This window comes from Vibrio mediterranei (genome assembly GCF_013364395.1).
In the GTDB taxonomy this organism is placed as follows: domain Bacteria; phylum Pseudomonadota; class Gammaproteobacteria; order Enterobacterales; family Vibrionaceae; genus Vibrio; species Vibrio mediterranei.
On sequence record NZ_JABXGK010000007.1, the window covers coordinates 1 to 57,671 of the forward strand.

51 protein-coding genes, 6 tRNA genes and 1 rRNA gene (1 of these 58 running past the window's edge) are annotated in these 57,671 nt (G+C 45.6%); 36 read left to right on the forward strand and 22 right to left on the reverse strand.

Going from position 1 to position 57,671, the window contains the following annotated elements:
- Positions 1–96, forward strand: a 5S ribosomal RNA gene (gene rrf, locus HOP38_RS16480); the annotation flags it as partial.
- Positions 97–319: 223 nt separating this feature from the next.
- Positions 320–396 (forward strand) — tRNA-Trp (locus HOP38_RS16485).
- Between the two features lie 163 nt (positions 397–559).
- On the opposite strand, the gene ilvY is transcribed toward HOP38_RS16485, so the two are convergent.
- On the reverse strand, positions 560–1,450 hold the full coding sequence (gene ilvY, locus HOP38_RS16490; RefSeq protein WP_038223308.1) for an HTH-type transcriptional activator IlvY: 891 nt from the start codon (positions 1,448–1,450) through the stop codon (positions 560–562).
- Between the two features lie 145 nt (positions 1,451–1,595).
- On the opposite strand from ilvY, the gene ilvC reads away from it, so the two are divergent.
- Positions 1,596–3,080, forward strand: coding sequence for a ketol-acid reductoisomerase (ilvC, locus tag HOP38_RS16495; RefSeq protein ID WP_006075378.1), 1,485 nt, complete (start codon positions 1,596–1,598; stop codon positions 3,078–3,080).
- 121 nt (positions 3,081–3,201) lie between these two features.
- Here ilvC and ubiK read toward each other — a convergent pair whose 3' ends face one another.
- The 4 genes from ubiK to HOP38_RS16515 all read right to left on the reverse strand — a co-directional run bounded on the left by ubiK (position 3,202) and on the right by HOP38_RS16515 (position 8,401).
- Positions 3,202–3,453 carry a ubiquinone biosynthesis accessory factor UbiK gene (ubiK, locus tag HOP38_RS16500; RefSeq protein ID WP_006075379.1) on the reverse strand — a complete coding sequence of 84 codons (252 nt, stop codon included), beginning with the start codon at positions 3,451–3,453 and terminating at the stop codon, positions 3,202–3,204.
- A 113-nt stretch (positions 3,454–3,566) separates the two neighbouring features.
- Positions 3,567–6,683, reverse strand: coding sequence for a multidrug efflux RND transporter permease subunit (locus HOP38_RS16505; protein WP_031493888.1), 3,117 nt, complete (start codon positions 6,681–6,683; stop codon positions 3,567–3,569).
- A gap of 11 nt (positions 6,684–6,694) precedes the next feature.
- Positions 6,695–7,801 (reverse strand): efflux RND transporter periplasmic adaptor subunit, encoded by a 1,107-nt coding sequence (locus HOP38_RS16510; RefSeq protein ID WP_006075383.1) that lies wholly within the window; start codon positions 7,799–7,801, stop codon positions 6,695–6,697.
- A gap of 18 nt (positions 7,802–7,819) precedes the next feature.
- Positions 7,820–8,401, reverse strand: a complete 582-nt coding sequence (locus HOP38_RS16515; RefSeq protein WP_198558546.1) for a TetR/AcrR family transcriptional regulator — start codon at positions 8,399–8,401, stop codon at positions 7,820–7,822.
- 177 nt (positions 8,402–8,578) lie between these two features.
- On the opposite strand from HOP38_RS16515, the gene rep reads away from it, so the two are divergent.
- Positions 8,579–10,597 (forward strand): DNA helicase Rep, encoded by a 2,019-nt coding sequence (gene rep / locus HOP38_RS16520; RefSeq protein WP_038228634.1) that lies wholly within the window; start codon positions 8,579–8,581, stop codon positions 10,595–10,597.
- A gap of 53 nt (positions 10,598–10,650) precedes the next feature.
- Here the strand turns inward: rep and HOP38_RS16525 are convergent, their stop codons facing one another.
- The gene (locus HOP38_RS16525; RefSeq protein ID WP_031493886.1) at positions 10,651–11,064 is read right to left on the reverse strand and encodes a c-type cytochrome; all 414 of its coding nucleotides are present in this window, start codon (positions 11,062–11,064) and stop codon (positions 10,651–10,653) included.
- Positions 11,065–11,359: 295 nt separating this feature from the next.
- Between HOP38_RS16525 and HOP38_RS16530 the strand changes: the two genes are divergently transcribed.
- The 5 genes from HOP38_RS16530 to HOP38_RS16550 all read left to right on the forward strand — a co-directional run bounded on the left by HOP38_RS16530 (position 11,360) and on the right by HOP38_RS16550 (position 11,938).
- Positions 11,360–11,436 (forward strand) — tRNA-Arg (locus HOP38_RS16530).
- A 29-nt stretch (positions 11,437–11,465) separates the two neighbouring features.
- A tRNA-His gene (locus HOP38_RS16535) sits at positions 11,466–11,541 on the forward strand.
- A gap of 68 nt (positions 11,542–11,609) precedes the next feature.
- A tRNA-Pro gene (locus tag HOP38_RS16540) sits at positions 11,610–11,686 on the forward strand.
- A 44-nt stretch (positions 11,687–11,730) separates the two neighbouring features.
- Positions 11,731–11,806 (forward strand) — tRNA-His (locus HOP38_RS16545).
- Positions 11,807–11,861: 55 nt separating this feature from the next.
- A tRNA-Pro gene (locus HOP38_RS16550) sits at positions 11,862–11,938 on the forward strand.
- 276 nt (positions 11,939–12,214) lie between these two features.
- Here the strand turns inward: HOP38_RS16550 and HOP38_RS16555 are convergent.
- Both HOP38_RS16555 and HOP38_RS16560 read right to left on the reverse strand, forming a co-directional pair.
- Complete coding sequence (locus tag HOP38_RS16555) at positions 12,215–12,805, reverse strand: porin family protein (protein ID WP_198558521.1); 591 nt, start codon at positions 12,803–12,805, stop codon at positions 12,215–12,217.
- A 117-nt stretch (positions 12,806–12,922) separates the two neighbouring features.
- Complete coding sequence (locus tag HOP38_RS16560) at positions 12,923–13,777, reverse strand: LysR family transcriptional regulator (RefSeq protein WP_198558522.1); 855 nt, start codon at positions 13,775–13,777, stop codon at positions 12,923–12,925.
- A gap of 159 nt (positions 13,778–13,936) precedes the next feature.
- Between HOP38_RS16560 and HOP38_RS16565 the strand changes: the two genes are divergently transcribed.
- From HOP38_RS16565 to HOP38_RS16610, 10 genes are all read left to right on the forward strand, one after another.
- Positions 13,937–14,815, forward strand: coding sequence for a LysR family transcriptional regulator (locus tag HOP38_RS16565; RefSeq protein WP_198558523.1), 879 nt, complete (start codon positions 13,937–13,939; stop codon positions 14,813–14,815).
- Between the two features lies 1 nt (position 14,816).
- Positions 14,817–15,644: a LysR family transcriptional regulator gene (locus HOP38_RS16570; RefSeq protein WP_198558524.1), complete on the forward strand. Its 828-nt coding sequence runs from the start codon at positions 14,817–14,819 to the stop codon at positions 15,642–15,644.
- Positions 15,645–15,661: 17 nt separating this feature from the next.
- Positions 15,662–16,204, forward strand: a complete 543-nt coding sequence (locus tag HOP38_RS16575; protein ID WP_198558525.1) for a hypothetical protein — start codon at positions 15,662–15,664, stop codon at positions 16,202–16,204.
- 60 nt (positions 16,205–16,264) lie between these two features.
- Entirely contained in the window at positions 16,265–17,290 is a 1,026-nt protein-coding gene (locus HOP38_RS16580; protein ID WP_124940479.1) for a dimethylarginine dimethylaminohydrolase family protein, read from the forward strand.
- A 60-nt stretch (positions 17,291–17,350) separates the two neighbouring features.
- Positions 17,351–17,869, forward strand: coding sequence for a transporter suffix domain-containing protein (locus HOP38_RS16585; RefSeq protein ID WP_031494526.1), 519 nt, complete (start codon positions 17,351–17,353; stop codon positions 17,867–17,869).
- A 662-nt stretch (positions 17,870–18,531) separates the two neighbouring features.
- Positions 18,532–20,250 (forward strand): dipeptide ABC transporter ATP-binding protein, encoded by a 1,719-nt coding sequence (locus HOP38_RS16590; protein WP_006072061.1) that lies wholly within the window; start codon positions 18,532–18,534, stop codon positions 20,248–20,250.
- 85 nt (positions 20,251–20,335) lie between these two features.
- On the forward strand, positions 20,336–21,889 hold the full coding sequence (locus HOP38_RS16595; RefSeq protein ID WP_006072063.1) for an ABC transporter substrate-binding protein: 1,554 nt from the start codon (positions 20,336–20,338) through the stop codon (positions 21,887–21,889).
- A 144-nt stretch (positions 21,890–22,033) separates the two neighbouring features.
- Positions 22,034–23,011: an ABC transporter permease gene (locus HOP38_RS16600; protein WP_006072065.1), complete on the forward strand. Its 978-nt coding sequence runs from the start codon at positions 22,034–22,036 to the stop codon at positions 23,009–23,011.
- 2 nt (positions 23,012–23,013) lie between these two features.
- Positions 23,014–23,958 carry an ABC transporter permease gene (locus tag HOP38_RS16605; protein WP_006072067.1) on the forward strand — a complete coding sequence of 315 codons (945 nt, stop codon included), beginning with the start codon at positions 23,014–23,016 and terminating at the stop codon, positions 23,956–23,958.
- A gap of 115 nt (positions 23,959–24,073) precedes the next feature.
- Positions 24,074–24,985, forward strand: coding sequence for an SPOR domain-containing protein (locus HOP38_RS16610; RefSeq protein WP_198558526.1), 912 nt, complete (start codon positions 24,074–24,076; stop codon positions 24,983–24,985).
- 3 nt (positions 24,986–24,988) lie between these two features.
- Here the strand turns inward: HOP38_RS16610 and HOP38_RS16615 are convergent, their stop codons facing one another.
- The 5 genes from HOP38_RS16615 to HOP38_RS16635 all read right to left on the reverse strand — a co-directional run bounded on the left by HOP38_RS16615 (position 24,989) and on the right by HOP38_RS16635 (position 31,219).
- Positions 24,989–26,005, reverse strand: coding sequence for an acyltransferase (locus HOP38_RS16615; protein WP_198558527.1), 1,017 nt, complete (start codon positions 26,003–26,005; stop codon positions 24,989–24,991).
- A 115-nt stretch (positions 26,006–26,120) separates the two neighbouring features.
- On the reverse strand, positions 26,121–27,620 hold the full coding sequence (locus HOP38_RS16620) for a chitinase (protein ID WP_198558528.1): 1,500 nt from the start codon (positions 27,618–27,620) through the stop codon (positions 26,121–26,123).
- A 266-nt stretch (positions 27,621–27,886) separates the two neighbouring features.
- Positions 27,887–29,242 (reverse strand): glutathione-disulfide reductase, encoded by a 1,356-nt coding sequence (gorA, locus tag HOP38_RS16625; RefSeq protein ID WP_006072074.1) that lies wholly within the window; start codon positions 29,240–29,242, stop codon positions 27,887–27,889.
- A 220-nt stretch (positions 29,243–29,462) separates the two neighbouring features.
- Entirely contained in the window at positions 29,463–30,161 is a 699-nt protein-coding gene (locus tag HOP38_RS16630) for a glutathione S-transferase family protein (protein ID WP_198558529.1), read from the reverse strand.
- A gap of 218 nt (positions 30,162–30,379) precedes the next feature.
- The gene (locus tag HOP38_RS16635; RefSeq protein WP_006072078.1) at positions 30,380–31,219 is read right to left on the reverse strand and encodes a 23S rRNA (adenine(2030)-N(6))-methyltransferase RlmJ; all 840 of its coding nucleotides are present in this window, start codon (positions 31,217–31,219) and stop codon (positions 30,380–30,382) included.
- A gap of 199 nt (positions 31,220–31,418) precedes the next feature.
- Here HOP38_RS16635 and prlC point away from each other — a divergent pair, with 199 nt between their 5' ends.
- Positions 31,419–33,461, forward strand: a complete 2,043-nt coding sequence (gene prlC, locus HOP38_RS16640) for an oligopeptidase A (RefSeq protein WP_198558530.1) — start codon at positions 31,419–31,421, stop codon at positions 33,459–33,461.
- A 549-nt stretch (positions 33,462–34,010) separates the two neighbouring features.
- On the forward strand, positions 34,011–36,764 hold the full coding sequence (locus HOP38_RS16645; protein ID WP_198558531.1) for a cation-translocating P-type ATPase: 2,754 nt from the start codon (positions 34,011–34,013) through the stop codon (positions 36,762–36,764).
- A 173-nt stretch (positions 36,765–36,937) separates the two neighbouring features.
- Here HOP38_RS16645 and asnC read toward each other — a convergent pair whose 3' ends face one another.
- Positions 36,938–37,399 carry a transcriptional regulator AsnC gene (asnC, locus tag HOP38_RS16650; protein ID WP_006072083.1) on the reverse strand — a complete coding sequence of 154 codons (462 nt, stop codon included), beginning with the start codon at positions 37,397–37,399 and terminating at the stop codon, positions 36,938–36,940.
- A gap of 148 nt (positions 37,400–37,547) precedes the next feature.
- On the opposite strand from asnC, the gene HOP38_RS16655 reads away from it, so the two are divergent.
- Together HOP38_RS16655 and HOP38_RS16660 are read left to right on the forward strand one after the other, a co-directional pair.
- Entirely contained in the window at positions 37,548–38,327 is a 780-nt protein-coding gene (locus HOP38_RS16655; RefSeq protein ID WP_006072084.1) for a class I SAM-dependent methyltransferase, read from the forward strand.
- 131 nt (positions 38,328–38,458) lie between these two features.
- Positions 38,459–38,974, forward strand: a complete 516-nt coding sequence (locus tag HOP38_RS16660) for a hypothetical protein (protein ID WP_006072086.1) — start codon at positions 38,459–38,461, stop codon at positions 38,972–38,974.
- Positions 38,975–38,993: 19 nt separating this feature from the next.
- On the opposite strand, the gene HOP38_RS16665 is transcribed toward HOP38_RS16660, so the two are convergent.
- Together HOP38_RS16665 and uspA are read right to left on the reverse strand one after the other, a co-directional pair.
- Entirely contained in the window at positions 38,994–39,872 is an 879-nt protein-coding gene (locus tag HOP38_RS16665) for a carboxylate/amino acid/amine transporter (RefSeq protein ID WP_038228668.1), read from the reverse strand.
- A 105-nt stretch (positions 39,873–39,977) separates the two neighbouring features.
- On the reverse strand, positions 39,978–40,403 hold the full coding sequence (gene uspA / locus HOP38_RS16670) for a universal stress protein UspA (RefSeq protein WP_006072089.1): 426 nt from the start codon (positions 40,401–40,403) through the stop codon (positions 39,978–39,980).
- A 365-nt stretch (positions 40,404–40,768) separates the two neighbouring features.
- On the opposite strand from uspA, the gene ftnA reads away from it, so the two are divergent.
- From ftnA to HOP38_RS16695, 5 genes are all read left to right on the forward strand, one after another.
- A complete protein-coding gene (gene ftnA, locus HOP38_RS16675; RefSeq protein ID WP_006072091.1) occupies positions 40,769–41,296 on the forward strand; it encodes a non-heme ferritin in 528 nt (175 codons plus the stop codon).
- Between the two features lie 69 nt (positions 41,297–41,365).
- Positions 41,366–41,689 (forward strand): universal stress protein UspB, encoded by a 324-nt coding sequence (gene uspB / locus HOP38_RS16680; RefSeq protein ID WP_006072092.1) that lies wholly within the window; start codon positions 41,366–41,368, stop codon positions 41,687–41,689.
- A 192-nt stretch (positions 41,690–41,881) separates the two neighbouring features.
- A complete protein-coding gene (locus HOP38_RS16685) occupies positions 41,882–43,069 on the forward strand; it encodes a BaiN/RdsA family NAD(P)/FAD-dependent oxidoreductase (protein ID WP_198558532.1) in 1,188 nt (395 codons plus the stop codon).
- A 327-nt stretch (positions 43,070–43,396) separates the two neighbouring features.
- On the forward strand, positions 43,397–44,683 hold the full coding sequence (locus tag HOP38_RS16690) for an L-cysteine desulfidase family protein (RefSeq protein ID WP_006072096.1): 1,287 nt from the start codon (positions 43,397–43,399) through the stop codon (positions 44,681–44,683).
- Between the two features lie 696 nt (positions 44,684–45,379).
- Positions 45,380–46,702, forward strand: a complete 1,323-nt coding sequence (locus tag HOP38_RS16695) for an SLC5/6 family protein (protein ID WP_038228676.1) — start codon at positions 45,380–45,382, stop codon at positions 46,700–46,702.
- Between the two features lie 63 nt (positions 46,703–46,765).
- On the opposite strand, the gene HOP38_RS16700 is transcribed toward HOP38_RS16695, so the two are convergent.
- From HOP38_RS16700 to flgA, 6 genes are all read right to left on the reverse strand, one after another.
- Positions 46,766–48,037, reverse strand: a complete 1,272-nt coding sequence (locus tag HOP38_RS16700; RefSeq protein ID WP_198558533.1) for an NRAMP family divalent metal transporter — start codon at positions 48,035–48,037, stop codon at positions 46,766–46,768.
- 327 nt (positions 48,038–48,364) lie between these two features.
- Positions 48,365–49,249: a DMT family transporter gene (locus HOP38_RS16705; RefSeq protein WP_006072101.1), complete on the reverse strand. Its 885-nt coding sequence runs from the start codon at positions 49,247–49,249 to the stop codon at positions 48,365–48,367.
- 91 nt (positions 49,250–49,340) lie between these two features.
- Complete coding sequence (locus HOP38_RS16710) at positions 49,341–50,063, reverse strand: lytic transglycosylase domain-containing protein (protein WP_124940490.1); 723 nt, start codon at positions 50,061–50,063, stop codon at positions 49,341–49,343.
- The gene (flgN, locus tag HOP38_RS16715; protein WP_006072104.1) at positions 50,053–50,490 is read right to left on the reverse strand and encodes a flagellar export chaperone FlgN; all 438 of its coding nucleotides are present in this window, start codon (positions 50,488–50,490) and stop codon (positions 50,053–50,055) included. The genes HOP38_RS16710 and flgN overlap by 11 nt, the downstream gene beginning before the upstream one ends.
- A 41-nt stretch (positions 50,491–50,531) precedes the next feature.
- A complete protein-coding gene (flgM, locus tag HOP38_RS16720; protein WP_006072105.1) occupies positions 50,532–50,816 on the reverse strand; it encodes a flagellar biosynthesis anti-sigma factor FlgM in 285 nt (94 codons plus the stop codon).
- A gap of 161 nt (positions 50,817–50,977) precedes the next feature.
- Positions 50,978–51,700 (reverse strand): flagellar basal body P-ring formation chaperone FlgA, encoded by a 723-nt coding sequence (gene flgA, locus HOP38_RS16725; protein ID WP_198558534.1) that lies wholly within the window; start codon positions 51,698–51,700, stop codon positions 50,978–50,980.
- Positions 51,701–51,833: 133 nt separating this feature from the next.
- On the opposite strand from flgA, the gene flgB reads away from it, so the two are divergent.
- The 8 genes in view from flgB to HOP38_RS16765 are tightly spaced (at most 58 nt apart) and all read left to right on the forward strand, a layout consistent with a single transcriptional unit that may run on beyond the window.
- Positions 51,834–52,196, forward strand: coding sequence for a flagellar basal body rod protein FlgB (flgB, locus tag HOP38_RS16730; protein ID WP_006072109.1), 363 nt, complete (start codon positions 51,834–51,836; stop codon positions 52,194–52,196).
- Between the two features lie 2 nt (positions 52,197–52,198).
- Positions 52,199–52,633, forward strand: coding sequence for a flagellar basal body rod protein FlgC (gene flgC, locus HOP38_RS16735; RefSeq protein WP_006072110.1), 435 nt, complete (start codon positions 52,199–52,201; stop codon positions 52,631–52,633).
- Positions 52,633–53,310 carry a flagellar hook assembly protein FlgD gene (flgD, locus tag HOP38_RS16740; protein ID WP_198558535.1) on the forward strand — a complete coding sequence of 226 codons (678 nt, stop codon included), beginning with the start codon at positions 52,633–52,635 and terminating at the stop codon, positions 53,308–53,310. Before flgC ends, flgD begins: the two co-directional genes overlap by 1 nt.
- Before the next feature lie 58 nt (positions 53,311–53,368).
- Entirely contained in the window at positions 53,369–54,565 is a 1,197-nt protein-coding gene (flgE, locus tag HOP38_RS16745; RefSeq protein ID WP_006072114.1) for a flagellar hook protein FlgE, read from the forward strand.
- A 10-nt stretch (positions 54,566–54,575) separates the two neighbouring features.
- Positions 54,576–55,307, forward strand: coding sequence for a flagellar basal body rod protein FlgF (locus tag HOP38_RS16750; protein WP_006072116.1), 732 nt, complete (start codon positions 54,576–54,578; stop codon positions 55,305–55,307).
- Positions 55,308–55,330: 23 nt separating this feature from the next.
- Positions 55,331–56,116 (forward strand): flagellar basal-body rod protein FlgG, encoded by a 786-nt coding sequence (gene flgG, locus HOP38_RS16755; protein ID WP_006072118.1) that lies wholly within the window; start codon positions 55,331–55,333, stop codon positions 56,114–56,116.
- A gap of 40 nt (positions 56,117–56,156) precedes the next feature.
- Positions 56,157–56,831, forward strand: a complete 675-nt coding sequence (gene flgH, locus HOP38_RS16760; protein ID WP_006072121.1) for a flagellar basal body L-ring protein FlgH — start codon at positions 56,157–56,159, stop codon at positions 56,829–56,831.
- Positions 56,831–57,671: the 5' portion of a flagellar basal body P-ring protein FlgI gene (locus HOP38_RS16765; RefSeq protein ID WP_006072123.1), read on the forward strand. It continues 281 nt past the right edge of the window; the window shows 841 of its 1,122 coding nt (coding positions 1–841); it begins with the start codon at positions 56,831–56,833; the stop codon falls past the right edge of the window. The genes flgH and HOP38_RS16765 overlap by 1 nt, the downstream gene beginning before the upstream one ends.

Below are 57,671 nucleotides of genomic sequence, written 5' to 3' on the forward strand. Positions count from 1 at the left end.
GGACCCACCTGACTCCATGCCGAACTCAGAAGTGAAACGCAATAGCGCCGATGGTAGTGTGGGGCTTCCCCATGTGAGAGTAGGACATCGCCAGGCTTTGAACAACATGTGTTTAAGGGACGTTTTAGATAGGACTTTAAATAGACCACTGCGGAGTGGTAGTTCAGTTGGTTAGAATACCGGCCTGTCACGCCGGGGGTCGCGGGGTCGAGTGGTGTTTAATTCGGTTAGAATAACGAACTGTCGCGTATTGGGTGGCTTGTTCGGAATCTAACCTCTTCACCTAAGATATTAAATAGCTCTGATTAAATACGAAGTTAGGGGTGTAGCTCCAATTGGCAGAGCAGCGGATTCCAAATCCGCGTGTTGGGAGTTCGAATCTCTCCACCCCTGCCATATTCAAAGGCTCTGACTTAGGTCGGAGCCTTTTTTGTTTTCGCTTTTTCAAAGCGATGTGTTGGGAGCTGGGTCGCCAGCCCGGTCAAATCTCTCCACCCCTGCCATATTTGAAGGCTCTGATTTAGGTCAGAGCCTTTTTCGTTTTTGATGATTATTAATGCTAAGGCTGGATATACACTTTCTCCGCCACTTTCCAGAAAGCTGAGAGCAATTGATTCTCTAGATTAGAGCGTTTACATACCACGCCAAGTTTGAATGGTTTAATAGGCTCTAGTTTTAGGCGTTGAATTTTATCTCGAACTGGGCTGTTTACGATAACCACTTCCGGAGCAATTCCAACGCCACATCCCAGTGCAACCATACTTACAATTGCCTCATGTCCTGATACTTGAGCGTATATATTGGGTTTAATGCGCATTTTTTTAAACCACGCATTTGCTCGCTCTCGTGCTGTTCCTGCTTCGGGGACAATGAATGGGATCTTGTTCCAATCAGGCAGCCCTTCGGCTAATTCCAAGCCAAAACTACTAACACCAACAGGGGCTATTACAGAGAGTGGTATGTCACTGATCGGCTCAAACTCTAATCGAGCAGGTAACAGCTCTGGTAATGCTGAGATGGCTATATCGGTTTCATCGCTGAGGACTTTATCTATAGCTTGTGCAGGATCGCCAGTAGAGAGTTCGAACTCTATATAAGGGTAAAGCAATCTAAACTCGGCAAGTAACTCTGGGAGGTGGCTGTAGCTCGCGGTAACGGAACAAAACAGTCGAAGCTTACCTCTCAGCTCATTCTCTCCATGTTGGCTTTCTGATTGGAACTGCTGCCATTCACTAACGATATTTACAGCAATAGGGAGCAGTTTTTTTCCTGCTGGCGTGAGTTCGACAGAACGGTTGTCACGCAAGAACAAGTTTTGATGAGTATCTTGTTCAAGCTTTTGGATCTGTCTACTGAGGGCTGACGCACTGATATGCATTGCCGTTGCGGTTTTATTGAAGCTTTTACTCTCACACAAATGGATAAAAGCTTGGAGACTTTTAATATTCATAGTACTAAAGATATCTGTTGTTGCATTATTTGCAATGACAAATTGTGAATATATCACTTTAAGCAATTTCGACTCTGCATTAGTATGAACTCATTCGATGATAACCATCGACACTACGGACAGAATTCAACAGGAGAGCCCCACTATGGCTAACTATTTCAATACTCTTAACTTGCGTGAGCAATTGGACCAACTAGGTCGTTGTCGTTTTATGGATCGTTCTGAATTTGCTTCAGAAGCGGATTACCTAAAAGGTAAGAAAGTAGTCATTGTTGGTTGTGGTGCTCAAGGCCTAAACCAAGGCTTGAACATGCGTGATTCTGGCCTAGACGTGTCGTACGCACTTCGTCAGGCAGCAATCGATGAGCAGCGTCAATCGTTCAAAAACGCAAAAGACAACGGCTTCGTTGTTGGTAGCTACGAAGACCTAATCCCTCAAGCTGACCTAGTTGTTAACCTAACTCCAGACAAACAGCACACTAACGTGGTAGAAACGGTAATGCCGCTAATGAAAGAAGGCGCATCTCTAGGTTACTCTCACGGCTTCAACATCGTTGAAGAAGGTATGCAAATCCGTAAAGACCTAACGGTTGTAATGGTTGCACCTAAGTGTCCAGGTACTGAGGTTCGTGAAGAGTACAAGCGTGGCTTTGGTGTTCCGACTCTTATCGCTGTTCACCCAGAGAACGATCCTCAAGGCGATGGTCTTGAAATCGCTAAAGCATGGGCAGCAGCAACAGGCGGCCACCGTGCTGGTGTTCTAGAGTCTTCATTCGTTGCTGAAGTTAAATCTGACCTAATGGGTGAGCAAACTATTCTTTGTGGCATGCTACAAGCAGGTTCAATCGTATGTTACGAGAAAATGATTGCTGACGGTATCGACCCAAGCTACGCAGGTAAACTACTTCAGTTCGGTTGGGAAACTATCACTGAAGCACTGAAATTCGGTGGCATCACGCACATGATGGACCGTCTATCTAACCCTGCGAAAGTGAAAGCGTTTGACTTGTCTGAAGAGCTAAAAGACCTAATGCGTCCGCTTTACAACAAGCACATGGATGACATCATCCAAGGTGAGTTCTCAAGCACTATGATGGCTGACTGGGCAAATGATGACGTAAACCTATTAGGGTGGCGTGCAGAGACAGCTGAAACAGCATTCGAAAACTACCCTGCGTCTGATGTAGAAATCTCAGAGCAAGAGTACTTCGACAACGGTATCCTAATGGTGGCTATGGTTCGCGCAGGTGTTGAGCTAGCGTTTGAAGCAATGACGGCATCTGGCATCATTGATGAGTCTGCATACTACGAGTCTCTACATGAGCTACCACTAATTGCAAACACGATTGCACGTAAGCGTCTATACGAAATGAACGTAGTAATCTCAGATACAGCTGAGTACGGTAACTACCTATTCGCTAACGTAGCAACACCACTGCTTCGCGAGAAGTTCATGCCATCAGTAGGTACTGACGTAATCGGTAAAGGTCTAGGTGAGACATCTAATCAAGTCGATAACGGCAAACTAATCGAAGTAAACGATGTTATCCGCAATCACCCTGTAGAGTACATCGGTGAAGAGCTACGTGGTTACATGACAGACATGAAGCGTATCGCTGTAGGTGGCTAAGCCGACCAAATAAAAATCAGATAATAAAGTAAACACAACATAGCAAAGGGGGCTACCAATTGGTAAGCCCCCTTTTTTGTCTATGCAATTTGGCAATTTGCGAATACCGCAAAAAAAGCGATTACTTATCCGCTAGCTTTTGCTCTAGATCTGCTAGTTTTTGTTCCATCTCTGTCAGCTTTTGACGAGTGCGCAGTAGCACTTGAGTTTGCACATCAAACTCTTCACGGCTAACGACGTCAAGCTTATTCAATTGGCCTTGAATGACTTGGCGTACTTTCTGATCAACATCCGCACCAAGTTCTTTCACTGGTTGAGGCATTGAGTCGTGAATTTGCTTAGCAATCTGTTCAAGTTTCTTTGGATCAAACATGTCTGGTAACTCCTTAAGTGATACTTCTTATTCTATGTAATCCGATAAAGAAAGTCGTTATTTGAGCTAATAAAAAAGGCCACATTGTGGCCTTTTTCTAATTAGTCTTCACCTTAAGAGCGATTTTCTCGACAAGCTGCTGAAGCTGCGTCAACTCGAGCTATCTTCTCTAGGTCTTTGTCTTCAACAAAGACTGGTAGAGGTTTGTGCTTCTCTGCTAGGTAAGTATAAATTACCGGAAGAACAAACAGAGTAAACAGAGTACCAATAGCAAGACCCGCTACGATTACGATACCGATACTAAAGCGCTGAGCTGCACCAGCACCTGTGGCGTACATCAGTGGGATTAGACCTGCAATCATCGCCGCGGTTGTCATCAAGATAGGGCGAAGACGAACTTTCGCCGCTTCCATAACTGCTTCCATTCGGCTCTTCTTGTGGTTTAGCTGCTCTTCTTTTGCTACTTCACAGATAAGGATACCGTGCTTGGTGATAAGGCCGACCAAGGTAATTAGACCCACCTGTGAGTAGATGTTCATGGTGGCTGCACCCCATGCCAGAGCAATCAGAGCACCACATATCGCCAGTGGTACCGATACCATGATAACGAATGGGTCTTTGATGGACTCGAACTGGATAGCCAGTACCAAGAAGATAATCGCCAGAGCTAGACCAAACGTTGCGTAAAGCGCGCTTCCTTCAGTTACGTATTGACGAGCTTCACCCATATAATCATGGTTGTAGCCACTTGGTAGCTTGTTCTCTGCTGTTGATTCAAACCAAGCAATCGCATCACCCATTGCTACACCTGGAGCTGGAACAGCACCAACAGTGGCTGAGTTTAGCTGGTTGAAGTGAGGTAGAGAGCGAGGCTCTGCCACAACATCAATAGAGATTAAGCTGCCTAGCGGGATAGCTTGGCCATCATCAGAACGAACAAAGTACATGTTCATCGATTCTGGGTTTAGACGATATTTACGCTCAACCTGAGGGATAACCTCATAAGAACGACCATTGAGGTCGATACGGTTAACGTAACCATCTGCCATCATCGCACTCAGCGTGATACCAATATCTTGCATGGTTACGCCATAAGCGCCCGCCATATCTTTGTCGATATTGATTTTCATCGTCGCTGAATCGTAGTTCAGATCCAGTGTTGAATAAACAAACTGAGCATTCTTTTGTACGTCAGTCCAGATATCAGTTGCAATCGTAAACAAGCTTTCGAAGCTGTTAGGCGTGGTAATAACAAACTGAATCGGAAGGCCCGAACCTGCGCCTGGTAGCTCTGGCATCTGGAATGCTGTTACTGCCATACCAGGTACATCAGCCACAAGCCCACCTACTCGGTTAGCAACTTCTGCTTGGCTCGCTTCACGCTGGCTCCAAGGAACCATAGAAGCAATACCAAATGCTTGGTTTGAGTTAGGCACACCAGTGAACACCTGAGCGAACGCCACTTCTGGCTGATCAGTTAGGATTTTGTTTACGTCGTTCATGGTGTTTTGCAGGTAGTCTAAGTTTGCGTTAGACGGTCCTGTACCCATTAACATCACCACGCCTTTATCTTCCGATGGAGCCAGTTCACTTGGAATGAACTTAAACAGCATAGGTAGAGAAGCAAACACGATGACGGCAAACGCAATGATCACAGGACGGCGCTGCATTACCGCGCCAAGCATTTTTTCATAACGTGATGTCATGCCGTCTAGTACGTGATGTACTTTTTGCTCAAAGCGGTTTGGTGTCTCGTTGGCTTTAAGCAGCTTCGAACACATCATCGGTGATAGCGTTAATGCGATAATGCCTGATACAAATACCGACCCCGCCAACGTTAATGCGAACTCCTTAAATAACGAACCCGTGATACCACCCATTAACGCGATTGGCGCATATACGGCACCAAGCGTCAGCGTCATCGCAATAACTGGTACCGCAATTTCACGTGTACCAATAATGGCAGCGCGGAATGGGGATTCACCAAGCTTGATATGACGGTCAACGTTCTCAAGAACAACGATCGCATCATCTACTACCAGACCTATAGCCAGTACCATAGCCAGTAGTGTCATTAGGTTCCAAGAGAAACCAATCGCCTGCATTACCATTGCCACACCGATCAACGATAGCGGAATTGTCACGATAGGGATCAGTACTGCACGGAAAGAGCCTAAGAACAGAGTGATAACCACAAGTACGATAAGTGCTGCTTCAAGAATGGTCTTGATAACCTCTTGAATCGATTCGTTGATCGCAACCGTAGAGTCATACATCACGTTCATTTTGATGTTGCTAGGCAGGTTCTTCTCAAGTTGTGGAAGAAGCTGAAGTACATCTGCAGCAATGTTGATCGGGTTAGCACTAGGGGCCGCATTGATCGCAGCTACTACGGCTTCTTGACCATTAGCACTTGCTCGGTAAACGTCATGGCTCTTCTCTAACGTTACTTTAGCGATATCACCTAAGCGAATCACTTGTCCATCTTTAGAGCTCACTACAAGGTGTTTCAGCTCTTCAGTGTTTGAGACCTGAGTATCGGCACTGCCGTTGTACAGCACGAACTCACCCGTAGCCTGACCAGTTGCTGACTGGTAGTTGTTGGCATTGAGGACATTCATGATGTCAGAGGCTGTCATTTTAAGCGCGGCCATTTTTAGTGGATCTAGCCATACGCGAAGCGCGTATTTCATGCCACCATACATGTCGACCTTAGATACACCGTTTACGGTGAACAGCTGCGGGTTAATTACACGCTCTAGATAGTCGGTAATCTGGCTCGAAGCTAGCTCGTCACTGGTAAAGCCGATATAAAGTACCGCCGTTGTTGAGCCAGTAGACATAGTCACCGTTGGGTCTTCTGCTTCTTTAGGAAGCTGAGAACGAACAGAGTTGGTTTTAGCCAATATATCTGAAAGCGCCGCATTAGGGTCGGTATTTAGCTTCATGTTCACAGTGATGGTCGACTGACCAAGGACTGACTGTGACGTCATGTAGTCGATATTATCGGCCTGAGCAACGGCCTGCTCCAATGGCTGGGTAATAAAGCCCTGGATTAGGTCAGCACTCGCGCCGTAATAACTCGTGGTTACGGTAACCACGGTATTCGTCATTTCTGGGTATTCACGTACCTGCATTTTGAACACAGCTTGCAGACCAAGCAGTGCTATCAAAAAGCTGATCGATACCGCAAGAACAGGACGTTTTATGAAAACATCAGTAAAACGCATTTTGCCTCCAATTACAGCATCGGTGTCTCAGCCGGTGGTACTGTCGCATCGCTTTCTACCACTTTGACCTTGACGTCGTTACTTAGGCGAACTTGACCAGATGTAACGATGACATCATCTGCTTTCACGCCTTCTAGAATATGAGCGATATCGCCTGTGCGTTCACCCACTTTAACTACTTGCTGTTTAACGCGTTTCACACCATCAACATCTTCAACGACATAAACATTGTCACCGTATAGGGTGAATGTAATCGCCGTTTGTGGAAGGGTTACTTGGTTCTCAAGTTTAGGTAGGATGATATTTGCACGTGCAAACATACCGCTACGCAGCTTACCGTCGTTGTTTGGAATGTCCGCTTGAACTTGAATCAAACCACTTTGGATACTTACCGCAGGTTCAATCGCACTGATAGAGCCCTTAAACGCTTGGTTTGGATACGCATCAACGAAGATGTCTACATCTTGACCAATAGAAATACGAGAGAAGTCAGTTTGTGGAACCGTAAAGCGCAGTTTCATTAGGCTAGTATCTTCTAGGCGTACAATATGATCGCTTGGTTGAAGGTATTGACCCAAGAACACGTTACGAATACCAACAACACCACCAAATGGCGCTTTGATTTCACGACGGTCAATTTGAGCTTTCAAGCTTTCAATATCAGCAGATAGAGAGAAGTAACTAGCCTCCGCTTCATCATAAGATTCTTTTGAAATTGAACCTTTCTTATAAAGACCTTGGTAGCGCTTGTACTTTGCTTTTGCTGCAGGAAGGCGAGCTTCTGAGCTTTTAAGGTTGGCTTTCTCTACATCAGAATCAAGAGAAACAAGGAGTTGACCTTTTTCTACTTGAGAGCCTGACGCGAATGAGATATTGCTGATAACGCCACTGGTTTCAGAGGTTAACGTCACACCTTGGTTTGGTTCCACAAAACCAATAGCTTCGATAACCGGTACCCAATCAACAGGTTTCACGGTTGTTACGGTGACTGGAAACTCAGGCTCCGGGCGGTTTGCTAAATATTCAGCGATTTTCTGTTGCTTAAACAGATTGAAACCTATCACGCTGCCAAATAGCAGAACGGCGATAAGTAGCATGAAAAATGTCCACTTTTTCATTCTAACGAGAACTCCACATTAGTGTTTTATTATTGCATCCCAACTGGCTTCGATAGCTGCATCTAGCGCATCGTCATCCAGTTGATATAGACCCAGAGCATGCTTACGTGCAAGCGATACACTTGCTTCTAAGCTTAGTCCAGATAGGATTTCATTATCGAGGTTTTTAAAAACCCCTTGTTTCTTTCCTTCTGTGAATAGGTTGTCAACTTGGGCAAACATTTTTCGTTCTTGTTCCCTAGTTGTATAACAATTTTTCGAAGGAATAGAGTCATATTGAGCACGAGTTTTCAACGAATCGATGTTTGAAGCTGCGACGTGCCAGATATTGAGCCACATCTTACGATACTGCTCTTTCAATGGTTGGTCGGCTCCTACACCTGCTTGAACGGCTTTGGCCATGCGTGATACCACGTAAAGCCTCAATTCTTCTAACAGATGGTCTTTGTCATCGAAATATCGATATATTGTGCCAGCTGCAACACCGGCCTCATTGGCCAGTTTCTGCATTGATACGCCTTGAATCCCTTTTTCAGCCACCATTTTTTGTGCCGCTTCGAGGATTTGTAGTCGTTTATCACTGGTATTCATAGTCGTCATAGCCATCCGATAGATAGTGAATGAACGTTCATTCATTATAAAACAATTGAGGTATATTTACGCAACTTATTTTTAATCACTATTCTATAAAAGTTAAAAAATCCTACGGAGCGTGGCATTGTCAGCATTAGCAGTCTATTATGTGCGCGTTACAATTCGTGAGTAGTGAGCACACCAATGAAGCTAAATCCGCAGCAAGATATGGCGGTAAAATACGTCTCTGGTCCATGTCTGGTTCTTGCCGGGGCCGGGTCGGGCAAAACCCGCGTGATAACTAATAAGATAGCGTATCTAGTACAAAGCTGTGGTTATAAAGCGAGAAATATTGCTGCCGTAACGTTTACCAACAAGGCCGCGCGTGAAATGAAAGAGCGTGTAGGACAAACCTTAGGTAAAAATGAATCCAAAGGCCTTATGGTTTCCACCTTTCATACCATGGGACTCAATATCATACGTCGCGAGTATAAGGCGCTTGGACTCAAAGCTGGTTTCTCCTTGTTTGATGATCAGGACCAAATGGCGCTACTCAAAGAGTTGACCGAACAGCAACTCGATGGTGATAAAGACCTGCTGCGTTCACTACTCGGCGCTATTTCTAACTGGAAGAACGACATGCTGACTCCAGAGCAGGTAAAAGGCTCAGCTCGTTCAGAGCAAGAGCAGTTATTTGCGCACTGCTATGAAATGTATCAAGTACAAATGAAAGCGTATAATGCGCTCGACTTTGATGACTTAATTGCTCTGCCCGTTATTCTGCTAAAAACCAATGAAGAAGTTCGTACTCGTTGGCAAAAGCGAATTCAGTACCTGTTGGTCGATGAGTACCAAGATACCAACACTAGCCAATACGAATTGGTTAAGTTGCTGGTGGGAGAGCGTGCGCGTTTCACTGTCGTAGGGGACGATGATCAATCTATCTACTCGTGGCGCGGCGCAAAGCCTCAAAACCTGATTCTCCTGAACAAAGACTTTCCAAGCCTCAAAGTCGTGATGCTTGAGCAGAACTATCGTTCAACCAGTCGTATCTTGCGTGCGGCCAACATCTTGATTGCTAACAACCCGCACGTGTTTGAGAAATCGTTATTCTCAGAGATCCCTGACGGTGAAAAGCTCAAAGTACTCAAAGCCAAAAATGAAGATCATGAAGCGGAGCGCGTGACGGGTGAATTAATTGCGCATCGATTCGTGAATCGAACTGAATATCGTGATTACGCCATCTTATATAGAGGCAACCACCAGTCACGACTTATCGAAAAAGTCTTGATGCAAAACCGGGTGCCTTACAAAATTTCCGGCGGTACTTCATTTTTCGGTCGTGCTGAAATCAAAGACATCATGGCCTACCTGAGAGTTTTGGTAAATCCTGATGATGATAATGCTTTCTTACGTATCGTTAATACGCCTCGTCGTGAGATTGGTCCTGCTACGTTGGAAAAACTGGGTAGCTACGCCAATATGCGTGGAAAAAGTTTGTTCGAAGCTAGCTTTGAGTTGGGTTTGGAGCAGCACTTATCGGGGCGTGGCTTAGAGAACTTGCGACGATTCACGCAGTGGGTTGTGACTATAGCTGATAACGCAGAGCGCGGTAATACAGTTGAAGCTGTGCGTTCATTAGTTCGCGACATCAACTATGAAGATTGGCTCTATGAGACCTCTTCCAGTGCTAAAGCCGCAGAAATGCGCATGAAGAACGTTTCTGATCTCTACTCATGGATTGTCGCAGATTTAGAAGGCGATAATTATGATAAGGAAGAGAAGTCATTAAAAGAGGTCGTTCAACGGCTCACGCTTCGAGATATGATGGAGCGCGGAGAAGATGAGGACGACAGTGATGCAGTTCAGCTAATGACACTGCATGCCTCGAAAGGTCTTGAGTTCCCTTATGTTTATCTTATTGGTTCTGAGGAAGGTATCCTGCCACATCAAACCAGCATAGATGAAGATAACGTAGAAGAAGAAAGGCGACTAATGTATGTAGGCATTACTCGTGCCCAAAAAGAACTCACCTTTACTATATGTAAAGAGCGAAGACAGTATGGCGAGCTGATTAAGCCAGAACATAGTCGATTCTTAGATGAATTGCCGTTTGATGATGTCGAATGGGAACAAGCAAAAAAAGCGGTGTCTGCAGAAGAACGAATGCAAAAAGGTCAGGCACACATTGCTAATATTCGGGCAATGTTTAATAAGAAGTAAAAATAAACAAGGGGGCTGAATCAGCCCCCTTGTCGATCATTGAGTTCGTGACACTATAGTCCGGCAATCATATGCTCGATAGCATCAACGATTTCTTGGTCAGAACAGTCCATACAAGAGCCTTTTGCTGGCATCGCGTTGAAGCCATTAATTGCATGGTCTTTAAGAACGTCTTTACCTTGAGCAATACGAGGTCCCCAATCGGCAGCGTCACCCGTTTTAGGTGCGCCACTAACGCCAATGGAGTGACAGGCAGTACAGAAGGTGTTGTAAACGGTAGCGCCATCACGTGGACCGGTAGGTTCAGCAACCACAGGCTCACTACCTGCTAAGTAAACATCACCCACTGGTTTAATACGCTCTGCGATAGCGTCATATTCTTCTTGGCTCACATCCGCTGCGAAAGAGGCAGTAGAAAAAGTTAGTGCAGCGAACAACACTGTTAAGATTCGACGAGACATATCCATTAAACTCACTTTACTATCCAACAAGGTAGCAAGTCGGTGCTTGCTATTCATTTATACGATTTATTCTGCTTGCTGACTTAACGACTGTTAAATCAATGTAAACATTGGGTGATTATATCCTGTTAACTTGTTGCAATAAACCACAACTTTTCAGCTTCACGGGGTGAATCACATCGTAAAGCCACTATTTATTGCTTCAAAGTGCTGAAAAAGACAACAAACGAGAAAAAAAGTTGAAAAAGTACTTTACGACATAGTGTGATATACGTATTATTCCCATCCGCCGATAGGGCATGCGCCCGTAGCTCAGCTGGATAGAGCGTTGGCCTCCGGAGCCAAAGGTCGAAGGTTCGAATCCTTTCGGGCGCGCCATCCGGATAAAATATTGGCAAAACATAATGGTGGCTATAGCTCAGTTGGTAGAGCCCTGGATTGTGATTCCGGTGGTCGCGAGTTCGAATCTCGTTAGCCACCCCATTATTTTGGTGACTTCGGTTTCCAGTTTTGATTTAATCGAAACGAAAACGTTCTGAAAAGAACATTGTCGGTGAATAGCGCAGCTTGGTAGCGCATCTGGTTTGGGACCAGAGGGTCGGGGGTTCGAATCCCTCTTCACCGACCACTATTTCAGTTATCGTTATAAACGGTAACAAAACAAAATTTGTGGTGGCTATAGCTCAGTTGGTAGAGCCCTGGATTGTGATTCCGGTGGTCGCGAGTTCGAATCTCGTTAGCCACCCCATTTATTTTGGTAGCATTTGCTCCCCTTTACGAGTTAACTCGTAAAAAAACATCGTCGGTGAATAGCGCAGCTTGGTAGCGCATCTGGTTTGGGACCAGAGGGTCGGGGGTTCGAATCCCTCTTCACCGACCACCATTTAAAAGCCTCGTCGAAAGACGAGGCTTTTTTTCGTCTGAAATCTGGTTTATTGAACCGAAAGTTGGATGACAATGCGCAATAAGCTTTCGTCTTTAGTAGCTTTGTTTGTTAAATATCTAGCTCAAGTAAGTCTTGTCATGTGATGACGCTTTTTGCATTTTGGGATGGTGATAAATAGAGTGAAAGGTAAAGGCAGCAAAGAGAAAGTTTGATGCTAAGTTGGAGTGGGCAAGTTGCATCCTTGCAAACTTGGTTAAGTTGTAGAGAGAATTAGAATTTGTAAGCTAGACCTAGGTTGATAGAGTGCGCATCAAACTGTTTGTGGTTAGACAGTTTCATTAGCTCTAAGTTTGCGCCTAGTGAGTTGGTAAAGTTGTATTGAGCTCCAACACCGTATGAGAAGGAATTGATGGTCTTTTTGTTGTCATTTTCCTTAAAACCAGCTTGTTTTAGGCGGATGTTATTTACACCAGCTAAGCCATACAGCTCAATGCTGTCTGATACATTGAATTTGATCTTTCCGTAAAGTCCGGTTTGACTGCCAACTTCTAAACCTTGACCACTTTTCTCTACCTTGCCACTGTCGCGACTGTGACGCATTTCCGCCCCAAACATCGAGTTAAAGTCGTAACCCGCTTTAAGTCCCAGTGAGCGAAAGTTGCTTTTAACTTTTGTATCGTCAATGTTGCCTGGGTAGCTAGGTTGATTAATGGTGTCTTTGCCTGTGTCTGTGTTTGATGCTGACATCGCACCCATATACGTTCCCACATAAAACCCAGAATCGTCTGACGCCAAAGCAGGAGCCGAGATTGCGCTCACTAGAGCCAGTACGGTAACGGTTTTCAAAGTTGCTTTTTTCATATTTTCCTCGTTTAAAGTTTGGTCTTGTGACCTTATTGTGTGTTTCGAAGCGCATAGTAATCAGGAGCGCGTTTTTGTAAAAATCAGACTCTGTCGATGTTTATGACAGAGGCGACGCTAGTGCGAGACGTGCTGACGAAGAACGTTATAGAGTACTTCTCGTATTCCATTAGCACAGTGTGAATCGCGGTAGCCAAGGCCAAACTTACTTCGCTGAATGGCTTCGCGGTGATTGATGATGACGAGCTCATTGTTGTTCAACTCATGTTTAATTGAGTCTTGATCGATACAAATCCATCCAATGCCATCTTTGGCGAGTTGTCTTGCAGTTGCCACGTTGTTGACCGACATGGTGTCGAACTTGTAACTACCCCATAAAGATTCATTTTGCTGCGTAATAGCGATAGCCAAATGCTGACTGAGCTGTTCTGTAGAGACTTCATCGAGTTGGGCAATAGAATGTTGAGGCGCGCAGACTGAAACGAATTGGCGCTGTGTGACATTCATAAACTCCCAGTGACCAATCCCGCTATAGGGATAGTGACTAATAATAAAGTCGTAATCGGTTGACGCTATGAGGTCATCACAAGGCGAAAATTCAATCTGCAGATCCATTTCAGCATCAATGTCGCGCAGCTGGTGGATAAGATGAGAAACAATTTTCGGGTCGATAAATGTCGTGATCCCAAGTCGGATGCAGCCTGCGCCCGAACCGTTTATTTTCTCGACGTGAGACGCTAACTTTTCAGACAGCTGTAGAATGGATGATGCTTTATCCAAGAGCGCTTGACCTTGTTCTGTTAACACGGGTTTGTGCCCAGCACGATCAAACAGCTCGATCCCCCAATCCAACTCAAGATTGGCGATCCACTGACTTACTTGGACTCGGCCTTTGTTCATCGCTTTCGCAGCTGCGGAAATGGAGCCGAGCTCGGTAGTAATAACAAACGCTTTGATGGCATTGATATTCATAAAAACCTCATATAGACATTGGGTGAATGTGCTTGTTTTATCCCGCATTCCCTACATGATGTTGCAAGCCAAAATCAGTGCTTTCCCTAAAACGTGAGGCCATGTTAAATATCTTTGATAAACTAATATCTAGAGCTAATGGTTTAAAAAGGTTATCACTTGGCATCAATTGAGCAGTTAGAGAGCTTTGTCGCTGTTGCGAAAACAGGATCGGTGGTAGCGGCGGCTGAAAAGCTTGGCAAGACTCACGGCCCGGTAACTCTGGCGATACAGAATTTGGAAAGCCGCTGGGGTGAGCTGTTTGTCGTTGGCTCGGGCAAGAAACAGTTGTCGGAAAAAGGGGAGGCGATACTCCCTTGGGCAGAGGCCGTAATTGCTAGCTACTATGAGCTTAAAAATACAGTGGTCGTTGAGTCGCCAACACAGATGACTCTCGGTGTTGATATCGCTTTACCTCGAGTCTGGCAACAAGAAATCTTAGCTTCTATCATCGATTTGGATATCAGTATTAGAGTCAATTGCTTGCCTAGTGATGAATTGATTGCTGCCTTTAATGCTCAGCGCCTAGATTGGATAGTGACACTGGTTGATTTACCTTGGCCCGAAACGCCAAACTTTTTTTCACTTGGTACTGTGGATAGTCATTTGATTACCAGTAGTGAAAGGTTGTTAGAATCTAGCAACCAGCCGTCAATCGTATTCGACAGTGGGCACCTTCTGACACTGCCTCAACTCTCTATCTCTCATGTTATGCGAACTTCCGCTCCAATATACAGGCGATTCGATTTCCCTTGCCCTTGGCAAATTCAAGTCACTGATCATCAGCAAATAGCCGCCATTCTCTCGGAGTTACCAAGTCATACGTCTGCGGTGCGCAACAATATTGAACTAACGGACACCATGAAAATCGTAACAGAACCACACCTCAAGGCGACTTGGGGGGTATTAGTTTTCTGGGGAGAGCATTTAACAGGGAGTCAAGCGTTGCAATGTTTGACAGACTGGGCGATGAACAAGTCAACGGAAGGTAGACAATAGGATGACTCTTGATCAAATCAAAACCTTTGTTGCCATTGCCCATCATGGCAGCATGAGAAAAGCGGCACGAGCACTTGGCAAAAGTCAGCCAGCGCTTACGGCAACTGTGAGTCGTTTGGAAGCTTCTCTTGGTTATGAGCTGTTTATTAAAGGTACTCGGCCGCTTAAACTGTCCTCTTTTGGTCTGAAATTTCTGCCGCGAGCAATGGAGTTTGATGATGTGCTGGCCCTTACTCACACGTTCTCCAGTAAAGAGAATGTCAAAAAGCTGCGGGTTTGTTTTGATTACGGCATCGCACTGGATGAAGTAAATCAGCTCTCTCAACTTATCATTGCTGACAATTCGCTTCGAAGCGTAGATTTGTTTCGCACTGATACTGCAACCATTCATCAGCTACTGATAAAACAGCAATGTGATTTAGCATTGACTCAACCATTACCGCATTTAGCTCCTTTTCTTGAAGCTCAACATGTTGGAGAGCGCCAGTTTGTCGAGGTACAGGCACCGTTACAGATAAACAAACAGCATCGGGTTATGTCTGTTTACGATGAAAGCGGACAGCCGCTGTGGATCAACGATACGGACCAACACAAAGACCTTATTTCATTTAACCGACCGGCCGATATGCTTGAGGCCTTGATAAATTTTTATGGCAAAGGCTGGCTACCAAAAGGTGAGGTAACTAGGGCTTTGAGTGAAGGTAAAGTAGAACTGACGGAAAAACCTGGCTATCAAAAGCGATTTAGCTTGGTATGGCAGCAGCAGTTAAAAGCAGAAGCCAAGTTGGTTAATCGCCTAGCTCGTTATAGTCAGTTGAACGGAACCTAGTTGGTAACCAGAGTAGTATGGAATTACGTTCAGAGTTTAAGTTTCTTGCTGAACTTAACTCGACTACGCTACCGTTCGGAAAAATACGTGCAAAGGTGATAGAAATGGGCTGTTTACGAAAGCTCTCCTTCATGTTGGTGTTAATCGCCGCTCCTTCCTTACATGCAGCAGACTATGTCGCTGAATTGCAACTCAATGTTGTGAACATATTTAGTGGTGATGTCACTATTGGGTTGCGAGAAAGCAAGTTGATTAAGAAAGACAAGCATACCCGCGTGTTGCTGGTCAGCGAGTCGTCAGTGGAAAACAATATTGCCGACTTGCATTACACCATTATCGAGCAAAGTAATAGTGAGCCGTTAAACTCGAATCAGCTGCAATTGCCCAGTATGTCAACTTATATTGGTAGTGAAGCGGGTGTTGAAGTTGAGGGGGTGGTTTCCTATCGAGTTGTGGTCAGGGCGCATTATCCTCCTGTTTCAGTTGTCTTCTTATATCCGCCCAAAGTGAAAGCCTTTCACTGCGCAGAGTGTTTTTTGCTCTTTAGCCGACTGGGTTAACCTCAAAGTGTTCATCGGAGAAAGGACTCTCTTTTTCTAACCCATTTGAGGAGTAATCCTATGTCGAAAATGACAACACAAAACCAAGTTTATGTACCAGCTGCAACCAAACACAGTTATGGGGAGTTCAACCTTTATGGGAAGCTTCTAGAGGTGATTGTGGGTTATAGCCAGAACTTCCGCCTGCCAGTACTAACAGAAGAGGTAAAAGCAACTTATCAGAGTGTACTTCAGCCCGACTTATATGATCTCTGTGAAAAAGCGGGAGGACAGTTACTTTCTCATGCTTCTCCGCCATTTTCTGCGGCTTTAGAGCGTGAGAATGATGCGTTGGTCAAGGCGTTTCAGAGCTTTGGCGTAAAGGTTCATCAGGCTAGGGAAGTGCCTGAAGAAGAGATAACCGCGTGCCAAAGAACGAATGTCTTTACCCAAATCTTCGCTGCAGAACCTATTTGGGTTGTAGGTCGAAATGTTTTGGAGAATGTTTGGGCAAGCGATATGGGCTGGGCTTCTATTGCGCCAGTGCGAGAACTCCATCAGCCATTTATTGATGGTGATAACCACATTTTACATTACACGGCACCAAGGCCGACGCTAAGTCGAGATTATATTTATGAGGGGGGAGATGTACTCAACTTAGGCGATGGAAGAGTACTGGTGGCAACGGGCCCTTCATCAACTAACGCTCGTGGCGCTGAATGGGTTAAGCGCATGCTAGAACACGATGGTTACCAAGTATGCATAACAGAAGTGGAGGATACAGGAATCCATCATTTGTTCGCCGTTATGTGTGTAGCCGGCCCTAAACTTGTTATCGCCTATCGAGATGCCTTTCCAAAGGGCTTACCTGAATTTATGGATGACTTTGATGTGGTATGGGCAAACAGAGAAGAGGCGCTGGCAACCGGGCCTTGTGCAGTGATGCTTGATGAAAACCACATCTTAATGCCAGAAGAGACCCCAGCCCTCAATCGAAAACTGGAAGCAAAAGGGCTAACGGTTGTGACCGTTCCATTTGCTCATCACGCGAAGCTTTGTGGTGGAATACGCTGTAAGACCTCAGTGCTCCGCAGGGACATACACTAGTCGCTTTCCCCTTCTATCCTCCCCTTATTCTTATATGAGGGGTAACAGGGTGTTCGATAAATGAAATTAGATTTTGGCGTTTTGTTCCGCTCAGTATTAGCTTATTTGCGAGTTAGCTTGGGCATGGTGGCACTGTTGCTCGCTTTATCAAGTCCGTTACTAATTCCCTTGATTAGTTCAATGGAGATTTGCAGCAGTAAAAAAGCGCTACTTAGCGGTGCAATGATTTTTGGTGTACCTGAAGTGGCGACTATTGTCGCTCTGTGCTTGTTAGGCAAGGAGCGCCTGCAGCAAATCAGAAATTGGTTTGTCAGACATTTACTGAAGCTCAAACCTAGCCGGCACTCGACAAGGCTTAGCTACTATATGGGATTACTACTGATGGTAGTGGCAGGCCCTGTTATGAATATTGTGCTGTTTTACTTTCCAACCTTTGGAGTGGGCTGGATAGAGTATCGAAAGGTAATAGCACTGGCTTGCGATATCACCTTTGTAGCGGCGATATTTATCGCGGGCGAACAATTGTGGAGGAAAATAGAAGCTATTTTCCGTTTTGAACCGACAACTACACCTCACTAAAACGTAATTATGGCGCTTGATGGGTGATTTGACTGTTGAGTGCCATTGCTACGGCTAAATCTTCAGTGGTTCGTCTATGAAAACGTCCATTGAATAACATTTCCCCCATTCTTCATGAGTAAGAATTGGAGCTAAATTCTACCGATCGAACGATGGCCAGTATTTTGTTCAGTATGCAGGGTTGTGACTTGTTGTAAATCACAATAGCGGAAAATACTGTGTAATCGAATTATCAAAGTGATCAGTGTATTAAATGTGATGAAGATCTAGAGTTTGGTGCTGCACTCTGTCATGTTACAAAATTTATGTTTCTATAGTGTTAAAACTACATCAGAATAAATATGCGGGTGGCATTAGTCATAAATATTGCCGATAACGTGAAGTTCGGCGTTTTATATTCGTTGTCTAGCACGAATTTCTGAGTGTACATCAACTTTTCATGCCACTTGTATCACTACTATATGTACTTAAACTGCATATATATTTATTTATACTGCTTTAGATTTGCTCAATTTCGAATTTTTATCCTATTTTTGTTGCTTTTCTGTGAAAGATTTGCCAAATTGATGCCCTTATAAATAGTCAGCAGAAAATGCTGCCTAAGAATGGATTCAATTTTTCAGACAGGGGCAGAAAGCTGCCAAAGCAGTAGAGGTCTGGTAATGTCACTATTAGAAGTAAAAGATCTTCGTATCGAATACCCTTCACGCCATGGGGTACATGCCGCGGTTAAATCTTTGTCGTTCAATATTGAACGCGGCGAAATAGTTGGTGTGGTTGGGGAGTCCGGCGCGGGCAAATCAACGGTAGGTAACGCTGTTATCGATTTGCTTTCACCTCCTGGCGTTATTGCTGGTGGTGAGGTTTTCCTAGATGGAGAAAAAGTCTCTGGTCTAACACCAGAAGCGATGCGCAAAGTTCGTGGCTCGAAAATCGGGTTTATATTCCAAGACCCAATGACCTCTCTCAACCCACTATTCACTGTTGAGCAACAATTAAAAGAAACCATCCATGCCAATATGAAGGTATCGGATGATGAAGCGTATCAACGCGCGCTCAATCTTATGAATCAAGTGGGTATCCCACAACCAGAAAACCGCTTGAAGCAATACCCTCACCAATTCTCTGGTGGTATGCGTCAGCGTGTGGTGATCGCTATCGCGCTTGCCGGCGAACCGGATCTTATCATTGCGGATGAACCTACGACGGCACTTGATGTATCGATTCAGGATCAAATTTTAGGTTTGATTCGCGACCTGTGCATCAAGAACAATGTTGGTTGTATGTTGGTGACGCACGATATGGGTGTGGTTTCTAACGTAACGGATCGCGTAGCGGTAATGTACCGTGGTGACTTGGTAGAGTTTGGGCCAACGGCAAAAGTACTGGGTGAACCTGATCACCCATACACACGTAGCCTGATTTCTGCAGTACCGCGTTCAGACATGAAACTCGATCGTTTCCCTCTTGTGAGCTACATCGAAGAAGCACATGAGATGGAACCGTTGGATGTTAAGAACCACTGGTTGGGTCAAAGCCAAGATCACCGTGATTATACTGGTCCGCTTCTTAACGTAGAAAACGTCAACCTACGCTTCGTTACTAAAGATTCGCTATTTGAAAGCCGACGTGAGTATGTTCAAGCATCAAACAACGTTAGCTTTGAAGTACATGAAGGTGAAACGTTTGGATTAGTGGGTGAATCGGGATCGGGTAAATCGACCATTGCACGTGTGATTGCAGGTCTCTATGCGCCTAACTCTGGCAAAGTCACGTTTGAAGGTATTGACCTTACGTCGCTGAAGTCTGAGAAAGAGCGTCGCCCGATGCGTCGCCAGATGCAGATGGTGTTCCAGAACCCGTATACGTCGATGAACCCTCGTATGAAAATCTACGACATCATCGCAGAGCCGATTCGATTCCATAAACTGACGGCAAACGAAAGCGAAACCAAGCAAATCGTCGAAGACCTGCTTGAGCACGTAGGCCTCGGAAAAATGGCGGGAGTGAAGTACCCACATGAATTCTCAGGTGGTCAGCGTCAGCGTATTTCTATCGCGCGTGCACTAGCAACGCGTCCTCGTTTGTTGATTTGTGATGAACCAACGTCGGCACTTGATGTATCGGTTCAGGCTCAAATACTTAACCTACTCAAAGATCTACAACAAGAACTTAATCTGACCATGCTGTTCATCAGTCATGACTTGCCGGTAATTCGTCAAATGTGTGACCGAGTGGGCGTGATGCAAATGGGTACTCTATTGGAAGTGGCACCGACGGAGCAGTTGTTTACTGATCCGCAGCATGAATACAGTCAGCACCTAATTTCCTTAATGCCTGAATTCAAAGGCTTAAGAGATGATGTAGCAAAAACGGCGTAAGCCATACAATTCCCTATTGGGACTCGATAACAGAAGCAAACACAACAACAAGGGATCCGGATCCCCGCATGAAGGAGTTATGCAAATGAGAACCATGAAAAGCAAATTAGCAGTGGCGCTAATGGCAGCGGGCCTAAGTTTTAATACTCTGGCAGCAGATATCAAAGTTGGCTATGCAGCTGACCCAGTATCTCTAGACCCGCATGAGCAGTTGTCTGGTGGCACATTGCAAATGTCACACATGGTATTTGACCCACTCGTTCGTTTCACCCAAGAAATGGACTTCGAACCTCGTCTAGCTGAAAGCTGGGAACGTGTGAATGACACGACGGTTCGTTTTAAGCTACGTGAAGGCGTTAAGTTCCACTCTGGTAATGACCTAACAGCAGACGATGTTGTTTGGACATTTAACCGTCTTCAAAGCTCTCCTGACTTTAAAGCTATCTTCGACCCGTATGAGAAAATCGTTAAGGTTGATGACTACACGTTTGACCTAGTGACTAAAGGTCCTTACCCACTTGTACTGCAAACAGCGACGTACATCTTCCCTATGGATAGCAAGTTTTACTCAGGTAAAACGGCAGATGGCAAAGACAAATCTGAGCTAGTTAAGCACGGTAACTCTTTTGCATCGACGCATGTTTCTGGTACTGGTCCATTCATCGTAACGGCTCGTGAGCAAGGCGTTAAGGTTGAATTTGAGCGTTTCGCTGATTACTGGGACAAAGAATCTAAAGGTAACGTAGACAAGCTAACACTAGTACCAATCAAAGAAGATGCAACACGTGTAGCAGCACTTCTTTCTGGCGGTGTTGACATGATTCACCCAGTTGCGCCAAACGACCACAAACGTGTAGCTAGCGCTGAAGGTGTTGATCTAGTGACGCTACCTGGTACGCGTATCATCACATTCCAAATGAACCAAGAAAGCAACGAAGCACTGAAAGATGTTCGCGTTCGTCAGGCGATTGTTCACGCAATCAACAACGAAGGTATCGTGAAGAAAATCATGAAAGGCTTCGCAACAGCTGCTGGCCAGCAAAGCCCTGCAGGCTACGTTGGTCACAACGATGCGCTTGTTCCACGTTACGACGTGAAAAAAGCGAAAGAGTTGATGAAAGAAGCTGGCTATGAAAATGGCTTCACGCTAACGATGATGGCACCTAACAACCGTTATGTGAACGACGCGAAAGTAGCGCAAGCAGCGGCAGCGATGCTGTCTAAGATCGGCATCAAAGTAGATCTTAAGACAATGCCTAAAGCGCAATACTGGCCAGAGTTTGATGTGTGTGCAGCAGACATGATGATGATCGGTTGGCACTCAGATACTGAAGATTCAGCGAACTTCAACGAGTTCCTAACAATGACTCGTAACGAAGAAACGGGTCGTGGTCAGTACAACTGTGGTCACTACTCAAATCCAGAAATGGATGCGATTGTTGAAGCAGCAAACGTAGAAACGGATCCTGCTAAGCGTGCTGAAATGCTGAAAGGCGTTGAGGCGACACTATACAACGACGCAGCATTCGTACCGCTACACTGGCAAAGTGAAGCGTGGGGCGCGAAGTCTAACGTGAAAGCAGCAGCAATTGTTAACCCAATGGTAATGCCTTACTTTGGCGACCTAGTGGTTGAATAATCACAAGTGATTGTGATGTAGGAGGGGAGTGTTCCCCTCCTCAATTCTCTCTACTCAGCTCAGTTTATTTCAGTCGGATTGAGCGGTTATTAAGACTGAATGTTTCTCTCTCAATGAGATCTATGGATAGTTAAGGGGCAAGGAATGTTTTCGTTTCTGGTCAAGCGCCTGTTTCAGGCACTGATAGTGATGTTTGTGATCAGTTTGGTGGCGTTTGCCATTCAGGATAACCTGGGTGACCCGCTGCGTGAGCTTGTAGGTCAGTCGGTTTCGGAAGCAGAGCGTCAAGCACTGCGTGATGAGTTGGGCCTCAACGATCCTTTCGTAACAAAATACACTCGTTTTATTGGTGCAGCGCTGCAAGGCGATCTTGGCACTTCATACTTTTTCAAACGTCCTGCCGTTGAGGTTATTCTCGATAAGCTGGTGGCAACACTAGAGCTGGTATTCGGCGCGACGCTTATTATTATTTGTTTATCGATACCACTCGGTGTGTACTCGGCAATTCACCCAAAGAGTTTCTTTACCAAGCTGGTGATGGCCGGCAGTAGTATTGGTATCTCGATTCCGGTTTTCCTAACGGCGATCATGCTGATGTATGTATTCTCTATTGAGTTAGGCTGGCTACCGTCTTTCGGGCGTGGTGAAACTGCGAACGTGCTCGGTTGGGAGTCAGGATTCTTCACAATCGATGGTATTAAGCACCTTATCTTGCCATGTATCGCATTGGCATCGATTATGTTGCCACTTTTCATTCGCTTGGTTCGTTCTGAAATGTTAGAAGTACTGAGCTCCGAATACATCAAGTTTGCGAAAGCAAAAGGGCTACCTCTTAAAAAAATCTACTATCAACATGCCCTTAAAAACACGATGTTACCTGTTTTGACTGTTGGTGGTGTTCAGATCGGTACTATGGTGGCGTATACCATCCTGACTGAAACCGTCTTCCAGTGGCCTGGCACAGGCTTCCTTTTCCTTGAAGCGATTAACCGTGTAGATACACCATTGATTACCGCTTACGTTATTTTCGTTGGCCTTATCTTCGTGGTGACGAACACTATCGTTGACTTGTTGTACGGCTTGATTAACCCAACCGTAAACCTAACTGGAAAAGGAGCATAACCATGAGCCAAGCAAATGTAGCTGCTGCTCCTTCAGCGTGGGAGCGTTTTAAAAACTCGGACTTCTTGTATTACTTCAAGCGCGACAAAGTCGCTATGGCAAGTTTTACGGTCTTCATGATGTTCTTGGTGTTAGCACTAGCTGCGCCTGTCATCGCCCCTACTGACCCATATGATTTATCATCTATCGATATTATGGACTCGGAGCTGCCGCCATCTTGGATGGAAGACGGTGACGAGAACTTCGTATTAGGCACCGATGACCAAGGTCGTGATATTTTATCCACCATTCTTTATGGTTCTCGACTGTCTCTGACCATTGGTTTCCTAGCGGTAGGTTTACAGTTATTCCTAGGTATTGTGATTGGTCTATCAGCGGGTTACTTCGGTGGTCGTATCGATAGCTTCTTGATGCGTTTTGCTGATGTTCAGTTGTCGTTTTCAACCATGATGGTTGCGATCATAGTCTCTGCTATCTTTAAGGCCAGCTTCGGCACTGAGTTCTATAGCCAATATGCCGTGACCATGCTGGTCGTGATAATTGGTGTGGCGGAATGGCCGCAGTATGCACGTACTATCCGCGCCTCGGTTCTTGCAGAGAAAAAGAAAGAGTATGTAGAAGCAGCGCGAGTGATGGGCTTTAGAGCGCCACGTATCATGTTCCGTCATATTCTGCCTAACTGTTTGTCGCCAATTTTGGTTATCTCAACGGTACAGGTTGCGAATGCAATCATGTCCGAAGCGGCGCTGTCGTTCTTAGGTCTTGGTCTGCCAGTAGACCAGCCATCATTGGGCTCTTTGATCAGTATCGGTTTTAACTACATTTTCTCTGGTTCGTGGTGGATTACCGTGTTCCCAGGCATTGTTCTGATTACCTTAGTGTTGGTTATTAACCTACTAGGTGACTGGCTACGTGATGTATTCAACCCGAAAATCTACAAAGGGTGATCCAGAGTGATTGATTTTTAATCCCGATCGTCACTACACTAAGAGTCGCAGATAATTGCGGCTCTTTTTATTTGTGCCGCTGATAACAATAGCCAAGAGTGTTCAGAGGATGTTTATGAGCTCTTTAAATGGTGTAAAGGGATTAGGTTGTTTTTCGTTTAGTGCTTTGTTGGGCACCTTGTTGTTAACCAGTAGTGTGGTTCCTTTACCAGTTTATGCTGAGGATGCGTTGTGTGACGCTTCCCAGCCCTCCACCAATGAACTGCCGGTTTTAGATAAATCTTGTCCGATTGGAGATGGGATTTGGAGCAATGAAGTTCCCGTAAGCGCAACATCGCTTTATTGGATTCAGTGCGGCATTCTTGATGCACCCATGGCACTGACTCAAGCGAAAACCTTGTACGCCAAAATCACCACCGATGTGTGGATGCTGCCTCAGAAAAATAGCTATCGTTGTCTGATTGGTCCATACAACGATGCTGAGATCGCCAAGCAAGAGCTTGTTCAAGTCAAAGCCTTATCTGGTTATCGTGATGCTTTTATCCGCCAAGTGGAACGCAACGCTTCTGCCAACGCACCTCAACGTACTGCCAAAGTGACGCAGCAAGTTCCCGCTAAAACGGCTAAGCCGCTGGCATCCAAGCCAGTAAGGAAAGCTGAGAAGATAACGCCTCTTGCGACCAGCGCTAAGGCTTCATTGGGTGTTCGGTTAAATGCGGAAGTTAATGGACAGCGTTATAGCGTGCCTTATATCGCTAATAGTAGTCATCAGTTCTATATGGAACATGATAAAGCGTGGAACCGCTTGAGTTATCAGTCTGCCATAAAGGTATGCAGTGACCTTGATATGCATTTGGCGAGTAATGAAGACTGGCAAGCCTTGGTAAAATCACAAGTGATGCAGAAAAATCGCTGGCCACTACAAATGCCGTATTGGGGAGATGGTCAGAAAGGGCTGTTTACTAATGGCAAAGTATCACCGTTAAAAGGCAATACTTTGCTCAATGTAGTGTGTGTGGGTAAATAACCTTTAAGGCAATAACCAACGAGTCTTACTGCTGAGTGACAACAACCAACTGGTTGCTAATGCCAAACTGCCGCTGACAATAACCCAAAATGGAATCATATAGATTGGGTGACCTTGATGTAGGCCGAGTTCGTTCATCGGCCACAGGAATAGCGGGTGAAGAATATAAATACCCAAGCTGTATTTACTAATAAAGCTCACCACTTTCTTTGCTCCTGGCCAAAGCTTGTCGGCGTAGGCTTTGCAAACGATAAATATCATACTGGCCGCTAGGACGGTATTTAGAGTCTTGTAAGAGAACCAGCGTCCAACATAATAACGACCTTCGTCAATACTTCCTTGAACTACCATATAACTGCTCAGCGCCATCGCGCCAACACCCAGAATAATGGACACAGCAACCACACCTCGGCTTGATGGCAGCTTCTGATACAGGATATAGCCCAGAGGTAATAAGCCCATATAAAGCCAGAACTGCTCGCTCCAAGGACCATCAACTCTTAATAAGAACAACAGCGTAGTGAGTAACCAAAGGCCGGTAAATGCGTAAAGTGCGCTGTCATCAAACTTGCGAACGAACACCTGCAAGAACGGGATCGCCACATAAAGCGGAATAAAGTAGTAAAAGAACCCAAGATGGTAATAGGTCTGATGGTGATAGCTCTCAGACAAGACTTCTTTAACCGTATTGCCGTTAAAGCCTTCAATGGTCCATCCGGATAAGTAAGCGTAGAAAAGTGACCATGCGATAAATGGAATCAGCACTTTACCGAGACGACGAGACAGATAATATTTCATATCAAACGGTCGCTTGTCGTTGAGCATGAGGGCGCCGGTTATCAAAATAAACACCGGGACTGCCCAGCGACTGAATCCATTAAAGGTGATAGCGGTAATCCATTCGCCCATAGGGATCTGTCCGAGTTCATGACGGTAAGGGCCTAGCGCATGAATAATGATGACAGCGAGTGCCGCCACACAGCGCATGGCATCGAAGAAAAATATGTGCTTTTTATCCATTAATAACTCCTTACAGTCTTTAGAAACTATAAGAAATATAATCAGATGCGGGAAGAGTGCTTAGATAAAAGTTGTGTAAAAACTGCTCCATATAGAGCAGCTTTTACTGGTTTGATCACGCTGAAGGGCAAACGACTTCACCCCAGAACCAGTTTGATTGTGTGGGTGACTCCCAAACACCAGGGTTGTTCTTAGCAATAAAACACCTTCCTTGGTAGCTTACGGTATCGCCATTGCTGACAGATGTACTACCCGGAATCCAAGTAACTAGATTAATTTCAGGTGGCGTGGTGGTGCTTCCACCACTATTCCCGTCGCCAGTACCTCCATTGCCGTTATCTGTTGAGGGAAGAGTGTCCACAATCCGCACTTCTGGCCAATTGGCGTGGGAGCCATAAAAGTTGGTGACGCATTTTTCATAGTCACCGGGTACGAGAGCAGAGTAAGCAGTTTGGTAACCGACCAAGTTACATTCAAAAGAGACGCCTTCAGGACGGTCAGCATGATAAGCCCAACTGGCTTCCCAGTTAGTGTAAAGTACATCTGTTGCGCCGTTTAAGTTCAAGCTTCCATAAGGGGTTTGTTGCCAACACGTATTGGTCTCGTCGGCTTCAATGGGAATCTGATAGTGTGCAGCGAGCCCTTCCCAGTAACGAATTCGGTTAACTGGCTGCCCTTTGTTTTTATTCTGCTCCCCACATTCAATACCACCATTGATGATGTTGATGGTGGTACCAAACCCATAGCCAATACCAGCCTCTACTTCTCGCTGAGATGGGACCCAAGTTCTATCAATAACATGCAACATGGCGGGCTTTGGTGCTTGTGGCGTTAAGAAAAACCAGATAGCAGAGGCGAGGTTTAACCACGAGTCAGCCACAAGCGCTGGGTTATCGAGTAACACCGTTGCATCACCATCAAACATCACTTCAGAAAAAGGACCGTAGTTGAAGTGGTAAGAGAGTTGTTTAGCGCCACGACCAAAATAGCCTTGGTTGGCGGCGCAAGGCCAACGTTTGTTTTGCCAATCATTCTGACCACACCCCGTGGTATAGCCTGGCTGTCCTTCGGACCAACCCATTTCGCGCACATGAACCAGTGCTTGCTGCCATTCTTCGAGAGCTAAAGGGTTATCCCAAGAGTTATCCTTGGCGATGTGACCTCCGGTTTCCTGGGCAAAATGGGCGAAGGCGGTCACGATGGAACGCTTACAAATAGCATCGGCATCTCGATTGTCGCTATAGTCACCACAAAACGCTGGAAATTTACCAATAGCCTGTAAAAAGCGCTGATAGGTGTACTCTGGCGCAGCCATATGAGTGAGAAAGTCCCATTCATCACGTGGGAAGACTCGCTCAGCCCGTTTTACGTTACTTGGGTTGGTTGCTAAGCCTGCATCAATCGAATCCACGACAGAGTTTGAGGCTGTCTGCAATGCCTCAGCCCACACTCTGTACATGGGGTTGCTAGTTTTGCTTGCTTCACTATTTTGTATGTCGCTACGGGCAATAATATACCCGGTTGGATTTTGTGGATCAGGGTGCGGGTTTACCGCAAGGGTAGGTAAGCTTAAGCAGGTAGTGCTTGCTGCCATAAGCCATCGAGAGGTTTTCATCTGACGTTCCTTTTCAATATTATTTATCTTCGCTAGATAGATTCACCTGTAGTGAGGAGACGTTACTTTCTAGCGCAACAAACTATAGAAAAGGCCATGGAAGAGTGAGCGTGAAACCCATGAATTTCGTGCTTGATGCTTTCTCTATGCGAGGCATTTCAAACCTTACTTGAGTGACTAAGGTGAAACTCTCGTTGAAGTGTGTAATGGCTCTAAAACTAAAAAGCCCAGCATCTCAGCTGGGCTTTGAAAATAGAGTGTATGCGTTAGCGCATCGTCACGAATTCCTCAGAACCCGTTGGGTGAATTGCCACGACAGAGTCGAAGTCTGCTTTGGTCGCGCCCATCTTCATCGCAACGCCAAAACCTTGAATCATTTCATCAACAGTAAAGCCGATGCCGTGCAAGCCAACAACCGTCTCTTCTGGGCCAGCACAAACTAGTTTCATCTTACATGGCTGGCGATGCTTGGTTACTGCTGTGTACATAGCAGTGAAGCCAGAGGTGTAGACTTTGATGTTATCTTTGCCGTACTTCTCTTCCGCTTGTTGTGTGGTTAGGCCGATGGTGCCGATAGGTGGATGACTGAATACCACAGTTGGTACTAGGTCGTAGTCCATCTTCGCATCTGGTTTGTTGTTAAATAGGCGCTCAGAAAGCTGACGACCTGCTTTAACGGCAACTGGAGTGAGCTCAATGCCGCCTTCCATGATGTCACCAACACAGTAAATACCATCTACATTCGTGGTTTGGTACTCATCGACTTTGATGTAGCCACGATCGTTGGTTGCCACACCTGTAGCACCAAGATTAATTGCATCTGTCGCTGGGTGACGACCGATTGCCCAAATCAAGGTATCAACATTTTGGCTCTCACCGTTTTCAAGATGTAGCGTTAGGCTACCGTCCGCCTCTTTAACCACTTCTTTAGGCACGGAGTGGGTGTGCAGCGTTGGACCTTCGGTATTCATTACTTCAACCAACGTCTCGATGATCATTGGGTCAAAGCTACGTAGAGGTGATTCTTTACGGCAGAATAGGTGAGTTTCTGTACCTAGTGCGTGTAGTACACCTGCGATTTCTACTGCAATGTAGCCTGCGCCGATAACTGCAACGCGTTTTGGCTGCTCGCTTAGCTCAAAGAAACCATTAGAATCGATGCCGTATTCTGCGCCTGGAATATTTGGAATGGTTGGACGACCACCAACGGCAATAAGGATGTGATCAGCTGTGTAGTGCTCGCCGTTCACTTCGACAGTTTTCGCATCAACAAACTTAGCAAAACCACGAATGACATTAACTTTGTTGTTGCCAAGCACGCGATCGTAAGATTGGTGAATACGGCCAATGTATGCTTGGCGGCTCTCAACCAGTTTGCTCCAATCGAAGCCTTTAACGTCGACATCAAAACCATAGTCTTCTGCGTAAAGGTTCATCGCTTCAGCAACTTGTGCACCGTGCCACATGACTTTCTTTGGCACACAGCCAACGTTTACACAGGTACCGCCAAGATCTTGAGCTTCAATCAGCGCGACCTTCGCGCCGTACATTGCCGCACGGTTAGCAGATGCGATACCGCCGCTGCCACCACCAATACAGATATAGTCAAAATGCGTTGCCATTACGTTCTCCGAGAGCTTATTAATTTTATGATTGCTAGTAACAGATACATTGGGGTGAAGAGTAGGGAACTCAATATCATCGCAATGTTTAGTTAAGAATCGCTATCCATACTATAAATCGAGTCTAGCAACTTTCTCCAATGGGAAAAAGCAGAGTTAATTATGAGTAATAACGATTAATGACGAGATAAGAGGGCATTACGCCCTCTATAAAAGTCGCTTAGCCACAACAGCTTGATGTTGAGCAATCTTGTTGAGCCTGTACGTCTTTTCCAGTAGCAAGGTAAGTATTAGTTAGGTAGAAATCAGCAAACCGCGTTTCAAAGTCGCTAGAGACGGTCTTCTCGACCAATCCTGATTCCATGATGTTGCGTTGCCACGCTTGCATTTTTGGCAGTCCGCAGAAAAAATCATAACCTGAATGCGCTTTAACAATCGCAGCGCGATGCAAGAGTGGTAACCACGCCATATCAACATTGCTGAAGGTGTCCGACTTGAAGAACTTGGTGTTGCCAGATAGCTGGTTCTCTGCCTTTTGGAATGCTTTAATCAGCTTTTCCGCACGCTCTTCAAAGGTCTCTTTATCTTTGCTACTCATTGTGCCGCATTGAGCAAGGTAATGTTTAGAGCCTAAATAGCTCCATGCACGATCGAGTGCGCGCTGCTCGTTACTCACGTCTTGCTCAATCGGACCATATTCATCTTCGATGTATTCAATGATGGCGTCTGATTCAAACAAAGCGGTACCTGATTCCGTGACCATCACTGGCACCTGACCATTGGGTGAGATATCTAGGAACCATTGTGGCTTGTCTTTTAGGCTGATGTATTCAATCTCATAGGGAATGCGTTTTGCTTCCAGTGCAGCAGTGACACGTTGGACAAAAGGACAAATCTTAAAGCTAACAATCTTAATCATCTGGGTTTTCCTCACTAGGCTATTAGGGTGTACACATTGCACTTGGCTTCGGTACTTTCACTAGTAAGACGCGGGAGGCGAGAGAAAGACGAAAATAATTTCAATAAAGTCGAAATATTTTCTGGAGAGATAAAAATAAGCGCAATTAAGAAAGGCGCAATAGTGCTTTAAAACAATTGATTACGCCCTTTCTTGAGATTAGAAGTGTTTCCCAAAAATTATTCTGGGACAATCCACTCCACTTTAAAGTGGCCTGTTGCTGGAGCGATCTTGTCTTTAAGGTACGGCAAAATGGCATTCATTTGCTGCTCTAGCTTCCACGGTGGGTTGATGACAATCATGCCCGAAGCTGTCATTCCGCGTTCGTTAGTATCTGGTGAGACACCAAGTTCGATTTGCAAAATCTTGCGAATACCAAGACCTTCTAAGCCTTCAATCATATCGTCGATATCATAGCGATTGACCACAGGGTACCAAATCGCATAAATACCCGTTGCCCAGCGTTTATAACTTTGGGCAATGGCCGTCACGACATCACGATATTCACGAGCGAGTTCATAAGGTGGATCGATCAAGACCAAACCACGGCGTTCTGCTGGTGGCAAGCTGCCTTTTAAGCGCTTAAAACCGTCTTCTTTAAAGATTTTGACTTGACGGTCACGATGGAATTCTTGCTCAAGTAATGGAAAGTCGCTTGGGTGTAATTCTGTTAATACCATACGGTCTTGAGGACGCAAATGGGCACGCGCCACACGAGGAGAACCTGGGTAATAACGCAGTGTGTCGCTGTTGTTCAGTGTCTCTATCGATTCAATGTAGCTGGCGATATCTTCAGGAATGTCGGCATTTCCCCAAATACGACCGATGCCTTGCTTATATTCACCAGTTTTCTCAGACCATTCGTGGGTAAGGTCATAACGGCCTACGCCCGAATGAGTATCGTGATAAACGAATGGCTTTTCCTTGTTTTTTAGTGAATTAAGGATAAGACTTTGTACTATGTGTTTAACCACATCGGCATGGTTACCCGCGTGAAAACTGTGACGATAGCTCAGCAAAATAAAGACTCTGTTTAACAATAATGGACGGATTATAACCTCTTCTGACGAGAAGCGGCAGAGGAGTTGGTGTTTTGAATCACCGTAATTGAATCTCGAAGGATTGAAATTTCTCTTTCGAGACTACATTTATCTATTAATTACGCTCACTTGCCTTCCAATGAAGTGAGGGAATCCAATAACTAAAAAGGGACGCTGCATGGCAAATCCACTACTGACGTTTACCGACTTACCTCCTTTCTCTCAAATTAAGCCTGAGCATGTGAAGCCAGCCGTTGAACAAGCGATTGAGGCATGCCGAGCAAAAATAGACGAAGTGCTTGAAGGTAATACCAACCCGACTTGGGACAATGTCGTTGCGCCAATCGAGCAAATTGATGACAAGCTTAGCCGCTTATGGTCACCTGTGAGCCATATGAACTCAGTGATGAACAGTGATGAATTGCGTGAAGCGTATGAAAGCTGCCTACCAATTCTTTCTGAATACGGCACTTGGGTGGGGCAGCACAAGGGGCTGTATGAAGCGTACAAAGCGATCAAAGCCAGTGACGCGTTTAACACGCTTTCCCAAGCGCAACAGAAAACCATCAAAGATTCACTGCGTGATTTTGAGTTGTCTGGTATTGGTCTGCCAGCCGATGAGCAGCATCGCTATGGTGAAATCAGCAAGCGTATGTCTGAGCTAGGCTCGCAATTCTCTAATAATGTCCTAGATGCCACCATGGGTTGGACTAAGCACATTACTGATGAGAACGAGCTAGCCGGTATGCCAGAATCGGCACTCGCGGCGGCAAAAGCGGCAGCTGAGGCGAAAGAGTTAGAAGGTTATCTACTGACATTGGATATTCCGTCTTACCTCCCAGTTCTAACCTACTGCGATAACCAAGAGCTACGTAAAGAGCTGTACGAAGCCTACGTGACGCGCGCTTCTGATCGCGGTCCAAATGCGGGTAAATGGGACAACACTGAGATTATCGCTGAGCAACTTAAGCTGCGCCATGAAATCGCCCGCTTGCTTGGCTTTGGTACTTATAGTGAAAAGTCACTGGCGACCAAGATGGCAGAAAGCCCAGCCCAAGTGCTTGGCTTCCTGAATGATCTTGCGACTAAAGCTAAACCTCAAGGTGAGCGTGAAGTAGAGGAGCTACGCCAGTTTGCTGAAAAAGAGTTCGGCGTGACTGAGCTAAACCTTTGGGATATTGCTTACTACAGTGAGAAGCAGAAACAGCACCTGTTCCAATTCTCTAATGAGGAGCTGCGCCCTTACTTCCCAGAATCAAAAGTGGTCAGTGGGCTATTTGAAGTGCTAAACCGCGTCTTCGGGATGCAGATTAAAGAGCGTGAAGGGGTAGACACTTGGCATGAGTCAGTCCGCTTCTTCGATATTTTTGACAGCACTGACACACTGCGCGGTAGCTTCTATCTTGACCTGTACGCGCGTGAACACAAGCGTGGTGGTGCGTGGATGGATGAGTGTCGTGTACGACGCACCGATCTTGACGGTGAACTGCAAACACCAGTGGCGTATCTAACGTGTAACTTCAATAAGCCAGTCGGCGGTAAACCTGCCATGTTTACTCATGATGAAGTCGTGACTTTGTTCCACGAAACAGGTCATGGTATTCATCATATGTTGACGAAGATTGATACGGGTGCGGTGTCAGGCATTAACGGTGTTCCTTGGGATGCAGTTGAGCTGCCAAGTCAGTTCCTAGAGAACTGGTGCTGGGAAGAAGAGGCACTTGCGTTTATCTCAGGCCACTATGAGACAGGCGAACCGCTACCTAAAGAGATGCTCGACAAAATGCTAGCGGCGAAAAACTTCCAATCTGCGATGTTTATTTTACGTCAGCTTGAGTTTGGTTTGTTCGATTTCACGCTGCACACGGAATACGATCCAGACATCGGTGCACGCGTACTAGAGACCTTGGCTGAAGTGAAGTCGAAAGTGGCCGTACTTCCAAGTCTTGAATGGAACCGTTTCTCACACAGCTTTGGTCATATCTTTGCGGGAGGTTATAGCGCGGGTTACTACAGCTACTTGTGGGCAGAAGTGTTGTCTTCCGATGCCTATTCACGTTTTGAGGAAGAAGGCATCTTCAATAAAGAAACAGGACAAAGCTTCTTGAATAACATCCTTGAAATGGGTGGCAGTGAAGAACCAATGGAGCTATTTAAGCGCTTCCGTGGTCGTGAGCCGGAGATCGATGCTCTATTACGTCATTCTGGCATCAGTGCGTAGTATCTAATTGAAGTAATATTTGGAGCCCTTAATCTTTGATTGAGGGCTTTTTTATTATGTTGAGAAAGCGAATTTTACCGGCTGAGCCAATAGTTAAGTGGGTAGAAAAAACCGTTAAGATGATATATCTCCCCAATTGAATAACTATTGAATAGCGATTAATAATCGATAATTCGTCATCAAAACCTTCCGACCTTGAACAAGGCCCGTCGTGTAAACAAGTTTCAATATTCGAAAAAACAGAAGTGTTATTTCAGTGAAAATTAGGTGTTATTAAAATCTGCTTACAATGAATAATTTGTTCTAAGCTCTGAATAAAAAACTAGTTTGTTTTAAGTCAAAGAATCGTCCTAGAGTGCATGTAAGCGCTCCGAAAGTTAATTACAAGCCTATTTGGTTTCGGGTAATTTATTTTTACTCATCGCTTACGCATTAATTGTTAATAAACATGCAAACGGCGTTGAGATTTTAAAAATTTATATTCAGCGATTGCTTTTTATCGGTTTGCCATTCTACCGGTGTCGACTGAATTTATTCGGAGTATCCCCTATGACTAAAAAGTGGTTCACTGAAACCGTTGAGAAGACCCAGCAGATGATGGGTGTAGCGCCAGAGCAAGGTTTGTCTTCACAAGAAGCGGCGGAGCGTCAATCTCAGTACGGTAAAAACGAACTTCAAGAAAAGGCAGGAAAATCTGCGCTTGAACTCTTTGCTCATCAATTTAAAAACCCACTGATCTTCATTCTAGGTGTGGGTGCCATTGTTTCCTATTTCACTGGACACTTAGTGGATGCTATCGCGATTACCGCGATCATCTTTATCAATGCGCTTATCGCATTCTGGCAAGAATTTAAAGCTCAGAAAGGGATGGAAGCGCTGCGCCAAATGGCCGCACCGTCTGCACAAGTGAAGCGTGATGGTGAATGGATTGATATTCCAGCTAGCGACATCGTGCCTGGTGATATCTTAAAAATCAGCACAGGTGACATCCTAGCGGCTGACGTTCGTATCTTAGAAGCTAATCGTCTATCTATCGACGAAGCGGCACTGACTGGTGAATCTGAGCCGGTAGATAAAACGGCTAAAGTGATTGACGACGAAACGGTAGGTCTTGGGGACCAGTTAAACATGGGCTTTATGACTACCATGGTTACGTCGGGCACGGGTCTAGGTTTAGTTGTGGCGACAGGTATGCAGACCGAAGTAGGTCACATTGCCGACCTGATGGCGAACACTGAAGAAACTAAGACACCAATGCAAGAGCGTATGGATACCATCGCCAAGACTTTGATGCTAGTTGCGCTTGGCGTTGTAGCAGTAGTGTGTGCGATTGGTCTTTATTATGGCATGCCTTGGCTAGAGATCTTAAATACAGGTATCTCACTGTCGGTAGCCGCTATTCCTGAAGGTCTTCCTACGGTTATCACTATTGTTCTGACCATGGGTTCTACTCGTATGGTGAAGAATAATGCTCTGGCTAAGCAGTTGGCGGCGATAGAGACTTTAGGTTCTACTACAGTTATCTGTTCAGATAAAACAGGTACGCTCACTCAAAACCAAATGCAGGTAATGAAGGCGTATGATGCAAGCGGTCGTTACTGGGAAGTAAGTGGTAAAGGCTTCAGCCCAGAAGGTCAATTTAAGCCGCTATCGCACAGCACAGATGCAAAACAAAGCCCAGAGATGATGAAAGGGCTAGTGGTTGCAACATTATGTAATGACTCTGAATACATCATGGATGGCGACAAGTCGACGGTTCGTGGTAATCCAACAGAGGGCGCCCTGATTGTGGCGGCGGCGAAGGCGGGTCTTAACCAATCTGAGATGCTGACTTCAGGCGGCTATTCAATTGTTGAGAAGTTCCCATTCGACTCTTCTCGTAAGATGGCATCAGTGATTGTTAAAGATCCAGAGGGTAACCATTTCCTAGCGATTAAAGGTGCACCAGATGTGATTCTTCGCAATGCTGCAGGCTTTATGGTTGATGGTATGCCAGTAGACCACACACCAACCGCGACAGACGGCAACTTAGCGCTAGCGGCAAGCCCGAGCGAAGAGATTGTGGCGAACTATGAAGCGGCGATTGAGAACTTTGCTCAAGATGCATTACGTACGCTAGCGGTTGGCTATAAAGCGTTATCTGAAGCTGACCTTGAGCGTGACCATAGCGAGCTTGAGAAAGACATTACTGTGCTTGGCCTATACGGCATCATGGATCCACCGCGTCCTGAAGTACGCGATGCCATTGAAAGCTGCTACCAAGCAGGGGTAAGAACGGTAATGATCACAGGTGACCACGCGCTAACTGCCGCGGCGATTGCTCGTGATATCGGTATCATCCGTAGTGAGAAAGACTTGGTTGTGACGGGGGCAGAGCTCGATGAGATGGACGATGATAAGCTTCGTCAAATCTGTCCAGACGTTGCGGTATTTGCCCGTGTAACGCCAGAGCACAAGTTACGTATCGTTCAAGCTCAACAGTTCAACAACGAAGTGGCTGCGATGACAGGTGATGGTGTGAATGATGCGCCAGCACTGCGCCGCGCAGACATTGGCGTTGCCATGGGTATTACTGGTACGTCGGTTGCGAAAGACTCAGGTGACCTTATCTTACTGGATGACAACTTTAGCACTATCGTGAAAGCGGTACGCCAAGGTCGTCAAATCTTCGATAACCTTCGTAAGTTCATCCGTCAGGCTCTGACAGCGAACGTTGGTGAAGTATCGGTAATCCTGTTCGCATTCTTAATGATGGGCCCAGAAGCTATTTTGCCGCTAACACCATTGATGATTCTATGGATCAACTTGGTATCGGACGGTCTACCAGCACTAGCGTTAGGTGTTGAGCCAGAAGAGAAAGATCTGATGGAGCGTAAGCCTCGCAAACGTAACGAGAGCTTCTTCAGTGACCATCTAGGTACTCGTATCCTGACTCGTGGTCTGGCACTAGGTGGCATGAGCTACATGGCGTTTAACTGGGCACTGACGAACGGTTTCTCAGCGAACTACGCACAGACAATGGCATTTGCGATGCTGGTGTTTGCTCAGCTATGGCACCTATTTGACTCACGTACCTTTACGTCGCTATACCGCAGAAACCCATTCACTAACCCGTATCTACTAGGTGCGGTAGCGGTGTCAGCGATTCTATCGCTAGGGGTTATTTATACCGGTCTAGGTCAGCTAATCTTCAATACGGAAGCGCTAGCAGCAGGTCACTTATTCGGTGTCGTTATGGCAGCATCACTACCGACGCTGGTTATGTCTGCAGTGAAAGAAGCAACGAAGACTAAGTGGGTTTAATCCTTCACTTGGGATAGTAAAAGGGCGCTCTAAAGAGCGCCTTTTTTTGGGTTGGTGGGGCTTTGGAGTAGACCCCTGTCTGCGCAGGGGGGACGGACTTAAAAGTATATTTCCTCAAAATGTTCCGTCATTCCGCTAGCTTCGCAGGAATCTACATACGGCGCACACAACCCTTAAGGATTCACATTGCGACTAATCGGGTTCTGCAACGAGATCAACGTTTCCGTCGATTGTACTTCTTCAATCGCTTGCAGTTTATCGATTAACACGTGCTGCAACTCCTCAATTGAGCGACACATCAGCTTCACGAAGATGTTATATGCCCCTGTGGTGTAGTAGGCTTCAACCACTTCATCCAAGGCATTTAGTTTCTCTAGTGCAGAATGGTAGTCACGCGCAGCGTAAAGGTTAATACCGATAAAACAGCACACGTCGTAGCCGAGTTTTTTGGTATTCACGACCACTTCGGTACCTTCGATAATTCCAGCGGCTTTCATCTTTTCAATGCGCACATGGATAGTGGCAGGGCTGACATCGAATTGCTTCGCCATCTCTGCATAGGGGCGACGGGCATCTTCCATCAGTGTTTTTAGGATCGCTTTGTCGAGGTCATCAAGTCCATTAGTGGCATGCATATCGAGTCCTAGGTTATGGTCGTATTGATGGGGCTAAAGCTTATCACTATTTCCATCTGGTCGTCTTAGTGCGGATCACGGTTATTGGTCACCGTTGCGACTTGAGGTAAACTTGCGCGCTATACCTTAGCCTTATTCGGAGCCTATCTTGCAAATCCAACTTATCTGCGAACATGAGCCACGCCAACAACAGCTACTGGATCTTGCCAGTCGTTGGGGCTTAACGGCGTGCCAATCGTCTGAGTTCGCTCTGGTTTTAACTGAAGAAAGGCTAGAACTACGCAAGTTGGATGAGCCTAAACTAGGCGCTATCTTTGTTGATCTTGCTGGTGGTGCGGTGGCTCATCGTCGTAAGTTTGGAGGTGGCAAGGGACAGGCTATTGCTAAAGCGGCAGGGTTAAATAAAGGTGCGACCCCCACCGTTCTTGATGGAACAGCAGGTCTGGGCCGCGATGCTTTTGTACTAGCTTCTCTGGGCTGTAAAGTACAAATGGTAGAAAGACACCCGGTAGTGGCCGCTTTACTTGATGACGGTCTTTCACGTGCCAAGCAGGACGAAGAAATCGGAGAGTGGGTCAGCGAGCGAATGTCTCTGTTGCACGCATCAAGCTTGGAAGCTTTGGATTCCCTCGCCGATGACAGCCAGTTTGAACGCCCCGATGTCGTTTACCTTGACCCGATGTACCCGCATCCAGAAAACAAGAAAAAATCTGCTCTGGTAAAAAAAGAGATGCGAGTTTTCCAGTCTTTGGTCGGCGCTGATACAGATGCCGATGGGTTACTGGAGCCAGCTCTGAAGCTTGCGACTAAGCGGGTTGTGGTGAAACGTCCTGATTACGCCAATTGGCTGGATGAGAAAAAACCGACAATGGCGATTGAAACCAAAAAAAACCGTTTTGATGTTTATGTCAACGCATCAATGAGTTAACGCTCTTCATTTGTTTATTTGAGTAATTTGCTCGTTGTAACTGGAGCAAGTTACTTGAAACTGCCCGCATTAGACGTTATATCTAACTAAGAATCATTCCTGTTTTCGTTGTCTGGGTGTTGGAGAGTGGTATGAGTAAGCGTCTGTGTAAGTTAAATCGTCGTGATATTAGCGACAACCTCGGTGAAATACACCGATTAGTCACTGAGCCTAAATACCTATGCCGCTCCTGTTCCCGATCTTCTGTGGACAAATCAACGCTGTGCAAGCCTGCCGCGATTCCTCCTGCCTCTTGTCAAAATAAGCCAGTTCACGAGCAACAGCAATGTGGTGTTCTTGCTGAAGCTTTGCCTCAAATTCGCCCTGCTAAGTTGGAAAAGCTCTCAGAGAAAAAAGTCAGCAAAACATCAGTGTTAGAGGCAAATTTGATTGATTCAGAGATGATGGACGTCGTGGACAAAAAAGCGGTAAAACGAGCCAAGAAGGCCCTAAAGGCACAGAAAAAAGCTCAGAAGAAGTTGCTGAAAGTACTCAAGAAGAGCCAAAAGCTCGCTCGTAAACAGAGTAAGTTGGAACAGAAGTATCAGCTCGCGGCCAATGTGGTTGAGAAGCAGGTTGTTAAAGTGCAGCCAGAACAGCTGCACTAGTTTTCTCTAGATGGAAGTCCTAAGCGTTATTGAACTGGGCTTCCGCTCTCGGTTTCACCCACAGTTCGTTGACCACTAACGACAGCAGAATGATTCCGCCTCCAATCGACAGTTTTACTAAATCCACATCGCGATTCCAAATCACAATATTGACGATAAGCCCGGCAGGAACCAATAAGTTATTCATCACGGCTAGCGCCCCTGCATTGACCAGACACGCCCCTCTGTTCCAAATGAAATACCCCAAGCCCGATGCAATTACACCCAAGTAAATCAGCACGCCCCATTGCAGGCTGGTGGTCGGCATCTTGTCAAAACTGCCAAACAGCGCAAAGGCGATCGTTGCCACGATGGTTGCTCCAAAGTAGAAGTAACCAAACACACTATGCTGTGGCAGTTCAACGTCTGCTTGCTCCATCACATATTTATAACCAACCTGTCCAATAGCAAAACAGAGGTTGGCTCCCTGTACCACGAGAAAGCCCGTGATGAAGTTGTCGTTGATACCTGCAAATTTGATAAAGGCAGCGCCAGCCACCGCAATCGCGGCAGTGATAAAATACCAAGGAGAAAAGCGTCCTTTTAGGAAGTCATAGAAAAGTGTTACGTAAATGGGAGTAAAAACAGTGAACAGCAACACTTCAGGTACGGATAGCAATAAGAAGGACTGATAGTAGAAGCAATACATCAAGCCTAGTTGGATACCACCAATGGCCATCAGCTTGGCTTTTAAGGCTCCTGGCACTTGTCTAAAGTTAGTAAAAGGCAAAAAGACTAACGCGGCTAGCACCACACGCATTAGAACTGAGAACCACGAATCCACCTGACCCGCTAGATAGACCCCGATTAGGCTAAAAGAAAAAGCCCAAAGCAGAGTGACAGAATAAAGATAACCCATTGCTTAAACATGTTGTTAATGTGAACGATGGAGCTATTGTAACATCTTTGTGAATCAATACAGATCGGATCAAAAAAGGCTTCTTTCGAAGCCTTTTACTGCAAGTTAGTCCTTAATCGGAACCACTAACATATCGACAGGTGAGGTATTGATAAGCTGGCGAGTCGAAGACAGGATTTTACTCCAGAAATCTTGGTGATGACCACATACCACAAGGTCGACATTGTATTCACCAATGGTATCGCGTAGCTCGTTACTTAAATCACCACTACCTACTAATGAATGCTTAATTGGGTAACCTGCGTATTCTGCGAAATCTCTTAATTGAGTCATCGAGGCTTCCATCGCCTGATGTTGTGTCTCGGCCATGTTTAAATCAATCAGCCCGGTGTACAGCTCGGCATAATTGACATCAATATGGATAAATGAAACCTCTGCATCCAGTGGCTTCGCGAGAGAGACCGCCTTGTCTATGAGCATTTTGCTTTCTTCTGAGAGATCTAATGCGACCATAATATGTTTATAACTCATAACGCACTCCTCCTGACGTTAGTACTATGGAAAACATAGCATTTTCCTCCTTAAAATTATGTTGATGTGATCTCAAATCGTTATCCAAAGTACAAATTACAGGCGGTCATTCGTGATCCTGTGAAGACATATCGCGTTTGAACAGAGAGCCTGTTTTGCGCCAGCTAGAGATGAAAAAGTGGAGTCCATAAAGTTAATTCTCAGCAACAAGACAATAAATTGTGAGCAAAGTCGCCAAAGTTTTCTAGAATCAAAAGTAGCGATTGAGTATCCAGCAGGTTGCGAGTTTGGGTTTGAGATCAGAGACTCCTCAATAAGTTATGTTATAGTGGCGTTAACTTTTGAAATAAAATTAGGAGTCTAGAATGCTTTCTCCAGCAATGGTTCAGCATCTGAATGAGCAAATTAACCTCGAATTCTTCTCATCCAATCTATACTTACAAATGAGTGCTTGGTGTGAAGACAAAGGTTTTGAAGGCGCGGCGCTATTTCTTCGTAAACACGCTGACGAAGAAATGCAGCACATGCACAGACTGTTTACTTATGTGAGTGAGACTGGTGCGTTACCGATTTTAGGTAGCATCGAAGCTCCAAGACATGATTTCGAAAGTCTAGGTGATGTGTTCCGTGAAACTTATAAGCATGAGCAGATGATTACTGAAAGAATCAACAAGCTTGCTCATGTGGCGTTCACCGCTCAGGACTACTCAACGTTTAACTTTCTTCAGTGGTATGTTGCGGAGCAACACGAAGAAGAAAAATTGTTTAAAGGGATCTTAGATAAGCTAGAACTCGTAGGTGAGAATGGTCAGGCGCTATTCTTTATCGACAAAGATTTAGCAGTGTTAGCAAAAGAGGGTTCTTCTTCCATTATGGACGCCCCAGCTGAGTAATCTCAGCGTCTAAAAGTCGACTGTTCGTCTTTTTCTCTTGGGTGTCTAGGAAGATGTAGGGAGGAAAAGATGATCAGTGGAGACACTATTCTATTAGCATTGATGCTCATTACCTCAGTCAATATGGCGAGGTATCTGACAGCACTACGCGCACTTATATTCATCATGCGTGAAGCGCATCCGTTGCTCTATCAGCAAGTGGATGGACGAGGCTTCTTTACGGCGCACGGCAATATGTCGAAGCAAGTGAGACTGTATCACTATCTCAAAACTAAAGAATACCTCCACCACCACGATCCAGTGTTTACCGGAAAGTGCGACAGAGTGCGTGAGCTGTTTGTACTTTGCTGTGCGCTTATTGGTGTCACCTTGTTTGCTGGATTTTTGCTTTAACGACAAAGCATTACGGCACCTTTTATAAGGTGAGATTGAGGTAACACAAGGATAAGGCGTTGTCGCGAACCGGGCTAATGGCTCCGGGGAGTTGGCTTTATTTAATGAAGTCGCTAAAATAGCGCCAAATTGTCGAAAGGATGTGCAATCAGCACATCCTTTTTTTATTGAAATTCTTGTCGGAACGTCGTGATGAGTCAAAAAGTAGATGTGGTTGTTATTGGTGCTGGTGCTGCAGGTTTAATGTGTGCAGCAGAAGCGGGAAAACGTGGGCGTAGTGTGCTCGTGCTTGATCACGCCAAAAAACCAGGTCGAAAAATTCTTATCTCTGGTGGTGGTAAATGTAATTTCACCAACTACGACGTTTCTGCCAGTAACTATCTGTGTAGCAATCCACACTTTGTGAAATCGGCCCTGTCTCAGTATACCAACTGGGATTTTATTGCCATGGTGAGCAAATACGGCATTGAGTTTGAAGAGCGCGATCACGGCCAACTGTTCTGTTTAGAGTCGGCAAAAGATATCGTCAAGATGCTGCTGTCAGAATGTGAAACACCGAATATTCGCTTCCGTTATCAAACCGACGTACACAGTATTGAGAAGACGGAGTCCGGTTTCTCTTTGCACGCTGATACTGATGTTATCGAATGTGAATCATTGGTTGTCGCTACTGGTGGGTTATCGATGCCTAAACTGGGGGCAACCCCGTTTGGTTATAAGATTGCTGAGCAGTTTGGTCTCGAAGTAAAACCTACAACTGCGGGTTTAGTGCCATTTACTCTGCACAAGGAAGACAAAGAGGATTTTGCGGAGCTATCGGGTATTGCGGTACCTGCGGAGATTACCGCTAATGACGGCACTTTGTTTAAAGAAGCCTTGCTGTTTACTCACCGTGGTCTGTCTGGACCGTCAGTGCTACAGATTTCTTCTTTCTGGAAGCCGGGTCAAAGTGTGTCGGTTAACCTAGCTCCAGAAGCGGATATTGATGAACTGCTTGCTCGTTCGTTGGAAAAGCACCCAAATCAAAGCTTGAAGAATACTCTGGCACGTGTGCTTCCTAAACGTTTAGTGGAAGTGCTTATTGAGCGCAAAGTATTTGCAGACAAACCATTGAAGCAGTACCACGCCAAAGAGTTGGTGGCAATTCGCGAAGCATTAGAGCACTGGAAAATCGCACCGAATGGCACTGAAGGGTATCGAACGGCTGAGGTGACGCTTGGCGGTGTGAATACCGATCATCTCTCTTCTAAAACGATGGAATGCAAATCGATCCAAGGTTTGTTCTTTATTGGCGAAGTCATGGACGTCACAGGCTGGCTTGGTGGCTACAACTTCCAGTGGTGCTGGTCTTCCGGTTTTGTAGCTGGTCAGCACGTTTAATTAGCCACCCTTATTCAGCATTCTCTCCCGTTGGGCTTCTACACATTTAGAGAAGTCCATCGTGTACTAACTCTCATCTTCAACTCTCTTTATCCTATCTAAAAATGTGATGCACTTAAAAGACCTTACTTTTAAAGGGGTAATTGGAGAAAATAATTCTCCAATTTTGGTTTTTGATAGTAAATAAGGTAAAAAAAATCTCTAACAAAGCTCGTATAGTGTACCTATTCGCTTAAAAGCATATCAGCCTGAAACGCTTGTTGAACGGGTTGAGATTCATAATTTTCGGTCTTGGAATTCTGAGGCTTGGTGAGTATAGGTGTATTTATGAGAACTGAACTTTGGGATGGTTTTACCCGCTTAATTAAAAAAGAAGTCGTACCTGCATTGGGTTGTACTGAGCCAGTATCGGTTGCACTAGCTAGTGCGATTGCCGCTCAAAAGCTTGCTGGAGATATCCAGATGATCTCGGTCCATGTTTCTCCTAACTTAATGAAAAATGGTATGGGTGTTGGTGTTCCAGGCACTGGAATGGTTGGGTTGTCGATCGCGGCCGCTATCGGTGCCGTGGCTGGTGAGCCAGAGGCTGGGCTTGAAGTTCTCAAAAATATTACGCCAGAAGATGTGACTCAAGCGAAATCATTGCAAAGTGCAGTGACGGTCGAAGTAGCCGACGTGCTCAACATTATTTATGCCAAAGTCGTGGTCAGTGATGGTGAACATCGCGTCGCTGTGACCATTGCAGACAGCCATACTAATGTAGTGTCGATTGAAGAGGATGGCTTAACCACTTACATCAATACACAAGAGCAAGAGGCAGAAACAGCTTCTGAGCCAACAGAAAGTCCAATGAAAGATGCTTGTGCACAGGACATTTTTGACTTTGCTCTGAATGCGCCGTTAGAAAGCATCAGCTTTATTGAGCAAGCCTATCAGCTGAACAATGACCTATCCCATGAAGGGTTAAGCCAAGACTATGGTTTGCAAGTTGGCGCTACATTTAAGCGTAATGTCGACAAAGGTTTGCTTGCTAAAAGCTTGATGACGGACGTACTTTGTCGAACTTCGGCTGCGTCGGATGCTCGTATGGATGGTGCGATGAAGCCAGCGATGAGTAATTCGGGTTCGGGAAATCAAGGTATTTCCGCAACAATGCCTGTTGTGGTAGTAGCTGAGCATGTGCATGCTGACCGAGAAACCATGATTCGAGCACTGATGTTATCTCATTTAATGGCAGTCTATATTAAGAGCTATCAACATAAATTGTCGGCACTATGCGGAGCGACAACCGCTTCGATGGGAGCTGCGGCCGGAATGACATGGCTTCTCGGTGGTAACTTCAAACAAATTAGCGATGCGATATGTAGCATGATTGGTGACGTGGCAGGCATGATTTGCGATGGTGCGAAAACCAGTTGCGCTATGAAGGTCTCATCCTCTGCTGGTGCTGCTTTTAAGGCGACATTGATGGCGTTGGATGGTATTCGCGTAACAGGAAACGAAGGCATTGTCTCAGAAAATGTGGATGAGTCTATTCGTAATCTTTCTAGTCTTGCAAATGGCGCGATGACTCAGACTGATGTTCAAATTCTAGAGATCATGGTGAACAAGTAACGCTCTTTGGTGCCCAAATTGCTCTATGTGTTGATACGTAAAAATAAGCTAAATTGAATACAATAAAAGGCCAATGCTTCATTGGCCTTTTTTACTTTTCTTGTAGGGTTGTTTTCTTCAGCCTAAAACCACCTTCTTTCCTCTCTTTATGGAGCGTATATTCGTGCTTAATAGCATGTTAGTAATATTTGTTATTAACGTTATTTTCTGTGTAATTGTTGAATTTATATTGCAAAGAAATACCTATAAGTAGATTTTAGAACAAATTTCATAAAAGGGTTTATTATTCTTATTTGAAATAAAAGGCTTTTTATATATTGTTATTTATTATTAGTGCAGATATAAAATAAGAGGAAATTGGTTCGGTTATTTATTTTTGGTTATTTTATTTCTTATTGTGTGATCTTGTTCAACTTGAAGGACATATTAGTTAACGTTTTTATTGTTGTTAAATATTGTGCTATGTCACAAATATGCATTGTTTAAAGTTGGGTTTTATTGATTGTAATCAAAGTGAGAAATTGTTTTTGTGCGGTGTCTCTATGAGTAGAATTATATTCTAATTATCTATTTTAATTTAAGAAAAGGAAAAAAATTTTCTCATATTGTTAATGTACTCTCTAAAAATCATCTAAGTTCCACTTAGAAAATAACAAAAAAATAGAACAATAATTAATTCCAAAACGGAGACGTACAATGACACAGATTAGTGATGGCATCGAGCTAAGAGAGCAAGAAACGCCTTACGAAAAAGCAGGAATGTCGCTGCAAGAATGGCAAAAAGCCATTAAATTCGATAGCGTAGATATTGGTTGGATTGTGATGAGTATCGGCATGGCTATTGGTGCTGGTATCGTATTTCTTCCGGTTCAAGTCGGGGTAATGGGACTTTGGGTTTTCTTACTCTCTTCGGTTATTGGTTACCCTGCTATGTACTTATTCCAGAAGCTGTTCATTAATACATTGGCTGAATCAAAAGAATGTACTGACTATCCGGGAGTCATTACTGGCTATTTAGGCAAGAACTGGGGTATGGCTTTAGGTGCATTATATTTCATCATGCTAGTTATCTGGGTGTTAGTTTATTCCCTAGCAGTGACTAATGACAGTGCATCATACCTGCATTCATTTGGAGTGACAGAAACGAAGTTAAGCGATAATGTTTTTTATGGATTAGCACTTATTTGTGTGCTTTCTTTTATCGGCTCTAAAGGTGAAAAGCTGTTGTTTAAACTGTCTGGGTTTATGGCTGTAACGGTCCTCTCACTGGTTGCACTAATGGGTGTGCTTTTGGTTGCAAGATGGGATTTTAATAATATTCCAGCGGTGGGCAATATAGGCCCTATGATTAAAGATGCCATTATTACTCTACCATTTACGCTGACCTCAATTTTATTCATCCAGTCTCTTAGCCCGATGGTGATTTCTTATCGCTCTCACGAGAAGTCTATCGAAGTTGCGCGTTATAAAGCGACCCGTGCGATGAAGATTGCCTTTGCGATTCTCTTTGTTATCGTATTCTTCTTTGCTGTTTCCTTTACGTTTGCTATCAGCCAAGACCAAGCGGCTGATGCAATGAACCAAAACATTTCTGCGTTAGCGATTATTGCTAAATACTTCCCAGGCAGCTGGGCGACCATTGCTGGTATCGTAATCAATATCTTTGCTGTTGTGACGTCTTTCTTCGGCGTATTCTTGGCATTCAAGGAAGCGTGTACTGGTTTGGCTATGAATGTGATTCTACGTAAATACGATGAGTCTCAAGTAGATGCTAAATTGATCAGCAAGTTGGTTACTGTTTTCATTATTTTACTTGCTTGGGGTGCTATCGCCATCAATGCTCCAATCCTATCATTTACTTCGATTTGTAGCCCTGTGTTTGGTTTGGTTGGCTGTTTGATTCCAGCGTACTTGGTGTATCAAGTCCCGCACTTAGCGAAATATAAAGGCATGGCGACCAATATGATTATCGTAACGGGTATCCTGCTTTGTATCTCTCCGTTCTTAGCGTTCTTGTAATCAAATACATAATTATACGCTAGCCTAAAAAAACGCCGAGCATTGAGCTCGGCGTTGCTGTTTTTACATTATCCATTTCCACCAAATGAATAAGGCGAGGAAACCGAACAAATAGATTAAGCCTAGAATTGACAGTGCTTTTAGCTTACTGCCCATTTGGAGAGCTGTCGGTAGCTCCGTTTTAGAGACAAGAATGTAGTTCAAAAGAGCAAAAATAGGCGTCGTCACAAAGGCCATGATCATCGCAAAGTTGAGCATTGGCATTAGCGCTTGAGCAAAGAAGGCGATGATAGAGATCGCGACAATAGAAACCACGATGACCCAGGCTTGATAAGTCTTCGGATTTTCTTCCGTTTGATTTTGTAGCAGACGTTGTGACTCCGCGATTGCGCGTGAATAACCGTCGATCACCGTGATAGTACTACCAAAGATACAGAAGAAGGCGATGACCGCAATTAGATAACGAGACCATTCACCGATGGTCGAAGCATACATGCTCACCAACTGATGGGAAAATCCTACGCCTGATGCTGAAAGCTCAGTACCAGAGCCATGAATTACCAAAGCACCTAAGGCGACAAAAACAATCGCCAATACTACTGTACCAATATAACCGACGTTGAAATCAAACAGAGCAGACTCAGCAGTTACTTTTTGTTTCTTACACTGACTCTTGAGCCACATAGATGTGATGCTAGAAATCTCAATTGGAGCAGGCATCCAACCCATGGTAACCACAATGAAGCCAATGGCGGCAATCGTCCAAGGAGAAGGGGATTGATAATCTGCCGGAGCTACACTGCCGTTAGAAGCGGCGATAACGACAGCTGTAACCGTCGCAACGGTGAGTGTTGCCATGATGGCTTTTGACAGCCCATCCAATGCCCTGTAGTGCCCTGCAAACAGAATTGCTACACAAGTCACTAAGACCACGCCACATAGAGCTAACGAAGGTAGTTCAAAAGGTAGGAAATAACCAAGTAGGCTGGCACTGAATAGTAGAAGCGCTGCGGTGTTTACCACTGCAGAAATAACATTGAGAATCGTGAAGACCCAAAGGTAGCCGCGACCAAGTCCCGCGTAGCCTTGAATAAGGCTATCACCAGTACCTACGGTATATTGAACACCTGCTCGGAAGAATGGGTATTTAAATAGGTTTACGAGCAGAATGAGTGCAGCTAATTGCCAACCATAAATAGCACCTGCTTTGGTTGAAGCGACGAGATGTGAACCGCCAACGGCAGCGGCAGCCATCATAATACCGGGGCCAAGTGAACGAATTAATTGAGAGATGCCGGGACGAGCGGCACTGGATGAAGGAATGGAGTTATCCATAAAGCATTTCCTTTGTCATTATTATCCGTAGAGGGAGTGTTGGGCTGTATCTAAATATTTACACTTTGATTATTAATTTATTTAGTGCGCTTACATTTCTACAGGTTTTTTAGAGTGATGCAATGCCAAAAAGGCCATGTCATTTTCCAGTTTGGAGTTAATGATTGTTTTGGTGGTTTTTTCTGGAGTTTTATGCTGATAAAGAGAGGGGCGGAAAAGGTTCGTTTTTGAGATCTAGGTAAAAAAAGTATGAAAAAAACGGCTGATGATGCAGTAAACCAAACGTTTAAAACGCTTGGTTTACTGCAGTTGATAAGCGGAGTGAAGTTATGCTTTGCGTTTGATTTGCTGAACAACTAGTCCGATAACAATCAGTACTAAGCCAACTAACGTGGATGGATGTATTTCTTCGCCGATAACATATGCTAGCAACATCAAAGAAATAAACGGTGATGCAAATATAAGGTTACTTATACGAGCGGTGTTCTGTGTTAGTTTCAGAGCACTTAGCCATAAGACAAAGGTTATGCCCATCTCAAATAGACCCACATAAGACACCGCGAGCCAACCTTTGATGCTGATGGTTGACCACGCTGCGCCTTCATAAAGTGCGACGGCAAAGGCAAACGGTAGTGCGACTAAAAAACCGAGTAACACACCAACAACAGGGTCGGCGGTATTGCGAGTATTTAAGATCCAATAACCCGCCCAAAGTAGAGTAGAAAGCAGGGCTAAACCGACGCCAGCAGGACTATCGAACTGTAATCCCAGTACATCGCCTTTAGTGGCGATAACCACAACACCTAAATAGCCCAACGCACATGCAAACCAGTCTTGAGGGCGAATTTTCTGCTTTAGAAAAACGGCGGCCATTAAGGTCAAGGTAATGGCCCAACTGTAGTTGATGGGCTGAGCTTGCGAAGCCGGTAGCAAGTCGTAAGCTTTGAACAAAATTAGGTAATATGCTAGCGGGTTAATCAAACCAAGTAGCAGATAATAAAATGGGTTTGAGACAAAGGTGGTCTTTACTTGCGACAAGGTACCTTGAAATGCGCAGACTGCGACTAAGGCAAGGGTTGAGGCGAATGAGGCTGCTGCGACCATTTGTGCTGGTGTGAATTCAGCTAAAGTCAATTTAAATGCCGTCGCGACTGTTGACCACAGGAGGACAGCGGACAATCCGAAGATGATTGCCTTGCGTTCGTTATGCATGAAAGTGAGTCTGGGTGAATAGGTTAGAATGTCAGCATCTTACCAGTGAATAAGGTGATGGGAACAAGCAATTTTTAGATTGTTAGCTTAGTCACAGCGAAATCAAGGGGGGCAGTGGTGTTAAGTCGATAAGCGGTGCTTGCTGCCAATGGGTTTCGCTGGCAAACAGCCACATTGTCGTCACGCGATCTTGTCTTAGTGAATTCACGTCGACTAATGCCAATAGAGCATAAAACCGGTGAACGTAGTGTGTGGTCTCAGTGGGTAATCGTAAATCTGAAAATTGCCGACTACCCGCTCTTTTGATGGCTCGCTGTACACGCCCTTCACCTGCGTTGTAGGCGGCGAGAGTCAGGTTAATATCACCGTCAAACTTGTTATACAGAAAGTCGAGATATTGCATCGCCGCATGTGTGCTCGGCGCTATCTCAAAACGTTGGTCGTGCTGCTGAGTCACTGTGAGCCCAAAACGTTTCGCAGTAGCCGGCATTAGCTGCCAAAGCCCGGCTGCTTTTGCAGGCGAAATAGCTTTAGGGTTATAGGAGGACTCAAGCATGGGAACTAAAACTAAACTGTCTGGCAGAGAACGCTTAGAGAGCTGTTTGAAGATCTCATCGACCAAAGGGTTGAATTCTTCAAACTTCTTCATGATCTGTTTTTGGTAAGGCTTTAGAGTGTCTAAATGGGGCTGGATTGCACTCTCTGGCGGCCGACTATTCGCATGACTAGGACGAAACCAGAGACACGCAAAGATAATTCCCACCCATAATAGTAAGTGGTAACAGTAGATGTTGCGGTTCAGGTTACCTGACATGTTCCCCATAACAGTGTTGTTCTTGCCCTGTTAACTCCCCGAGTAACTCATGGAAAGCGGCCGAACTTTGTCCATTGTCATGATTGTACTTTTGACACTCTTTAATCAGCGCCTCTAGAATTTGCCATTGCTTGGCAATACTATCGGACAGCTTGGCTGGCAGAGCGCGAATGAGCTTTTTAGCTCCGTTTTCAGAACATGGTAGTTGCAGTTGTTGCAACGTGTGGCTGCGTTTACTGGCATTGCTTCCTAGTTGCTTGAGAACTGGCAGTTGGTTATGAATATTGTTACTCAATGCTTCACCATCAAACTTTAAGTACAGCGCTTTTTGATGCTGTAGCAGTGCCAATAGCTTGCGATAAAGCTTGATGTCTTCAGAGATTGAAAGTACAAATTGCTGGACTAGCTCTGTCCTTGTTGCTGCCATTTAGTTGCCCTCTTGCTGAGACATAGCCCATTAAATAACGGCTAAGACTCATGTCCTGTATGAAAACGCATTACTGCTTGTGATAACGCTTTGACGTCTAGTCCCAACTCACCTTTCGCCAGTGCATTACGAACTGCCTCAACCTTTGCCATATCGACATTCGGCATTGCGGCAAGTTCGGCTTGGGCTTTATCCAATGCTGCTGTATTGGCATTAAACGCCGACTCAGAAACGGTCTTGCGCGTCGGAGCTTCAGTGGTCTGTGTTTTAGATTGATTAAAGTTGGTTTGAGGGACGTGCCCACCGGCCACCTTGTCGATTTTCATTGCTATGTTGTCCTGTCGCTGTGTCGTTAACAGTATAGGGCGGCAAAAGTGAAGGCAGTATTAAATCTGCCTTGATGAATTTGGGTCTTTTTATTTTTTTACAGCAGAAATCCGATTTGATTCGAGCACTAAAATCGAAAATTGTTATCTTGAGCCAGAAATTAGAACTGAGTGTGAACTTGGTTCAAACCTGTTACCACAGCTCGAATTACTTTCTTAGATTGGCTATTTTGCACCTCGATTTGCTTCCCAGCTCCACCGGTTTCCAACGCAATGCCTTTCGTGCTGGCATTGAATTTTCCTTTTGCTGCAATGATGACGACTTCATTGCCCTTCTCGACGAGCGGGGGCTTGACCACGAAGCTGGCATCAATGATTTGCCCTGTTCGCATACGGCGAGAGACTTGGTTGCCAATGATTTGTGATAAATCGGCAACGAAATGAACGGCGCGATTGAGAGTGCGAGTTTCCAGTTGTACTGATGCAGCAGTGATCTGAGTGTCTCGATTTAATGTTTGACTGGCGACGGCCACAGGCAGCGATAAGGTCACTTTGGCGCTGGTATTGATGCGCCAGTCGTTGTGACCATCTTGGCATTGCACACTGCGTCTTAAGTTGCCTACAGGCAGTGCCTGACTATCTCGGCTTGTGATAATCAATGGTGCTTGGCATTTCGCTAAATGTTTTGCTGACTCTGGAACGAACATCACCAGATTGGTTTCGTAGTGTTGCCAGTTTTGTCTCTGGGCGGTGCGTTCGATCTCCGCCAAGACGGACTGTTGTACTGCCACTTCCACGTCTTGTGGCGTCATTTTTTGCTGAATTTCGGCCTGTGAAGGTAAAGTAAGCAGCAGCAAAAAAGCACTTCCTAGCCACTTCCTCATCCCACGTCTTGCTTCCGTAAAACGGAAGTTCCATTTCCTGATAAATATGTAAGTCATTGTTTTTGTTTTATAAAAAAATTGGCACATATCTTGTTATTTCCCTTGGTACTTCGCCCATTTAAGGACAAGAGACATGGCAATCAGTTTTGATAGTGCATTGGGGGTTCACCCACAAGCACTCAACTTTCGGGTTCAGCGTACCAAGGTGCTTGCTAGTAACTTAGCAAATGTCGATACCCCTGGATACCTAGCCAAAGACTTGAGTTTTACCACCGTGATGAAGCAAGCCAATCCAAATGGTGTGCATACGCCAACACCAAAATTGGACATTGCGACGCAATACTCAGTGCCTTACCAAAACAGTAAAGACGGCAATACCGTTGAGCTCGGTGTAGAGCAAGCCAAGTTCACCCAAAACAACATGGATTTCCAAACCAGTCTGACCTTTATGAATATGAAATTCAGTGGTTTGGCTAAAGCGATAGAGGGACGCTAATCATGTCATTCACTGATATCTATTCCATCGCAGGCTCTGCGATGACGGCGCAAACTGTGCGATTGAACACAGTGGCAAGTAACTTGGCAAACGCTGATGCCGTGTCGGCTAACCCAGATGATGCTTACAAAGCGTTAAAGCCAGTATTTGCCACGGTATACAGTCAAACTCAACTTGCCGCGGGACAAAATGTGTATCCGAATGCGGAAGTGCGCATTGTTGATGTGGTGCAAAGTGATGCCAAAGCCGATCAGCGTTTTGAACCGAATAACCCGCTGGCAAATGAAGAAGGCTATGTGTACTACCCAGGTGTCGATGTGGTGGCGGAAATGGCCGATATGATGTCGGCAACTCGCAGCTTTGAAACCAACGTTGAAGTGCTGGCTAATGTGAAAAGCATGCAGCAAGGCTTGTTGAGACTAGGAGAAGGACGCTAATGAGTATCGCGCAATTTACCGCTCTGGATACGGACACGGCGGTTGCGAGTCAAAGTAATGCTGGTATCGCGGCCAACCCACAAGACATGAACAGCGCAACGTCACTGCAAAATGAGTTTATCACCTTGATGGTGGCGCAGATTCAAAACCAAGACCCACTGAACCCATTAGACGGCACTGAGTATGTCAGCCAATTAGCACAGTTTTCACAGGTACAGAGTACCGAGAATATGTCGATGCTGATGCAAAACAGTATGGTACTGCTGGATAACATGCAGGTGCTTTCCACGGCAGGGCTAGTGGGGCAAACCGTGTATGTCAGTGGTAATGAAGTGGAGTTATCGGACGGGATACAAAGCGGCCGCGTTGAGCTGGCGCATTCATCCAATCAAGTGACCTTAGTTGTAGAAGACGAGTTCGGTCAGAAAACCAAAGTACCGCTTGGCGCACACCCTGCGGGAGACGTGGATTTTTCAATCAACCCTGAAGAGTTGGGTCTTAAGCCCGGTAAGTATTCGATATCGGTAGAGGTTCAAGAAGGTCAGGCGGACCCTAACTTATTGCTTGCCGGTGAAGTGAAGCAAGTACGAATTCCAAGTAACGGAGGCGCAGCCATGGTGAATATCGCTGGTGTTGGCAACGTGCCTTTCTATCAAATCAGTCAGTTTGGTGCCTAGCGCCTACGCTCATCGCACAACAACGTGCTGAGACACATTATCAGAATTAGAGGACATTATGAGCTTTGATATCGCATTAAGTGGCTTGGACGCTACTAACACTCAGCTTAATACCATCAGCCACAATATCGCTAACGCATCGACTTACGGTTTTAAAGAAGCGCGCACAGAATTCTCTGCGGTGTATAACGGTATGCAAGCCGGAGGGGTAGAAGTCGCATCCATCTCGCAAAACTTTGATAAGAACGGTTCGGTTTCGGGAACAGGTCGTGCTATGGACTTGGCCATCAATGGTAATGGCTTCTTCGTCACTAAAGACCATATGGGACAAACGCTGTATACCCGTGCGGGCGTATTTGGTACCGATAAAGACAACTATGTGGTTGGTAATACGGGAGCGAAACTGCAAGGTTATGGTGTTGATAGCAACAATAATCTACTGACGGGCTCAGTGGGTGATCTGAAGATCAGTACTTCATCACTAGCCGCACAAGCGACTGATAAGTTGGACTTCGTGGCTAACTTTGACGCCAGCTCAAAAATCGTCGATCAAACGGTGAATCCTTTTGACCCAGCAGATCCAGATTCTTTCAACTCATCATATACCTCCAAAGTTTATGACTCATTAGGCAACTCGCATACGGTGACTCAGTACTTCACTAAGACTGCAGACAATACTTGGGAAGTGAATGTTCAGGTTGACGGTGGCAGTACGCCAGCACAAACGGTTCCGGTTACCTTCAATCCGGATGGCACACTAGCCTCGCCAACGGGCAGTTTTAACGTTGCGTTTCCTGCGGCAGGTGCGAATGCCATGAGCATCGATATTAGCCTCGAAGGTAGCACTCAGTTTGGAGCGGCATTTGGTGTGAGTACCAACAATCCCAACGGTTACACCTCTGGTGAATTAGCAGGCGTACGCGTTGAAGATAACGGTATGGTGTTTGCGACCTACACCAATGGTCAATCTCAGCTGCAAGGACAAGTGGTGTTAGCCAACTTTGCCAACCCTCAAGGGCTTGCGAAAACTAATGGTACCGCATGGACTCAAAGTTATGGCTCAGGGGCGCCAGTCATGGGCACCCCTGGCTCTGGTGTGTTAGGCGACCTAACGCCGGGTGCATTGGAAGGCTCGAACGTTGACCTGACCTCTGAGCTTGTGAACTTGATGACAGCACAGCGCAACTATCAAGCTAACGCTAAAACCATCTCAACGTCTGACAAGCTCACTCAAGCTCTGTTTAACGCAGTATAAGGTGTAGAGCATGGATAGCTTGTTATTCACAGCAACCACAGGGGCGAGCCGAGTACTCAAAGCGCAACACGTTCGCTCCAACAACTTATCGAACGCGGACACTGCAGGTTTTCGCGCAGATATGGAACGCGTTAAAAGCATTCCCCTACAAGGTTCTGGTTTTGATGGCCGCACTATGGTGGTCACCAACTCGGCAGCGACACGCTTTGATGCTGGCGATGTGGTGAAAACGGGCCGAGCGCTAGACATTGCCATCATGGGTGAAGGCTACATCAGTGTACAAACCCCTACCGGCAATGAGGCATACACTCGTGCCGGTAACATCAAAGTCGATGAACTGGGTGCGATGAGCATCAATGGTTTTGCCGTGGTTGGTGATAATGGCCCGATGGTACTGCCTGAGTTCCAAAAGGTAGAGATCAGTGAACGTGGTCGTGTTTCGGTGATTCCTCCAGGCGGTGGTGCCGAAGTGGAAGTAGGCACATTGAAGTTGGTCAAACCGGATATGAATCAACTGCAAAAGGAAAGCGATAGTTTGCTGCATAGCCTTGATGGCCAACCTTTTGCCGCTGATCCAACGGTAAACCTTGCCCCGGAACATATCGAAGGTAGTAACGTGTCAGCCATTGATGAGCTGCTTAGCGTTATGTCACTTACCAGAAACTTTGAGATGCAAATCCGCATGATGAAAACGGCGGAAACCCTTGCGCAATCCGGCAACAAATTAATGAGTGCGAGCTAATCGCTCGCGCCAAGGAGTAAACCATGCATTCAGCATTATGGGTCAGTAAAACAGGGATGGCCGCCCAAGATACAAAAATGACGGCGATTTCCAATAACCTTGCCAACGTTAATACCGTAGGCTTCAAACGCGATCGAGTGGTGTTTGAAGACTTATTTTATAGCATTCAGCGCCAGCCAGGCGCGCAAGTCGACCAAGTGAACCAACTACCGACTGGGGTTCAGTTAGGTAGTGGTGTGCGTGTGGTGGGCACTCAAAAAGTCTTTACTCAAGGCAGCGCGCAAAACACAGGGCAAGACCTAGACCTAGCTGTGATGGGACAAGGCTTTTTCCAGATTGAAAACTCTGATGGCCAGATCATGTATACCCGAAATGGTCAGTTCCATGTCAATTCAGAAGGTCTGATGGTAAACAGCCAAGGTTTGCCATTGGAGCCTCAAATTCAGATTCCCGATAACGCTTTGACACTCTCTGTTGGGGTTGATGGCACGGTGACGGCGACCACGGCAGACGGTCCTGCGCCACAGGATCTAGGACAAATCACCCTAGCGAAATTTGTTAACCCAGCAGGTCTAGAAGCCATTGGCGGCAACTTGTTTAAAGAGACCGAAGCCAGCGGGCAAGCAGAAGAGCTGATTGCCGGTGAAGAAGGGGCGGGCAGTATCAAGCAAGGCGCATTAGAAGGCTCAAACGTGCAAGTAGTGGAAGAGATGGTCGATATGATCACCACCCAACGCGCTTATGAAATGAACGCCAAGGTGGTCTCGGCTGCCGATGACATGCTGAAGTTCGTCGCACAAGCGGTGTAGGTTAGTAAAGTTGGGAATTAACGGAAAAGGGATAAGTGGTATGAAATGGCTTTCTCGCTGGGGAGTGGTAATTGGGCTACTCGTGCTTACTGGCTGTGCAGCTCGACCAGAGTTTGTACCACCAGAGCCGGATGAACAAAAGTATGCACCGCCTGAGCTCAATTACGCGCTGCCACAAGCAACGGGAGGAAGCCTCTATCGCCATCAATATAACTTAACCTTATTCCAAGACCGTCGAGCGTACCGAGTGGGTGATGTACTGACGATTTTGCTGGTGGAAGAAACGCAATCGAGCAAGAAAGCGGATACCAAATTCGGCAAGACGTCTAAAGTGGATTTTGGTGCGGCAACCGTTGGTGGAAACACCTTTGACGAGACGGCGGTGGGTCTTAATGGCAGCCGAGCTTTTGATGGCAGTGCCGCTAGCTCCCAAGGTAATAAGTTAGAAGGCGCTATTACGGTCACGGTACATGAAGTGATGCCCAATGGCGTACTTAAAATTAGCGGTGAGAAATGGATTCGTCTTAACCAAGGCGATGAATTTATTCGCGTCACGGGCATTATTCGTGCCGACGATGTGGACCGTTACAACCAAGTGTTTTCTCATCGCATAGGGGATGCGCGCATCACCTACTCTGGACGTGGTGCTTTAGCTGACAGCAACTCTGCTGGTTGGCTCACTCAGTTCTTTACCAGCCCATGGATGCCGTTCTAATGACTCAACAACGCTATTTCTTTACTTCAATTCTACTGGCATTTGCTCTCGGTATGATGTCATCAGCCAGAGCCGAGGTAGAAATCCCAATTATGGATCTGGTGGACGTACAGGGTGTGCGCACTAACCAGCTTGTTGGTTATGGTTTGGTTGTGGGTCTTGACGGCCAAGGGGACCGAAACCAAGTGAAGTTTACCGCTCAGTCTATCACCAATATGCTGCGCCAATTTGGGGTACAAATCGGTGATGATGCGAATCCAAAATTGCGTAACGTCGCCTCGGTGAGTGTCACTGCTTCGGTGGACCCGATGGCAGGCCCTGGGCAAATGTTGGATATAGTGGTCTCGTCAATTGGTGATGCCAAAAGTTTACGTGGAGGCACGTTACTCTTAACGCCATTGCGAGGTGTGGATGGTGAAGTCTACGCAGTTGCTCAGGGTAATGTGGTGGTTGGAGGTGTGTCTGCTGAAGGACGCAGCGGTTCTAAAATCGCGGTAAATACGCCCACCGCAGGACGAGTGCCTAATGGCGCAACCTTAGAACGTGAGATCCCGTCGGACTTTAACTCTCGTTCTCAAATCACGTTGAATCTACGTAAAGCCAGCTTCACCACGGCAAAGAATATCGCTCGTGAAATCAATGGTACGTTTGGTCCAGATGTGGCCATTGCTATCAACAAAGTGCGCGTCGATATGCGCGCGCCAAAAGATACTCAGCAGCGTGTGACCATGATGTCGATGCTAGAAGAAATGAGTGTTGTAGAGGGACGCAAACCTGCTCGAATCGTCTTTAACTCGCGTACCGGCACGGTTGTCGTAGGACAAAACGTAAAAGTGACAG

Excerpts from the sequence above, each read along its gene's own strand:
- uspB (WP_006072092.1), top strand. The coding sequence starts at position 41,366 with ATGATCAGTGGAGACACTATTCTATTAGCATTGATGCTCATTACCTCA.
- gorA (WP_006072074.1), bottom strand. The coding sequence starts at position 29,242 with ATGGCAACGCATTTTGACTATATCTGTATTGGTGGTGGCAGCGGCGGT.
- HOP38_RS16660 (WP_006072086.1), top strand. The coding sequence starts at position 38,459 with ATGAGTAAGCGTCTGTGTAAGTTAAATCGTCGTGATATTAGCGACAAC.
- ftnA (WP_006072091.1), top strand. The coding sequence starts at position 40,769 with ATGCTTTCTCCAGCAATGGTTCAGCATCTGAATGAGCAAATTAACCTC.
- flgM (WP_006072105.1), bottom strand. The coding sequence starts at position 50,816 with ATGAAAATCGACAAGGTGGCCGGTGGGCACGTCCCTCAAACCAACTTT.
- HOP38_RS16525 (WP_031493886.1), bottom strand. The coding sequence starts at position 11,064 with ATGGATATGTCTCGTCGAATCTTAACAGTGTTGTTCGCTGCACTAACT.
- HOP38_RS16560 (WP_198558522.1), bottom strand. The coding sequence starts at position 13,777 with ATGAATATCAATGCCATCAAAGCGTTTGTTATTACTACCGAGCTCGGC.
- HOP38_RS16510 (WP_006075383.1), bottom strand. The coding sequence starts at position 7,801 with ATGAAAAAGTGGACATTTTTCATGCTACTTATCGCCGTTCTGCTATTT.
- ilvC (WP_006075378.1), top strand. The coding sequence starts at position 1,596 with ATGGCTAACTATTTCAATACTCTTAACTTGCGTGAGCAATTGGACCAA.
- flgE (WP_006072114.1), top strand. The coding sequence starts at position 53,369 with ATGAGCTTTGATATCGCATTAAGTGGCTTGGACGCTACTAACACTCAG.
- HOP38_RS16590 (WP_006072061.1), top strand. The coding sequence starts at position 18,532 with ATGTCACTATTAGAAGTAAAAGATCTTCGTATCGAATACCCTTCACGC.
- HOP38_RS16620 (WP_198558528.1), bottom strand. The coding sequence starts at position 27,620 with ATGAAAACCTCTCGATGGCTTATGGCAGCAAGCACTACCTGCTTAAGC.
- HOP38_RS16575 (WP_198558525.1), top strand. The coding sequence starts at position 15,662 with ATGGAATTACGTTCAGAGTTTAAGTTTCTTGCTGAACTTAACTCGACT.
- HOP38_RS16595 (WP_006072063.1), top strand. The coding sequence starts at position 20,336 with ATGAGAACCATGAAAAGCAAATTAGCAGTGGCGCTAATGGCAGCGGGC.
- HOP38_RS16615 (WP_198558527.1), bottom strand. The coding sequence starts at position 26,005 with ATGGATAAAAAGCACATATTTTTCTTCGATGCCATGCGCTGTGTGGCG.
- HOP38_RS16505 (WP_031493888.1), bottom strand. The coding sequence starts at position 6,683 with ATGCGTTTTACTGATGTTTTCATAAAACGTCCTGTTCTTGCGGTATCG.
- HOP38_RS16695 (WP_038228676.1), top strand. The coding sequence starts at position 45,380 with ATGACACAGATTAGTGATGGCATCGAGCTAAGAGAGCAAGAAACGCCT.
- HOP38_RS16570 (WP_198558524.1), top strand. The coding sequence starts at position 14,817 with ATGACTCTTGATCAAATCAAAACCTTTGTTGCCATTGCCCATCATGGC.
- flgN (WP_006072104.1), bottom strand. The coding sequence starts at position 50,490 with ATGGCAGCAACAAGGACAGAGCTAGTCCAGCAATTTGTACTTTCAATC.
- asnC (WP_006072083.1), bottom strand. The coding sequence starts at position 37,399 with ATGCATGCCACTAATGGACTTGATGACCTCGACAAAGCGATCCTAAAA.
- HOP38_RS16685 (WP_198558532.1), top strand. The coding sequence starts at position 41,882 with ATGAGTCAAAAAGTAGATGTGGTTGTTATTGGTGCTGGTGCTGCAGGT.
- HOP38_RS16580 (WP_124940479.1), top strand. The coding sequence starts at position 16,265 with ATGTCGAAAATGACAACACAAAACCAAGTTTATGTACCAGCTGCAACC.
- HOP38_RS16665 (WP_038228668.1), bottom strand. The coding sequence starts at position 39,872 with ATGGGTTATCTTTATTCTGTCACTCTGCTTTGGGCTTTTTCTTTTAGC.
- flgB (WP_006072109.1), top strand. The coding sequence starts at position 51,834 with ATGGCAATCAGTTTTGATAGTGCATTGGGGGTTCACCCACAAGCACTC.
- HOP38_RS16555 (WP_198558521.1), bottom strand. The coding sequence starts at position 12,805 with ATGAAAAAAGCAACTTTGAAAACCGTTACCGTACTGGCTCTAGTGAGC.
- HOP38_RS16600 (WP_006072065.1), top strand. The coding sequence starts at position 22,034 with ATGTTTTCGTTTCTGGTCAAGCGCCTGTTTCAGGCACTGATAGTGATG.
- rep (WP_038228634.1), top strand. The coding sequence starts at position 8,579 with ATGAAGCTAAATCCGCAGCAAGATATGGCGGTAAAATACGTCTCTGGT.
- flgH (WP_006072121.1), top strand. The coding sequence starts at position 56,157 with ATGAAATGGCTTTCTCGCTGGGGAGTGGTAATTGGGCTACTCGTGCTT.
- flgG (WP_006072118.1), top strand. The coding sequence starts at position 55,331 with ATGCATTCAGCATTATGGGTCAGTAAAACAGGGATGGCCGCCCAAGAT.
- prlC (WP_198558530.1), top strand. The coding sequence starts at position 31,419 with ATGGCAAATCCACTACTGACGTTTACCGACTTACCTCCTTTCTCTCAA.
- flgA (WP_198558534.1), bottom strand. The coding sequence starts at position 51,700 with ATGAGGAAGTGGCTAGGAAGTGCTTTTTTGCTGCTGCTTACTTTACCT.
- HOP38_RS16705 (WP_006072101.1), bottom strand. The coding sequence starts at position 49,249 with ATGCATAACGAACGCAAGGCAATCATCTTCGGATTGTCCGCTGTCCTC.
- ubiK (WP_006075379.1), bottom strand. The coding sequence starts at position 3,453 with ATGTTTGATCCAAAGAAACTTGAACAGATTGCTAAGCAAATTCACGAC.
- HOP38_RS16630 (WP_198558529.1), bottom strand. The coding sequence starts at position 30,161 with ATGATTAAGATTGTTAGCTTTAAGATTTGTCCTTTTGTCCAACGTGTC.
- HOP38_RS16515 (WP_198558546.1), bottom strand. The coding sequence starts at position 8,401 with ATGACGACTATGAATACCAGTGATAAACGACTACAAATCCTCGAAGCG.
- HOP38_RS16750 (WP_006072116.1), top strand. The coding sequence starts at position 54,576 with ATGGATAGCTTGTTATTCACAGCAACCACAGGGGCGAGCCGAGTACTC.
- HOP38_RS16605 (WP_006072067.1), top strand. The coding sequence starts at position 23,014 with ATGAGCCAAGCAAATGTAGCTGCTGCTCCTTCAGCGTGGGAGCGTTTT.
- HOP38_RS16610 (WP_198558526.1), top strand. The coding sequence starts at position 24,074 with ATGAGCTCTTTAAATGGTGTAAAGGGATTAGGTTGTTTTTCGTTTAGT.
- HOP38_RS16700 (WP_198558533.1), bottom strand. The coding sequence starts at position 48,037 with ATGGATAACTCCATTCCTTCATCCAGTGCCGCTCGTCCCGGCATCTCT.
- ilvY (WP_038223308.1), bottom strand. The coding sequence starts at position 1,450 with ATGAATATTAAAAGTCTCCAAGCTTTTATCCATTTGTGTGAGAGTAAA.
- HOP38_RS16585 (WP_031494526.1), top strand. The coding sequence starts at position 17,351 with ATGAAATTAGATTTTGGCGTTTTGTTCCGCTCAGTATTAGCTTATTTG.
- HOP38_RS16710 (WP_124940490.1), bottom strand. The coding sequence starts at position 50,063 with ATGTCAGGTAACCTGAACCGCAACATCTACTGTTACCACTTACTATTA.
- flgC (WP_006072110.1), top strand. The coding sequence starts at position 52,199 with ATGTCATTCACTGATATCTATTCCATCGCAGGCTCTGCGATGACGGCG.
- HOP38_RS16690 (WP_006072096.1), top strand. The coding sequence starts at position 43,397 with ATGAGAACTGAACTTTGGGATGGTTTTACCCGCTTAATTAAAAAAGAA.
- uspA (WP_006072089.1), bottom strand. The coding sequence starts at position 40,403 with ATGAGTTATAAACATATTATGGTCGCATTAGATCTCTCAGAAGAAAGC.
- HOP38_RS16645 (WP_198558531.1), top strand. The coding sequence starts at position 34,011 with ATGACTAAAAAGTGGTTCACTGAAACCGTTGAGAAGACCCAGCAGATG.
- flgD (WP_198558535.1), top strand. The coding sequence starts at position 52,633 with ATGAGTATCGCGCAATTTACCGCTCTGGATACGGACACGGCGGTTGCG.